Origin of the sequence: Parabacteroides chinchillae (assembly GCF_900108035.1) — a bacterium.
In the GTDB taxonomy this organism is placed as follows: domain Bacteria; phylum Bacteroidota; class Bacteroidia; order Bacteroidales; family Tannerellaceae; genus Parabacteroides; species Parabacteroides chinchillae.
The window spans coordinates 1-51,577 of sequence record NZ_FNVS01000023.1; the positions used below are offsets into that span (position 1 = coordinate 1).

Below are 51,577 nucleotides of genomic sequence, written 5' to 3' on the forward strand. Positions count from 1 at the left end.
AAGCCAAAAGTGACAGAAACAACTTTGTATCTTTTCACTACTTTTCTCTTGACAGAAAAGTAGTGAAAAATGTTCGCGGGAAGCACTAAAGCGTTACAAGCATGATTCCGAAACAACGATACAATAATATATAAATCAATAATATACAGCCAATATCAGATCGTTTTGCAATTTAGGAATAAGCCCCGAAGATGGCGACAGAAGGTGACAAAGTGGGGGCATTCCCAAAGTCAGTAATTTGTATTTCATATTGTTGTTTGTTGCAAGATGTGGCGAATAGTAGTATGATGCTTATAACCGTTAATAAATTCGTCTCCATGTTATTAAATTTTAGCTGTTATCTTTTGTTTATTAGAACCGTGACTAATGAGTTTGTTGTTAGATATTTAATATATGATTAACATAATACAAATCGAAAGTTTTCAGGATGTTTGTTCAAACATTAATACTTAAATATGGTTATATTGTCAGTTATTCTTTTAAATGTCCTATTTTTGTACAATCAAATGACTAATTCCAAACAGAAATGAAAAAGTATATATTCTTATTGTTTGCAGGAATCGCCGGTTTGGTATCTTGTGGTGATGATGATAAACCGTCTCTTCCGGAACTGAATAAACTAACGAAAATAACTTGCTATAAAAATGGCAGCACAACTCCTGAGTTTGTGAAAGAGATTACATATAATAGTGATGGGGAAATATCATATATTATTGAAAATAATACAGATAAAAAGCAATTTTTGTATTCGGGTAATACGATTGTTGTAGCTGCGACCAATGCTGCAGATGCTACTTCTACGGAATACATATTAAGCGGTAAGACTATTGTAAAGAAAAAGGTATCCGATAAAAATCCTTATAAGAATGAGATATATGTACGTGATGAATATGACTATGGATATAATAGAAGTGCATTGGTGCAGACATCATGGATAGCTACTAGTCCGACCATAGACGGCAAATATGAAACCCGGACGTATAAGGATGCTGAAAAATATACATGGCAGGATGATAATGTAGTACGTTTTACCGAGGATAAGAGTGAGATGGTTTATGAATATGGAAATAATAATCTTCGTCCTCATAATTTCCCGTTTCGCGTAATAGCATCTTTTGCCCCTGTGGGGATGGATGTTGTAACACCTTTAAACCTGGCTTACGGTGCTCAAAACAGGAATTTGCCAACCTATGCTTATTGGTATAATTTTCCTGATACAAATACAAAATGTGCAGAGTATACTTACAACTTCTCTTCTATGGGAGATTACATTACCGGTATGACTATACAAGAAAAGATATATGCAATAAATGGGACTCCTGGCGCCGATAATACCTATACATATTCTTTTGAATATGCAAATTGAATAACTATTTCAATAAATCGGGACGAAGTTGGGCAGTACGTTCTTGTGCCTGCTGTAAGCGCCATTCTTCAATTTTACGCTGATGTCCGGAAAGTAATACATCCGGTACTTTCCATCCCTTGTAGTCTGCCGGACGTGTATAAACGGGAGGAGCTAATAAGTTATCTTGGAAAGAGTCCGATAGGGCGCTTTGTTCATCACCAATTGCTCCCGGGATAAGACGGACCACCGCATCGGTAATAATAGCTGCGGCAAGTTCTCCTCCTGTAAGTACATAATCACCTACCGAAATTTCTTTTGTAATGAGGTGTTCGCGGATACGATAGTCAATACCTTTATAATGTCCGCATAAGATAATGATGTTGTCAAGTAGAGACATACTGTTAGCCATTGGCTGGTTAAATACTTCTCCGTCGGGAGAGGTATAGATTACTTCATCGTATTTACGTTCGTTCTTCAGAAAAGAAATAGCACGGTCAATCGGCTCTATTTGCATTACCATACCGGCTTCACCACCAAAAGGATAATCATCCACACGCCTCCATTTATTGGTTGTATAATCTCGCAGATTATGTAAATGAATTTCTGCTAATCCGTTATCCTGAGCTCTTTTTACTATGGAACAATTGATCATTCCGTCAATCATTTCGGGTAATACGGTAAGTATGTCGATACGCATATGGATTTGTATAAGTATATTTGTCGCAAAAGTACGGCATTATTTTATAGTTGTCAAGAACTTGCCGGATTTTGATTTCGGTGCTGTATGCATCGGCTCAGTATCAAACCTATTACTATAAATTTGACTGGACCGGGAAGAAGTTTTTTTCGAATCGGGCATAAAAAAACACTGAACAAAGGGCAGGGATGCCGGCTATCTTGAGTGATCTTCCCAAGTCATCACGGGTGGGGAGGTACATCATCATCTACTCAGGGAAATGCTGTTTTTTCCGGGTTTTAATAGAGTTTTTTTATTGAATAAAAATAGTTCGAATGAAATATTATAAAAAGCTTTGATTTATGAGGTTTTTAAAACATTGCAGAATAAAGTCTATACTCATTTTGAATAATTATTCTATTATTTGTACCTTTGCGAGTCAATTTGCCGTTGGCGGAGAATGCCGCAGGTGCATATTTGCTTGATTGAATAAATTTTATAGCGATGAATATATCTTATAATTGGCTGAAAGAGTATCTTGATTTCGATTTGCAGCCTGAAGAAGTTGCAGCAGCACTAACATCTATCGGCTTGGAAACCGGCGGGGTAGAGGAAGTTCAAACGATTAAAGGCGGGCTGGAAGGATTAGTTATCGGTGAAGTTCTTACTTGTGAAGAACATCCTAATTCAGACCATTTACATATTACAACCGTAAATGTAGGCGGTGGAGAACCTTTGCAGATTGTGTGTGGAGCGCCGAATGTTTCAGCCGGACAGAAAGTCGTGGTGGCAGTGAACGGTACGAAGCTGTATAGTGGTGATGAAGTCTTTACTATCAAACGGTCTAAAATTCGTGGTGTAGAATCGAACGGCATGATTTGTGCCGAAGATGAGATTGGTATTGGCACAAACCATGCGGGAATTATAGTTCTTCCGGCTGATGCGGTTGTGGGTACTCCTGCTAAAGAATATTATAATGTAAAGAGCGACTATGTGCTGGAAGTGGATATCACACCAAACCGTGTAGATGCAACTTCCCATTTTGGTGTTGCCCGTGATTTAGCTGCTTATTTGAAACAAATGGGTAAACCTGCTGAATTGAAACGTCCGGCAGTAGATGCTTTCAAAATAGATGACGACACTCCGGCTATTGAAGTTGTTGTCGAAAATAAAGAGGCTTGCCTTCGGTATTCCGGTATAACGATAAAAGGAGTGACTGTGAAGGAAAGCCCGGAATGGTTACAGAATCGTTTGAAGGTAATAGGTTTGCGTCCTATTAATAATGTAGTAGACGTAACAAATTTCATTTTGCATGAGTTAGGTCAGCCATTGCATTCATTTGATGCCGGAAAGGTGAAAGGCAATAAAGTAGTTGTAAAGACTTATCCGAACGGAGTAAAGTTTGTAACGTTGGATGGCGTGGAGCGCACTTTGACTGATCGTGATCTGATGATTTGCAATACGGAAGAACCAATGTGTATCGGTGGTGTATTTGGTGGTTTGGATTCGGGAGTTACGGAGCAAACAACCGATGTGTTCCTTGAATCGGCTTGTTTCCATCCTACGTGGATTCGTAAAACTGCTCGCCGTTTCGGTTTGAATACAGATGCTTCTTTCCGTTTCGAACGTGGTCTGGATCCAAATAATACAATTTATGTATTGAAGCGTGCTGCTTTGCTGATTAAGGAATTGGCTGGAGGTAAGATTACAGGCTCTGTTCAGGATATTTATCCGGAACCGGCAAAGCCATATGTTGTAGAACTTTCTTATAAGAAGGTAAATTCTCTTATTGGTAAGGAAATTCCTGTAGAAACAGTTAAAAGTATTCTTGCAAGTCTGGAAATGGAGATTGTTTCGGAAACGGCAGAAGGTTTAACCATACATGTTCCTGTATATCGTATTGATGTGCAACGTGATGTGGATGTAATTGAAGATATCCTCCGTATCTACGGATATAATAATATAGAGTTCAGCGATAGTGTAAAATCTAATCTGAGTTATAAGACTCCGACGGATCGTAGCTATGACTTGCAAAATCTGATATCTGAACAACTTTGCGGTTGCGGTTTCAACGAAATTATGAATAATTCGCTTACGCGTTCAGCTTACTATGAAGAGTTGTCTACATATCCGGTGGCCCATTGTGTAATGCTGATGAATCCGTTGAGTGCCGATCTGAACAGCATGCGTCAAACTTTGTTGTTTGGTGGTTTGGAAAGCATCGAACATAATACAAACCGTAAGAATGGTAATATCCGTTTCTTTGAATTTGGTAATTGCTACGATTACAATATTGACAATAAAAAGGAAGATCAGACATTGGCTCAGTTCAGTGAAGATTACCGTTTGGGGCTTTGGGTTTGTGGTAACCGGGTTGAAAATAGCTGGGCGCATCCGAACGAAAAATCTTCTGTTTATGAATTAAAGGCTTATGTGGAAAATATATTGGTTCGCTTAGGTGTCAATCTGAATAAAGTAATCTTCGGTAACCTGACAAATGATATTTATTCGGCTGGTTTGACTATTACGACTGCTTCGGGCCGTCAGTTAGGAACAATGGGTATTGTAAACAGGAAGGTTTGCAAGGCTTTGGATATTGACATCGAAGTATATTATGCTGAATTATCATGGACATTACTTATGAAGGAAGTCAAGAAGAATAAAGTTACATTCAGCGAAATTTCTAAATTCCCTGCTGTTAAACGTGACTTGGCACTGCTGCTTGATAAGCATGTACAATTTGCCGAGATAGAAAAGATAGCAGTGGAAAGTGATCGTAAGTTGCTGAAAGAAGTTTCTTTATTCGATGTATATGAAGGAAAGAACCTTCCTGCCGGTAAAAAATCGTATGCTGTCAGCTTCTTCCTTCAGGATGAAGGCAAAACTTTAAACGATAAACAGATCGATGCTATCATGAAGAAGATTCAGACAAATCTGGAACAGAAACTTGGTGCACAATTGAGATAATAAACATTATACAAAATATAACAAAATAACAGATATGGGAAGAGCGTTTGAGTTCCGTAAAGCAAGAAAATTTAAACGTTGGGGCAATATGGCCCGCGTATTTACTAAGTTGGGTAAAGAAATTACAATTGCAGCAAAAGCTGGCGGACCGGATCCTGAAAACAATCCTCACTTGCGTGCATTGATGCAAAATGCCAAGAAGGAAAATATGCCGAAGGAAAATGTGGAACGTGCAATCAAACGTGCCGTAGAAAAAGACTTTTCCGGATATAAAGAGATGAACTATGAAGGCTACGGTCCTTATGGAATTGCAATCTTTGTAGAAACAGCAACAGATAATACTACTCGTACTGTTGCAAATGTACGTAGTTATTTCAATAAGCATGGTGGATCATTAGGAACAAGCGGAAGTCTTGAATTTTTGTTCGATCATAAATGCGTATTTCATATTGCAATGAAGGATGGTGTTTCTTTGGAAGATCTGGAATTGGAACTGATTGATTACGGAGTAGATGAACTGGACGCAGATGAAGAAAGTAACGAAATTGTGATTTATGGTGAGTTTGCGCAAAATTCGGCTATTCAGAAATATTTGGAAGAAAATGGTTTCGAAATTACGAGCAGCGAATTTGTTCGTATTCCGAACGATTTGAAAGAAGTAACTCCTGAGCAACGTGAAGGAATAGAGAAGTTAATAGAAAAGCTGGAAGAAGACGATGATGTTCAAAATGTTTTCCATAATATGAAGGAAGACGACCATGAAGATGAGTAATATTTAATCATAATGGAATAGATATTAGGCAGTGGTAAGGAATTTAATTTCTTTACCACTGTTTGTTTTTTTGATATTTTTTGTTTTAATTTGACAATTAAAGAACTCTCAAATACTACTAATATGAAAATGATTAGACAAACTTTACTTATTTGCTTTGTTGCATTGATGTTTACTGTAAGCAACACTGGGTTGGCTCAGAAGGAACTGGGTGTTTTTAATACGATGGCTATAGGCTTGAGTGCCAGTACAAATGGTATTGGTGTAGATGTTGCTACGCCTATAACGCCTCACTTTGCTTTACGTGGAGGTGTGGATTTTATGCCTGGTATTAAGTTTAATACGGATGTAGATGTGGAACTTAGTGGAGAATTCGCTGAACTTTATCCGGATCCGACAATTGATTTGGAAGGAGGCCTTGGTCGTGCCAGCGGCAATCTGCTGGTTAATTATTATCCCTTTAAGAAAGGTACTTTCTTTATTACTGCCGGAGCTTACTTTGCAGGTTCCAAAATGATAAAGATAAAAGGGCATAGTGATGAACTGGAAGAATATATAGATAAAACCGGTGCAGCAGGAGTTGTTGTTGGCGATTATACGATTCCGGTAGATAAAGATGGAAATGTCTCTGGTGGTCTTAAGGTATTTGGTGTTCGTCCTTATGTTGGCCTTGGATTCGGACATGCTGTTCCCCAAAAACGAGTAGGCTTTATGTTTGAGCTGGGTGTTCAGTTCCACGGAACTCCAAAGGTGTATACCGATTATGGAGACTTGGGTACGGCATTTGAAGTAACCGACGATAGCTTTACGAAAATTATTGATAAACTAACTGTTTATCCGGTTATGAAATTCCGTATATGCGGTCGGTTATTATAATAAACCGGATGTAATAATTCAGGCTTTTAATTTTACAATAAACAATACAGGGCTTTTCTCGTTAGCATATTCGGGAAAAGCCTTTTTTATTTCCTGTCCGGATTTACAGAAACAATACGATTGATTATACAAATCCATAGCCTGTAACTCTGGTACAGCTCCGGTATGGTAAAAGTTGTCTTTAAATCCGCCTTGTACTTGCCAGGATTGGTTGTTAAGTGTGTCATAACAGAATGTGTAGCTGCCTTTTTCATTATGCTTATTATGGTAGGTAGAAACCCAGAAACGGCTGCCGAAGCGTATAGGATACAACAATATGCCGTCTGCAGAATAATTCTGTTCTTCTTTGTCTTGTTGCTTTTTTAAAAATAATGTATCACGTAGTAGCTTATTTGTCTCAGTGGAAGGAGAATAAGCATAGATTATCCCTGTATCTCCGGAAACGGAAAGAGTTGGAGGTAAACAGGAAATTCCGCAATCCTTGCGTCCCAGGTTTGCCTGGACCAATTTGTGTGTTTTCATTTTCTGAAAAGAAGAGTCATATTCTACAACTTGTTTTTCCAGGTACGAAACCTTGGTAGAGGAATCGTTTTTTATACATTCTTCCGTAGTCCAGATATGATTATTGTATAAAGAAATAGAAGACATGCGATGTCCGGGCAAGTCACTCTTTAGTTTCTTTTTATCGATTAACTGACCGTCGTACGAGTAATAATGAATATCGTCAACATTTCCTAATACAATAAGCTGGCGACTTACCGGATTCACTACGTAACCGGCTACTTTAATAGTATTTGGATCCGTAATACGACAAATAAATTCTCCCTTTCGGCTGAAACGATACAATGTTCCTTCGCTTATAAGAAACAGATTATTACCTTCCTTACGTACATTTTTCACCTTCTCGATGGAGTGTTTTCCTGCTGTTTGTAATGGAATGGCAACCACTTCATCGGCAATATCGGATAACGAACCAACCAGATGATTTTCTGTCAGTTCGTTTGTTGTAAATAATTCGTATCCTTGCTTGATACAAACAATTGCTATAATTGCCAGTAATATCAGAAAAGCCCGTTTCATGTGTTATGTGATTTGTGACTTGTATTAATAACGGGGGATTAAGCATTTTATTGAAAATAATATGAAATATTATGCGGTTCTTGTGAGCTTTTTGTAGTAGGATGAAATAAAATGTATCTTTGCCACTAATATATTTCAGTGATAATATGAAGACTGTAACTGATAGGTGGCTGGTATATGAGAATGGGCATTTATTTTTCTTGTTGTTGTCGTATGTTTTATATCTTGGTTGTTGAATTCTACAATTGCTATGTCTCTGGTTGCTAAAGAAAAGATAGTTATCGAAAAAATGATCCGTCTTTATTGCAGGCATAAGGAGGGGAATGCAACCTTGTGTGCAGATTGCATGGAGTTGTTGCAATACGCACACACCCGCTTAGACCGTTGTTCGTTTGGAGACAAAAAGGGTTCGTGCCGGAAATGTAAGATACACTGTTATAAACCCGAAATGCGGGAGCGTATAAAGACCGTTATGCGTTATTCAGGTCCGAGAATGTTAATATATACTCCCTGGATTACAATACGGCATTGGTTTAAATGATTCTGCCAGTTATGTCAGGATTGTAAGAAAACCCATTTATCGCCTTCACTCATCTTTTCGTCGTAACAGAAACCTTCCCATGAGAATGATTTAAGTTCTTCCGGATCGGAAATGCGGTTTTTTATGATAAAGCGGCTCATCTGTCCTCTGGCCATCTTAGCATAGATAACAATCGTGTTGGCTTTTCCATTCTTCCAAACCCTGAATTCCGGTGTGATGACGCGTACGGATTGTTCTACTTTTTTCCAATCGAACGATGGTTGTATATCCATGCTAGCCAAATAGATAAGTGTGTTGCCTGCTTTTTTGATATCATCAATAAGTAACTGGGTCTGACGTGGGCGCCAGTAATTATACATGTTTCCGTAACCTAATTCGGGTAGTTTTACATCAAATTCCATGCGATAAGGCTTAATCAGGTCAAGCGGGCGCAGGAGTCCGTAGCAAAAGGATGCAAAACGCATGTGTTCTTGTGCGAATAAAAAGTCTTCCTTGCTAAAGTCTTTTGGGTTTATATTCTTGAAAACCACACCTGTATAGGCTAGTATTGCTTGTAGAGGCTTATTATCTTCCGAATGAAACTCCTGAAAACGCAGATAATTTTCCGTAGCCAGTTTTGGACTCAATTTCAGTATTCGGGCTAATTCATCCTTAGAAAATTGCGTCATGTTAAGCGCTATTTCGTTTGCCTCTTTTGAAAAACGGGGCAATGTCTCTGCGGGAGCTTTCAGTTTAGACGTGCCGGTCATTGTTTTAGCCGGCGAGATAAGAATAAGCATATCGTTTCCTTTTGTTTACTCGTTTATGAAGTGAAGATAATGATAATTTATTCATAGTCCGTTCTTTTCTACTATAAAAAAGATTCAATCGATATCATAATGTAGTTTGACCGTCTTTTAATCTCTGTATAAATTCGGCTACATTCCGTCCGTCCATAAGACCGTGATGAACACTTATGGATATAGGAAGTAAAAGTTTCTCTTCATCCTGTATCAGTTTTCCGGTAGAAATTCTGGGCACAGAGTCTCCTGTTTTAATTGAGCCCGCATGTTTCATTTCAGAGAAAGCGAACCAAGGCAAAGCCGAGTAACGAATAACATCTTCTCTTCCTGTATTTTCAGAAAAAGACAAGCCGGTACTATTCTTAACTCTGTTTATTTCTTTTCCGGCATTTTCAATAAATAAGTCGAGGTTTGCATCATATTCAAAAAATCCAAAACCAAAAGTTCCGTCTTCTCGCCCTATGGTGGGCGAAATATTGATTTTGTCATATTGTACCACTTGTCTTTTCTCTATGCGTAATTTGAAAGCGGTTGTATCATTTATGCATTTTAACAGGAAATGCACGGAATAGAGGAAAAAAGATATTCCCCTTTTTTTACTCTGCTGGTATACATTAGTAAAATCAACAGTAGTGGTAACCCCAAAGAAAGGATCGTCAAACGCTGAGAAGAAGTTAAAATGCTCTTTTCTATTCCAGTCGTCCAGATTTATAACTTGTTTCATTTCTTATATTTTTGTGCTATCGTATTTACCCGGCTCTTTTCTGAATGTTTAACTTAATGTTGAGAGGGTGCTTTAAAGATAGAATATATCGGTACAAATGTATGAAAAGTGTACTTTTTAATATGATTATAAGCAGCACTTTTTTACAGCCATCCTTTGGATTACATTAAAATTTTGAATGTCGAACGCATAACTCTTTTTTACATTTTATGGAACTGTTTATTTTAAATGACAGGATAAATTAGTTTTGTTTTCCTGATCTTTTATTCTTTTGACCTAGGGCAAAATTAATTTTTAGCTGGGACAAAATTGATTTTTACCAGGGATGAAATTAATTTTCAGCTTGCTAAAATGGAAAAAAGTTCCTATATTCGGGATTAAATATTACGATGTCAAAACTTAAAATTATAGATATATGTGTGCAAAGTATTCATTTTATAAGAAACCTCCCAGAAAAGAAAATCCCGAATCATCAGAATTATATGCAAAAGTAGTAGGTTGCAAATCGGTTGGTACCGACCGGCTTGCTCAGGAAATAAGTGCTAATAGTTCTTTCTCTTCTGCCGATGTAAAAGGCATACTGTCTGCTTTGTCCGAACGTTTGATCTTCCATTTAAAATATGGAGAGAATGTGGAATTGGAAGGAATAGGCCATTTTGGTGTAACGTTGAAATGCCCTAAAGGTGTAGTCAACCCGAAGCAGATACGGGCAGAGTCTATTGCTTTTAATAATGTGAGCTTTCGTTGCTCAAAACAATTAAAAAATAAATTAAAGGCATTACCTCTGGAACGTGCCGACAACTTGCCTAAACGCGAACAATTTCCTGATGAAATACGCCGGGAGCATATTCTTTCCGAGATTAAAGAAAAGCAATTTCTATCAAGTACGGATTGTATGATAATTAACCAATGCAGCCGTTATCAGGCATTGAAAGACTTAAACCATCTGTTGGAACAAGGACAAATTATGCGGATAGGACGTGGAAAACAGCGGTATTACGGTATGAAGAAGATATGATTTTCCTTGTAGCTTCAGAACCTATCTGAAAAACATTCTGTTATAGATATACTTAATGAATCGTTAAAAAGTATATTTATGAAAAAGAGAAGAGTTTTTGCTGCACTGATGGTTAGTGTAGCCTTTGGGACGATACTACCGGGACGAATTGATGCATGTACGAGAGCCGTGTATTTGGGGCCTGATAATATGGTTGTTACCGGACGTACTATGGATTGGCGCGAAGACCCGCTGTCAAATCTGTATCTTTATCCGAGAGGAATACAGAAGAAGGGGGCTATTTCGGACAATACCGTGTCCTGGACATCTAAGTATGGAAGTGTAGTAACTGCGGGCTATGATATTGGTGTATGTGACGGAATGAATGAAAAAGGCTTGGTTGCCAATTTACTTTTCCTGACGGAATCTTCTTATGTTCGTTCTAATGATACCCGCCCCGTTATGGGTATAAGTATCTGGACACAATATGTGTTGGATAATTTTGCTACGGTAGATGAGGCGGTTGCCGAATTGTCAAAACAAATCTTTCGTATGGATGCTCCGGATTTGCCTAATGGTGCGAAATCCACATTGCATCTTTCTATCTCGGATGCGACCGGAAATAGTGCTATTTTTGAATATATCAATGGAAATCTGATTATCCATGAAGGTAGGGAATGTCAGATTATGACAAATTCTCCTACATACGACAAACAACTTACACTGAATGATTATTGGAAACAGATTGGCGGTTTGGTTATGTTGCCCGGTACAAACCGTGCATCCGACCGTTTTGTGCGTGCATCATTTTATATTCAGGCTCTTCCGCAAACAAGCAACTTTCATCAGGCGGTAGCCGGAGTGTTTAGTGTGATGCGTAATGTATCGGTACCTTTGGGCATATCTGTTCCCGATCAGCCTAATATTGCTTCGACACGTTGGCGTACAGTGTCGGATCAGAAGAATAAAGTTTATTATTTTGAGTCAACAATGAGCCCTGATATATTCTGGATTAACTTTAAAGACCTGAACTTTAACTCCGGTGCTCCGGTACGAAAACTGACGCTGGTCAATGGTGAAATTTATGCAGGTAATGCAGCCGGTAAATTTCAGGATAATAAAGGGTTGACATTCTTGTTCGGGATATAAATACTTTTTCGAGGGTTTTAACTGGTAAGTCTAAAAGACGTTTTTTGAAGGGAAAAAAGCGTTTTTTAGACTTACGTGCTTTTTATATCTGATATATTTGTAAATATTAATGAATAAATCTAATACAGAGATAGGGCTTATGCATGAATTTGTAACAGCTCAGATTAATAAATGGTGAATATCAAGAGTTTGGTAGTTAGTCGTACTTTTATTAATAATGAGGCATGAAGCTATGAAAATCAGACCGGTTATTAATGAAAATACTTTCCGTGGAATTTATGACGAGTACTATGGGTATTTATGCCGTAACTTGAGCTTCTACACACATGATATAGGGGCAATAGAAGATATTGTTCAGGAAATATTTGTCAAGTTATGGAATGAACGGGATTTATATGAGATTGATAATTTGAAAACCTATCTATCTGTCTGTGCTAAAAATAAAATGCTGAATTATCTGCGCGATGAGCAAACCCGGAAAAACTTATTGAATACGTGGGCTAAAAATACGAATGAAGTATCTAAGGCCATTAATTGTGTTGACGAAAAAGAGTTGGGTTTGTTGATGCTTCAGGCCATAAACAATCTTCCTCCCAAGTGCCAGAAAATTTATTTGTTGAGCCGCGAAGAGAAACTGTCTTATAAACAAATAGCCGAATTGCTGCGAGTTTCCATAAAAACAGTAGAGACACAAATGGGCATAGCCATACATCGGATTAAAGAATTTGTGGCCATGCATTATACTTCGAAATAATATTTTAAAAAAAGATAAAAGCTTTTAGGGGTTTTCATTCTGTTTAAGTGTCATAAATATAAATAAGAAAAACAGAATGAATAATAACATAATCCCATATTCTATAATAGCGAAATATCTTGCAGATGAGTTGAATGATGAAGAGCGCATCTTATTCGAAAAGTGGAGGGCTGCTTCTCCTGAAAATGAAAATGTCCTGAAAGATTTGCAATATCAATGGAACGGATTGCTTCCTTTGCCGGAATCTGCTTTTCAAAAAGGTAAATTTAATACATGGGAGAAGATAACAAAAGAGATTAATCTGGGAAAGAAGAGTTTCCATCTCAGATGGATTGTTGCTGCAGCTTCCGTTGCTTTTCTGCTGGGTTTGTCGATTCCTTATTTAACAAAATCTATGTCTGAAAATACGGTGCCAATTGCAGCTCAAACTGTTGTGGTTGCGCCTTCCGGACAGAAATCATATACGTTGTTGCCGGACGGCACAAAGGTATGGTTAAATTCAGATTCAAAGCTGACTTATTCTACCTCATATAATACGAAAGAAAGATTGGTTTATCTGGAGGGGGAAGCTTATTTTGATGTAGTGAGAAATGAAAAACTTTCTTTTATCGTGAAGACCGGGATTGTGGATGTAAAAGTATTGGGAACAGAATTTAATGTGTCGGCTTATTCTACGAATGATATAATTCAGGTAGCTCTGGTACGGGGAAGTGTAAAATTGGAATCTGCTCACAATGCTTCTTTATTGGCAATGCTTAAGCCTGGAGAGAAAGCCGAGGTTAAGAGGTCTGGGCTGCATTGTTCTGTTCTGTCTTGTGATGTGGATACCGAAAGTTCGTGGAGATTAAATAAACTGTGTTTTGAGGGTGCTTATGTTCACGATGTATTTCAGAAAGTGGAACGTTGGTATGGGGTGAAGTTTAATATACTGAATGAGAATAAAGAGTATCGTTATTGGTTTACCTTAAAGACGGAATCGTTAACCGAATTGCTCCAATTAATAAACAAGATTACCCCTATAGAGTATAAAATAGAAGGAGAGGAGGTGACATTGACTTATAAATGATTATTTGGAAAGTGGATAAAAAAAGGTATGAGAAACGGCCATTTCTCATACCTTAAAGCATAATAAATACTCCATACGCGTTATGTGTTACTGTGTTTTAATACAGTAAATGAAGGAGTTTTGTATTTGTGCAAAGGTATAATTATTTTTTTGATTAACTTAAATCTATTTACAATGTTTAAATCTAGAAGAATATTATTCATTGTCTGTATATTGACATGGATATCGGCGGTGAGTTTTGCACAGGCTGTTACTGTGGATTTATCCTTTCGGAATGCCACACTGAAAACGGTTATATCGGAGATTGAGAAGCAGACAGACTATACATTTATGTATCACAATGATATAGACCGGGAACAATCTGTTTCTGTACAAGTAAAGAAAGAAAAATTAGGAACCGTCCTGAACAAGATATTTTCTCCGATGGGAATAATATATGAAATCACCAACAAACAGATTATATTAAAGAAAAAACCGGCAAATACGTCTAAGAAGCTAACTGGAATTATTAGGGACGATCAAGGTATACCTGTTATTGGTGCAAATGTTGTAGAAAAGGGTACGACTAATGGCACGATAACAGACATAAACGGCGAATTTGTACTTGATATGCCGGAAAGCGGCATTATACAGGTTTCTTATATCGGTTATAATACGCAAGATGTAAAGATAGGGACAGATAATACGGTGGATGTCCGGTTAACGGAAGATACTCAGAAACTGGAAGAAGTTGTTGTTGTTGGTTATGGCTCTATGAAAAAGAGAGATCTGACAGGAGCCGTTTCCCAATTAAAAGGCGATGATATTGCAGATCTGCCTCTTAGGAGTGCTTCGGATGCATTGCAAGGAAAAGCAGCCGGTGTAACTATTACATCTACTTCGGGAAGTCCGGGCTCTATGGGAACAGTACGTATTCGTGGTGTAGGTACGATTAATAACAATGATCCGCTTTATGTTGTAGACGGATTGCCTCAAACAGGTATCGGCTGGTTGAATCCTCGGGATATTGAAAGTATGGAAGTGCTGAAAGATGCTTCGGCTCAGGCTATTTACGGAGCACGTGCCGCTAACGGCGTTATTCTGATTACGACAAAGAAAGGAACGGCTGGCACTACTTATAAAACTACATTGGAATTTGACATGCTGGTAGGTTTTCAGAATGCAGAAAAGACATATGATATGTTGGATGCGGAAGGATTCATGAAATATAAGAATATGGCTTATGAGGCATCAAACAAACCGTTACTGGATGATTTCTCGACACCGGAAAAAAGGGAAGCTATTCTGGCATTTCTGGAAAATAATGGCGGTCGTGCCGGAACAAACTGGTGGAATGAGATTGAGAATCCGAATGCTATATCTCAGACGTATAATCTCTCTTTGTCGGGAGGGATTGATAAAATGCGTTATCGTTCCAGTTTTGGATATATGAAGCAAGATGGTATTGTTAAGGCAACGGATTATGAGCGTCTGACCGGACGTGTAAACTTGGATTCCGATGTCTTCAAATGGCTGAAGGTTTCATCAAATACGAATGTAATATATGAAATGCGCCGTAATACAAGAGAAAATGATGCTTATAGCAGTACCGTGTTTTCGGCATTAACGGCAGATCCTATTACCCCTGCTTACCGTAATAACCTGACGGGAATACCTGATTTTCTTGAGAGCCGTATCATGGATGGTTATGAACCGACTAATCCTTTTTCGCAATATGCCGGAATTTTGTATTCAAATAAGCCTAATCCTTTGGCGCAGACTGATCGGCTGGGGCAGAATGTCTGGAAAGGGTTGCAATTAAAAGCAAATGTGTCGGCAGAGATAAAGTTATTCCGTTTCCTGTCGTTTAAATCCAGTATCGGATTGGATTTATCCCGTACGGCAAGTGATAGTTTTTCTCCTAAATATTATTTGAATGCAACGGATCAGGTGTCGGATGCAACAGTTGGACGTAATATAGGCCAGACTGATTATTGGGTTTTTGATAATTATTTTTCTTATAATGATAAGTTTGGTAAGCATACTGTTTCTGCAATGGCAGGTATGTCTGCCGAGAAGAACCGGTATGAAACGACAGTAACTTCTAAACAGGGTTTGGTAAATAATGATAAAAGTCAGCAAATACTGAATGCTGCAACAAAGAATCCAACTTCATCGGGAGCGATAACTATCAGCTCTTTAAATTCGTATTTCGGTCGTTTGTTTTATTCGTATGCGGATAAATATATGCTTACGGCAAATATACGATGGGATGGTTCTTCCAACTTTGCAGCGGGTAATAAGTGGGGCGTATTTCCTTCCGTGTCGGGAGGTTGGTATTTTAGCGAAGAGTCGTTTATAAAAGAAGCTATAGGCGATTGGTTTTCACAAGGTAAATTAAGGGTTGCGTGGGGAGAGATAGGTAATCAGGATGTAACTTCCGGCGCTTATTTGACGAAGTTTGCCAATAGCTCTTATTATATGGTAGGTGAGCCATTGAATCCCTGGCTAAGTGGTGGACGCTCAAATGTTGGTAATCCTGATTTGAGATGGGAGACAACCCGCCAGCTGGACTTTGGTTTGGATTTGGCTTTTTTTAATAATGCCTTAAAAGTAAATATAGACTATTTTGACAGGGAGACTTCGGATATGCTGGTGCAGGTCCCGATTCCTGCTTCTGTAGGTTTGCCTAATACTCCGTGGAGCAATGCCGGCAGTGTAAGTAATAAAGGTTTTGAATTTGTAGTAGACTATCAAGGGCATATCGGACGGGAGTTCAACTATAATGTAAATGGAAATATCTCCACCTATAAAAACAAGGTTATCAGTCTTGGCGGCGGTACTAACATTCCTGGTAAAACCCATCTGGGCAATCAGGTAAATACAATGATTGAACCGGGTAAACCTATCGGTTATTTTTATGGGTATAAGATGGATGGAGTGTTTCAGACACAGCAAGAAATAGATAATTACAGAGGTGGCCCTGACAATACGGTTATTATGCCGAAAGCAGAACCGGGTGATTTGAAGTTCCTGGATTTGAATAATGATGGGAAATTAGGCGAAGAAGACCGCACGATGATAGGTAATCCTCATCCCGATTTTACTTTTGGCCTTACATTGGGAGCTGATTATAAGGGATTCGACTTTTCTGTATTTTTCCAGGGATCGGTAGGTAACGATATCTTGAATATTCTTAAATATGATATTTATTCAGGAACAGGATGGTATAATGCGCCTAAGGATATCTTTGATAAATTCTGGTCGGGACCAGGCAGTACGAATGAAAACTTTGCAATTAGTGCGAATAGCCGCGATAATCTTACAATGTCTGAATGGTTTATAGAAGATGGTTCTTATGTTCGTTTGAAGAACTTGACTGTTGGGTATACGATTCCTGAATCTTTGACAAAGAAAATTACAATTAAGAATTTACGTGTTTTTGTTGCAGCTCAGAATCTGTTTACTATTACCGGTTATTCGGGCTTAGATCCTGAATTGGGTAATACGAATCCTCAGTTTATGGGAATAGATATGGGGTGGTATCCTCAAGCACGTTCATTTATGTTTGGTTTGAGTATGAAGTTATAACCTTAAATTAATAGATACGATATGAAAACATTAAAATATATTTGTCTGGCTGTGTGTAGCTTATTGCTCACTATTAGTTGTTCGGATGCGTTTCTGGACAGACCTACTTTGGGTTCATTGGATAAAGATACCTGGTTGAATACGGAAGATGCCGGAAGTAAAATGTTATCGATGTGCTATACGCCTATGTTGGCAGGGAATGAATATCAAGGATTTAAGTATGAATTTTTTGATTGCATAACGGATGATATGCATAAAGGAGGATCGGATGCTGCGGATAAAATAAGGATTACGGATATAGCCAGAGGAAATCCGTTGACATCGGCCTTGCTTTTGGAGAGAGTATGGAATCATCGTTTTCAGGTAGCCATATCCCGGTGTAATGTTTTATTAGAAAATGTTACTTTAGAAACGCCTCTTATCCAAAGCGGCGGTGCGTATGTGTCAAAAGAAGAAAAAGCGCGTTGGATTGCAGAAGCCCATTTTCTGAGAGCTTACTATTATTTTGATCTGATGATGATATTTGCGAATGTCCCTATTGTAGAAAAACCGTTGAATGCAATTGATAAATCATCCATAACCCGTGCTCCAATGTCTGAAGTCTATAGTTTTATAATGAAAGATTTGGAAATAGCTTTGGCTGAATCGAATATACCTTCTGCAAAAAATCTGCCGGTATCGGAACTGGGACGTGTAACGCGCGAAGCAATACATGCATTTAGAGCCAGGGTTGCATTATTCAATAAAGACTATGAATTAACAATAGCCGATTGCAAAAAAGTGATTGATTCGGGAGCCTATGAGCTGGTGCCGAATTATGAAGACTTATTTAATAGTGTGGAGAAAGGATATAAATCCAAAGAGTGTATATTTATGACTTATAATAGTTATAATCCTCCTTATTCGAAGGGAAGTCCGTCTCTTATTTTCTTTGTAGGCAGAGGTCCGACAGGCGGTTGGGGCGGTGAAGTTCCAACGTACGATTTGTTGAATGAGTATGAAGCAAAAGATCCCCGTAAAGTACATACGATTTTGTCTCATGGAGATATTTTCTTAAAAAAAGATGGCAATCAGGAAATTCATGATTATACGGGCTATGATAACTATACCAAATTGCAAAGTCGCAAACATTATGTAGATCATTTTAGAAGACCGGATGCCGGTTTGCAGAAAACAGACTGGTCATTTTATAATATCAGGTATGCAGATGTTTTACTAATGTATGCGGAAGCATTAATTGAATCAAAGGGAAATCAACAAGAAGCTATAGATGTCTTGAATAAGATCCGGGAAAGAGCATTCCTTACAACTTCACCTGTAGACAACTATGCTGTTTATCGTGAGTTTAATATTAAAGATCCTGTTACGAAGGCTGAATTTGAAGCCAATTATAAGATAAAACAAGGGGATGATTTGCGAAAGGCTGTTCGTCATGAACGCAGGATAGAACTGGCTGCCGAAGGACAACGTTTTTATGATTTGATACGATGGAATATCTTTGTTGATAAGATAAAACAATTTGCTTCTACACCGGAGGGGGTTGCTTCCGAGAAAGGAATGTATATTTCTGATAAAACGTGGCCATATCCGATTCCTCAATCTGAAATAGATAAAGTGGGAGGGGCTTTATTGCAGAACGATAATTATAAGTAATTGGTTTTTGCGAAAGAAGCATTATAAGCCTTAAAGATTGTCAGCATTAAATTTTAATAAGAAAATAAATAGGTGTTATATGCCGGTAATTATTTATTTTGCTATCGTAATTATTAATTACTCAAACCCATAATTTAGTTTGTAAATGAAAAAGATGATTGTGTGCGCTGCCTTTATGATAGCAATGGCTTCTTTCACAGTTGTAAATGCCCAGGATTCGAATGCAAAGAAAGCTGCAAAGATTGAGCAGTGCAATAAGAAGTGTGGAGAGGAGTGTGATAAATTTTGTGACAACGCAACTTGTAAAGCAGAAGGTTGCCAAGCTGGAAATTGTATAAAAGATAAATCAGTTTGCCAGAAAGATGCTAAAGCATGTTGCAAAGGCAAGCCGGCAAATAAGAAGAAAGGAAATTAATTAAGGAATAGTTAGTTCCTTCTTTTTAGAAATATGGAATCCCGTTGGTTGAAACTGAAAAGTTCAAACCGGCGGGATTCTTTATGGATGAATGCACCAGCCGCTAAACTATAAAAGGTAGCTGAAGAAACCAAACCGTATATAAAACCTTTTCCCTTTTTCTTTTGTTTTCAAACCGAAAAACCATCAGTTTGACGTTTAGTTAAGACGGACAGGCAGTGGCTTTTCCTTTGTTTTTATAATATTAAGACAAAATGTCAGTTTTGGGCTTTGGTATTTGTTTTGTAGATATGTAAGTGCGGTTAGCAATTGAAAAAGAATAAAAGAAAGGAGATAACTATATGAATTTAAACAATTTTACAATTAAGGCGCAAGAGGCTGTTCAACAAGCTGTACAGCTTGCTACCCAACATGGGCAACAGGCTATAGAAGCTGTTCATTTGTTGAAAGGTGTCATTATGACGGGCGAAAGCGTGACCAATTTTATTTTTCAGAAACTGGGTGTAAATATTCAGAATTTGAATCGTGTTTTAGATAGCCAGATCGATTCGTTGCCTAAAGTTTCGGGAGGAGAACCTTATTTATCTGGTGAAGCAAATGCTGTATTACAGAAAGCAATTAGCTATTCTTCCAAAATGGGCGACCAGTATGTTTCGCTGGAACCTATTATTCTGGCCCTGTTAACGGAAAAAAGTACTGCTTCCCAGATATTGAAAGATGCCGGTGTTTCTGAAAATGAACTGCGTAAGGCAATTGAAGAATTGCGTAAGGGTAATAACGTAACCAGCCAGTCTGCAGAAGATACATATGATGCACTAGGCAAATATGCTATTAATTTGAATGAACGTGCACGTAGTGGTAAACTGGATCCTGTTATCGGACGTGATGACGAAATTCGTCGCGTGTTACAGATTTTAAGCCGTCGTACCAAGAATAATCCGATCCTTATAGGTGAGCCGGGGGTTGGTAAGACTGCTATTGCCGAAGGTCTTGCACACCGTATTATCCGTGGTGACGTACCGGAAAATCTGAAGTCCAAGCAGATATTCTCATTGGATATGGGTGCTCTGATTGCCGGTGCAAAATATAAAGGTGAATTTGAAGAACGCCTGAAAGCGGTGGTGAATGAAGTTACTAAATCGGAAGGAGAAATAATTCTCTTTATCGATGAAATTCATACATTGGTTGGAGCTGGCAAAGGCGAAGGAGCAATGGATGCAGCTAATATCCTGAAACCGGCTTTGGCTCGTGGAGAACTGCGGTCTATAGGCGCTACTACGCTGGATGAATATCAGAAGTATTTTGAAAAGGATAAGGCTTTGGAACGCCGTTTCCAGATAGTTATGGTGGAAGAACCGGATGAATTGGATGCCATTTCCATACTTCGAGGATTGAAGGAAAAATATGAAAACCATCATAAGGTACGTATCAAAGACGATGCGATTATTGCGGCAGTACAGTTGTCAACGCGTTATATTACGGATCGTTTTTTGCCGGATAAAGCTATCGATCTGATGGATGAGGCAGCTGCCCGTTTACGTTTGCAGATTGACTCGGTGCCGGAATCGCTGGACGAAGTTTCACGTCGTATCAAACAATTGGAGATTGAACGTGAGGCAATCAAGCGCGAAAACGATAAGGCAAAGCTGGAACAACTTAATAAAGAGATTGCTGATCTGAAAGATGAAGAAAAGAAACAAAAAGCCCAATGGCAAAGCGAGAAGGAGCAGATCAATAAGATACAGCAAAACAAAATTGATATCGAGAATCTTAAGTTCGAAGCTGAAAAAGCCGAACGTGAAGGCGATTATGGTAAAGTTGCAGAGATCCGTTATGGTAAGGTTAAGCAAAAAGAAGAAGAGATAGCCGAAGTAGAAGCAAAGCTGAAAACAATGCAGGGTGCTGCTGCTATGATTAAAGAAGAGGTAGACAGCGAAGATATTGCCGATGTTGTTTCGCGTTGGACAGGTATTCCGGTAAGTAAGATGATGCAAAGTGAAAAAGATAAACTATTGCGTCTGGAATCGGAACTTCATACGCGTGTTATCGGACAGGAAGAAGCTATTGGTGCTATAGCGGATGCGGTGCGGCGTAGTCGTGCCGGGTTGCAAGATCCAAAGCGTCCGATTGGTTCATTTATCTTCTTAGGAACAACCGGGGTAGGTAAAACAGAATTGGCAAAAGCGTTGGCTGAATATCTGTTTGACGACGAGAATATGATGACACGTATAGATATGAGTGAGTATCAGGAAAAGTTTAGTGCTACTCGCTTGATCGGTGCACCTCCGGGATATGTAGGTTATGAAGAAGGTGGCCAGCTTTCTGAAGCTATTCGCCGTAAACCTTATTCTGTAGTCTTGTTTGATGAAATAGAAAAAGCACATCCGGATGTTTTCAATATACTGCTTCAGGTGTTGGATGATGGACGTCTGACTGATAATAAGGGACGCGTAGTTAATTTCAAGAACACGATTATCATTATGACCAGTAATATGGGTTCGTCTTTGATTCGTGAGAACTTTGAAAAGATAACACCTGAAAACCATGAGAAAGTTGTGGATGAAACAAAAATTCAGGTATTGGAATTATTGAAGAAAACGATCCGCCCTGAATTCTTGAATCGTATTGATGAGATCATTATGTTTACGCCGTTGAATGAGGAAGAAATTCGTCAGATTGTAACGTTGCAATTAGATGGCGTGAAGAAAATGCTGGCACAAAATGGCATTGCTCTGAATTTCACTGATGCTGCATTGGCATTTATTTCTGAGAAAGGTTTTGATCCTCAGTTTGGTGCCCGTCCGGTTAAGCGTGTGATCCAGAAATATGTTCTTAATGAATTATCAAAAGAAATTCTGGGACAGAAAGTAAATAAAGACCATCCGATCACAATTGATAGCGAAGGTGATGGACTGGTATTCAAAAATTGATTAAAAGCGAAAGCCTTAGTAATGTTTTTGAATAGTTGAATAGTTTTATGGATTTAATTATTTATTTTTGAATATCTCCATGCTCGAAAACAGGAGATAAGGATAAATATTAAATTTGATTGCTATGGAAGTAAAGGCCTTTATTGAAAATTATAAAGAGGCGTTTGGTGCAGAAACCGAACTGCCTCTTGTTTTTTGGTATTCTGATACGCCGGTTAGGATCGTGGAAAAGGTAGGCGGATGTTTGTTTAAATATATACAGGAAGTCAGGAATGGTGAATTTGTTAGCCTTAATGCTGATAATATAGGTTGCGGTGGCGGTAAATTTTATACGGGTTTTGCTGATATGCCGGACTATGTACCCGAATTTGTTTCTGTGAAAGAAAAATACCGCAAGACTCCCGAAATGGTAAGGGAACAACTAGATTCTTTAAGAGTGCCCAGGGCACGGATGGCTTTTCTTAATTTTGCCCGTTTGGATAAGATTGATAGTTTTGATAATCTGGAAGCCTTGCTGTTTTTTGCTAAACCCGATGTGCTTTCCGGTCTTTCAACCTGGGCTTTTTTTGATAATGGAGCAGCCGATTCTGTTGCTGTGCCTTTTGGTTCGGGCTGTTGCAGTACGATAACCCGTGCTGTTCTGGAGAATAGAAAGAAGGGGAGGAGCTGCATTTTGGGTTTTTTTGATCCTTCTGTCCGTCCTTATTTTGAACCGGATATTTTGAGCTTTACAATCCCTATGTCCCGTTTTAAGGAAATGTATCACACGATGCGTCAGTCATGTTTATACGATACGCATGCCTGGAAAAAGATTAAAGATAGATTGTAGCCAAATAAATGTTAGTTATATTATACAAGTAAAAGTAGTATCTTTGTAAATATTAATAACCAATAAAATGAAGAGTTATGAGCGAAAAAAACGATTTTATCTATGATGAAGACGATTCTGTAAAGTTTATTCAGAATTATCTTCCGCAAGAACTGAAAGGCAAGTTCAGTAATGACGATATCAATTATATTGTAGACTTAATCTATGAGTTTTATGAGTCAAAAGGATATCTGAATGAAAATGACGGCGACGATAAAGAAATAGATATCGATGAAGATGAATTAGTTGATTTTGTGATTAAGAATGCTCAGAAAGACGGAGTAGGAAAATATAATGCAGACGAAATTACTTTTATTGTTCAAGGTGAATTAGAATATTGTGATTCTATCAACATGTTCGATTGATAAACTATTGTATATAGAAAAATTAGTTCACTAAAAGGAATAAGAAATGAGAAGTATTAAATTATTATCTGTTTTGTTGTTGAGTATGGCTGTTGTTTTTTCTAGTTGCAGTACATGGAATAATACAGCTAAAGGTACGGCTATTGGTGTTGGTGGCGGAACTGCTGTTGGGGCTGGTATCGGGGCATTAGCCGGTAATACCGCCTTAGGTGCAATTATTGGAGCTGCAGTAGGTGGTACGGCTGGAGCTTTGATAGGGAAAAAGATGGATAAACAAAAGAAAGAACTGGAGGCAACATTACCGGAAAGTACAACTATTGAAACCATTAATAATGGAGAAGCATTGAAAGTTACTTTTGATTCGGGTATATTGTTTGCAACCAATTCAAGTACGTTAAGCGATGCTTCTAAAAGCGCATTACGCAATTTTGCAACAAGCCTGAAAGCGAATCCGGATACGAATATTAAAATTGTAGGTTATACGGATAATACAGGAAAGGTTGATTATAATCAGCTTTTATCAGAAAAGCGGGCAAAGAGTGTTTATGACTATCTGATGCTGCAAGGCGTTAGTAGCGACCGTATGATTTATGAAGGAAAAGGTGTACATGATCCGGTTGCTTCAAATGACACTCCTGAAGGCCGTGCATTAAACCGCCGTGTGGAAATTGTAATTATGGCTAATGAAAAAATGATACAAGAGGCAAAACAAGGAACACTGCAATAATTCTTTGTATGTTGCGTTTTAACAAATGGCCTCTGTTTCTAGTTATTTAGAGACAGAGGCCGTTTGTTTATAATATGAATTATTGATAGTGACATTGTTTGCAGCATTGCTGGCTATAGCAGGTTTTGCATCAGGGTATATTCATCCGGAAGGGCAGGAATGGATAGCATTTCCCGGGTTGATACTTTTGCCTGTATTAGTGGTTAATTTGATTATAGGACTGATATGGTGGATAATGGATGGACGTTGGGGATATTTACAAATCATTTGCAAACAACCAGTGTAAATTCAATTAAACCTCGTTTATATCAGGCTAAAGAAAGCATGAATTCTCAAGAAGGTACGGAAGCCGCATTCCAACTGGCTTTTCAAATGAAAAAAAATTTCGTATTACGTGCTATGCAGGCCGATTTTGTTCGTCAACAGATAGATAATAGTACGGGAGATATTATTGTATGTGGCGATTTTAACGATACTCCGGCTTCTTATGTATATAATCATATAAAAGGAAACCTGACGGATGGTTTTCGTGATTCAGGTTCTGGATTTGGATATACATTTCGTGAATTGAAACGAATCTTTAGAATTGATTATATTTTTTATTCCGGAAGCTTTGAAGGTTTACGTTATGATTCTCCAAATTTGCCGTGGAGCGACCATAAACCTGTTGTTTGTATGATTCGTAAGAATGTTTTGTAATAAATTGATTTATAGTTGTTTGATTTCTATTTAACAAGGGTTTAAGAATCTTGTAAATTGTTCTTCCTTGTTAATTAACATAAGCTCGAGAAAACCTTCACAACCTTTTTTTATCTCTTCTTGTTTCAATAGTGACTTATATATAAGCACAAATAATAGTATAAACTGTTTTAAACGTTGAATGAGATGAAAAAGATTTTTCCTTTATTTCTGTTGGTTCTTTTACTGGCTTCTTGCCAGAAAGACCCGGATATGTCAAAACTAGACAACGACTTCCTTGTATTTACAAATTATGACAAGGACGCGAATTTTGCATCATTTAGTACATTTTATGTTCCTGATAGCGTATTGGTAATAGGTGATAATGAAAAGCCTCAGTACTGGACAGCCAATGAAGCAGACGATATTATCACGACACTCGTGAAAAGTATGGAAGCCCGTGGTTTTACACGTACAATGGAAAAGGATGATGCAGATCTTGGTTTGCAGGCTTCTTATGTAGAAAACACGCATTATTTTGCGGACTATAATGATAATTATAACTATCCGTACTGGTGGTGGAATTATCCTGGATATTGGAGACCTGGTTACTGGGGACCAAGCTGGGGCGACTGGTATTATCCGTATCCTGTAGTTTACAGCTATAGTGTAGGTTCATTACTTGTTGAAATGCTGGATTTGAAAGTTCCGGCTCCAACGGCAACCAATTCTAAATTGCCTGTATTATGGACTGCTTATATGAGCGGTTTGTTATCCGGTTCAAATAAACTTGATATTCAGTTGAGTGTTCGTGCAATCGAACAGGCATTTGTACAATCTCCGTACATCAAGAAATAAATAAATGCGAATTAGTAAAAGTTTGAGTTCTATGAAAAAGATAAGTAAATCAATAAAATTAGTCGCTTTACTTGTAGCCTGTTTAGCGATTCCGTCTCTGGCTGGCGCCCAGGTTGTAAAGAATGCATATTTTAATATTGACTGGCAGGTGAATTCTCCGTTCGGTCAAGATTTCTCCGATAAGACCAGTGGCTGGGGAGCACACTTTGAAGGTGGTTATTATTTTACACCGAATATTTCAGGAGGTTTATTCCTGTCATATCATACAAATAATAAGTATATTGACCGTCAGACTTTGCCGGTAAGTTCTACTTCTGTAATTACTGCCGATCAGCAGCATTCTATCTTCCAGTTACCTTTTGGTGCTGTGTTCCGTTATAACTTTGCCCCGGAAGGCCAATTCCAACCTTATTTAGGTGCCGGATTAGGTGCAAGCTATAGTGAGATGTCTTCCTATATGAATGTTTTGAAGGTTTACGATCGTAACTGGGGTTTCTATCTTTCTCCCGAAGTAGGTATGAATATTTACTTTACACCTCAGAAACAATTCGGCGTACATATCGCAGCCTATTATAATTATGCAACAAACAAAGGTGAAGTCTTGAATTATTCGGTTGACGGACTGAATAACTGGGGTATTCGCTTAGGTGTTGCCTTCTAAATGGAAAGTTTGTTCTTTTAAGTGTTTTATGTAGTTTAGGGAAACGGAAGGCTTGGTTATAAGCCTCCCGTTTTTTGTTTGTGGATAGGTATAGTTTTTCAACTAGTGAAAAAAAATCTTGATTTGTGAAAAGTCGGATATAATGGCATCTGCCGTTTCATCTCCTTTATAAGCACTCCATCCGGTACTTTTTAACCAGATTGTCTGGCAACCAATATGTGTCGAAGGTATGATGTCTTTATCATAAGAATCTCCGATAACGACAATGTTTTTTGCCGGTAAATTTAATTTTTTTATTCCTAAATTAAAAATGGCCGGATCGGGTTTTCTAATTCCAACAACTGCCGATTCTATAATTGATTTGAAAAGATGATCCAATTTAAAATCTACTAGTACCGATTCTATGTTACCGTAAAAGTTAGATACTAACACTAATGGATATTGTCCGGATAATTCGTTAAGAATAGGGCGTGCAGCATCAATTGCTTTTTGCGCATACGAATAGCACCAATCTGCAATTTTATTTTTCACTTCTATTGTAGCCCATTCGTTAGATAAATATCCTTCTTGTTCAAGCCATTTAATTTGCAGGTCTGCTTTTATATGAAGCATATCCAGAAAATTATGGTGTGGTTGAACCAATGGATTTTTACCCATTGTTCTCTCGCCAAAAACATAAGCTTCGCGGAATACATCTTTGGAGACTGGTATTTGAAAAGCTTCATAAGCCATCCATATTACTTCAGCCCAATGCATTCCATTGCTGTCGATTGTTCCACCATAATCGAATATGATACCTTTTACTTGTTCCGGATTAAACATATTATTTAAGATTGGGATTGGAGTTCTTTACTGAATATACTGCAGAAGCGCTCATGTGTTGCAATCATATAAACCAACATGATGTTCAGGACTGTTAGCTCGAATACAAAATATAACCATGGCATATTGATAAATAAACTTACAAATAAAGCTATCACGCGTGTATTGAACGATAGCATATTTGTATACTTCATTAAAGGAAGACTTTTTTTCCTGAAAGAAATACGGAACCATTCCGGTGCTTCATCTTTATATTTTGTACGGATAAGATTCATCATTTGCTGGAATTTGGGAGTCAACTTTTCTTGTCCGACCGTATAATTAATGTAGAAAGTCTCGAATAATTTATAGATGAAATCCTTCTTCCAACTTAGCTTCGTATAATTTTCTTTTAAAATCGGAGAATATGATAATTCGCTGCCAGACTTTCCCTTTAGGAATAACAGATGAATATTTCTGTAATAATCTGCCATGGCAGCTTGTTTACTGTGGAAAAATCCGGTAACGGCTGCTAATATCCATATCCAAATACCCCATGTAGGTGTTAATCGTAAACAAATGGCAGCATAAATAGAGATAAACCAAAAATCGCCGGCAGTTCCATCTAAAATACGTCCCAAAGGTGTCTTTTTGCCAGTCATACGAGCCAGTTGGCCGTCTGCACTGTCGTACGAATTTGCCCATACCAGCAGTAACATACCAATGATATTGATAACTAAGCTCTGATAGTAAAAACAAATGCCGGCGGCAATGCCGATGAATATACTTGCTATGGTTATACTGTTAGGGGAAACTCCGAATTTATTAAAAAAGAGTGCCCATTGATAACCGATTGGGCGATAAAAATGTATATCTATAAACTCTTCGGTATCCATCGATTTTAAGGTCGATGCCAACTCCGGAGATATGTTTTTTTTATTCATAAACAGATGATTTTAATTCGAAAAGCTGTGTTATTCCGTTATTAAATCCAGAATACGTTTTGCAATATGGGGAGCAGCATCATCCCTGCAGGGGGCGAAGCTAGGCCAGTCATTAAAGTCTATTAACCGGATATCTCCGCCTTCCGACACAATGCAATCTCCGCCGTAAATGTGAATGTTCAATACTTTTGCCGCATCATTGCACATTTGCTGAAGCGCAGCTTCAGCAAAGGGTATACCCTTTGCTGTTCCATTAATAACTTCTAATCCGAATTTGCTATGGTGTAAATTTGACGGATAGAACCAGTAAAAGAAATCGGTTCCTGTTACACCATAAAATTTGATTAAATCTCCAACCAGATGTTCGTTAATTACTGCCGTAGGTATTCCGCGTATTGCATATTCTTTTAAAATACTTTTTGCTTCCTCCGGATTACGGACGTATGTTACGTCTTCGCGGTGAATGGCATGGAAGTCGCCTCTTTTTATCCAACAATTATAAAATCCTGCATTTTCCAATGCTTCGGTTGGGTCTTCATTTGTAGGTAAAATCAGACTGTTAGGGTGTGAAATATGATTGGACATCAATAATCGTGTCATTTTTTCACGAGTGCAGTTCTCTATACCATAACCGGAGTTAACAATGAAGTAACCATTGTTTTCCATTTGTTGCAACTTATGGATAGATTGCCAGTCGCGAACCATGTTGAAGATGGCTTTTTCGCGGATGTCTTTTGTAATTAAATCAGATTCGATGTATTCGTTTACGGTGCAACCTAACCGGCGTAAATGTTCTGCTGCCAATGAGAAAATAGCGGCGTCATTGCCTATATGGTTCGGCGAAAATTGGTTTCCTCTGCGAATACCTGCAATAACTAATTCGTTCATGTTATGCTGTATATGTTATGACTTAAGAAATTGTTCGGCCTTTTGAATGTCTTCCGCATGGTCTACATCAACAATCTTGCTGAAAGGATATGCCTTTAGTTTTAAACCTTCGGCAATTAGTTGACGCTGATAGTTGCGCATGCGCGACATACCTTGACTTATCGAATTATTTAGTACAGCCAGACCGGTGCGTTTTAAACAATATATACCTCCCGATATGTACCGGCAGTTGTTATTGTTTTTGTCCAGAAAATTACGGATCATAAGATCCTTATCTGTTTCAACATAAAGCGGCTTTTCATCATCAATAAAATCTGTTACGGCCATAAGTCCGTCCAACTGGTCGTTTTCCTGGAAAGCTTGTATATATTTGCTGAATTCTTCTTCTTTAAAGATTGTATCTACAGTTGTGAGACACACGTTGTTTCCATCCAGAAAATGACTTAACTCGTAAAAACTGTGCATAGAGCTAGGTGTAGATTTTACTAGCAGATAGAACGGAACAGGTAATTGTAGTTTATTTAGATATTCTTGTACTTCTGTCATCTCTTCATTTACGATGATGTTTATAGATGAAGCGTTATTCTTCAAGAATACGTCTATTAAACGATCAATCAAAGTGACACCATTTAGTTTGACCAACGGTTTTGGCCATTTCACACCTTCTTGCGCTAATCGAGAACCCTCGCCTGCAGCAATAATTGCATAATCCATTTGTAACCTTCCAAAATTTGAATAATCGCGCAAAATTACAACATTTTGGTGAATGAATTAGGCCATATATGTAATATAATTGGTCAAAACTGTTATTATTCATCTAAAAATAGTAATAAAAAAGGTGTGATGGCAAAAGTTCCATTTCCATATTTATATTTGTTACTGTATTTTTCTTACGTTTGCATGAAATTTATAAAAGACAAATGAAGACTTCCATTTTTGTTCTCTGTTCCAGGTTGGCTGTATTATCAATTTTAGCTTGTTTCTCTGCTAAGGCCGGGAATAATTTGCAGGATCAATCTTCTGTGGATTCTTCAGGCATCAACAATTTGGTTTTCAAATCAGATTATAAAATAAATCCGGATAAAAAAGGAGAATTGTTATTTCAGTTAGATAATATAAATTTCTTCAAGGATAATGAGTATTCGACATCTTTGATGAAAGGATATTCTCTTCCTGGGCTTTGGGTGCAGCCTAAATTAGTTTATTATCCGCTTAAAAATATAAAACTGGAATTAGGAGCTCACCTTCTTCGTTATTGGGGCGCAAATAAATATCCGAATATGGCATATCAGGATATTGCGAACTGGAAGGGAGACCAGTATCAGAAAGGATTCCATGTGTACTTGCTTTTTCGTGCACAGGTAGCTTTGTCTAAACATGTTAATATCGTTTTGGGGACTTTGTACGGAGGTGCAAATCATAATTTAATCGAGCCTTTATACAGCCCTGAGTTGAATTTAACCGCTGATCCTGAAACCGGTCTTCAACTATTATATAATTCCCGTTTGCTGGATTTGGACATATGGGTGAATTGGGAAAGCTTTATTTTTCGTGAAGATGTACATCAGGAAGCATTTACTGTTGGGCTATCCACGCGTTTTAAGCTGAATCGTCCCGAATCCCGTTTTCATTTCTATATTCCGATACAAGGGTTAGCCCAGCATAGAGGGGGGGAAATCGATACATTATTTACAAATTCGGTTCAAACTCTGATGAACGGTGCCGCCGGAGTAGGGGCAGTGTGGAATATCAATCATCCGGTCTTTAAGAATGTAAATGTGGAATTGGATGGTACGGGATATTATCAGCAAGCCGGAGAGTTATGGCCATTTAACAGCGGTGCAGGACTTTATGCACGTGCTTCCGCCGATATCTATGATTTTCGTGTAAAGACATCCTATTTTGCGTGCCATAATTTTATTTCAATGTTTGGTCTTCCTTTTTATGGAGCTGTTTCTACAAAAGAAAAAGATGTTACCTACGAAAACCCAAAGATGCTTTACTGGGGAATAGAATATGCACATAGTTTTGGAAAAGGTTTTTCTTTGGGTATAGATTTGGATATATATAGAAGACTGTTTTGTAATAAAATTGGCGGAGAATATGAATATCCAAAGGATGATGGTCCCAGTACTAGTTTCTCGGCTGGAATATATTTACGTATAAACCCTTCTTTTTTGTTGAAGAAGTTCTGATCCTTTTTCAAAATGATCCCGATCATTTTTATAAATCATCAGGATGTTTTTCTTAAATCATCGGGGACCTGTTTTTAATTGTATCCGGAAGGAATTTTGATTTCTTCCGAGAGAAATTGATTTTTCTTTCGGATGGGAGCTTAATTCTGTTCTTTTGTTATTAAGAATTTTTGTTTGCTAATAATTTGCTAATTTAATACAGTTATTTTTAAATTTGCGACTTGTTTGTATATGAGTAAATACTTTAAGCGGATATGGATTCTTGCAACCGTGAATTTATCTGCAGTAATAACTGAACTGAAGAAACAGAATTTTCAGGGTTCACTTACTATTGAGTGTGAGTTAGAAAGAAAACAGCGCGAATAGATTATTAAAACGCGCGAATATCTGCAGAATTTGTAGGATAATTAATATCTTTGCTACAATTCATTTAAAATAATAAAATAATTAATCAATTAATCGGTATAATATTAGATTTATTACCATGAGGACAAATAGAAGAGACTTTCTAAAAACATTGGGAGGAGTTGCGGCTTTTACCATTGTGCCACGTCACGTGCTGGGAAACGGGTTTATTGCCCCGAGTGATCAGTTGACAAAAGGTATTATTGGTACAGGCGGTATGGGATGCGGCCACGTAAATTATGCAGGAACACGTTTGGTTGCCGTTTGTGATGTAGATAAGAACCACTTGGAAACAGGAAAACATCTGGTAAGCGATAAAATTGCAGCTTATCATGATTTTCGTGATTTAATTACCGATCCGAATGTAGATATCGTACATATAGCAACGCCACCTCATTGGCATGGCTTAATGTCTGTAGAAGCTGCGAAAGCAGGGAAGGATATTTGGTGTGAAAAGCCGATGACCCGTACCATAGGTGAAGGTAAGCGTGTTATGGAAGCCGTAAAACAATACGGAAATATGTTCCGTTTGAATACCTGGTTTCGTTTTGCCGATCCGTTCTATGGATTGGGAACTCCGGTTAAACCATTGAAAAAATTAGTTCAGAGTGGTATGTTAGGCTGGCCTTTGAAGGTAACGATCAGCAAGCATACCGGTTTTGACTGGAAATTCTTCTGGGTAGGAAAAGAATATCTTGAACCGGAATCTGTTCCTGCAGAATTGGATTATGATATGTGGTTAGGGCCGGCGCCATATAAACCATATAATGCACATCGTGTACACCAGACATTCCGTGGTTATTGGGATTATGATGCAGGTGGTTTGGGTGATATGGGACAACATTATATCGATCCTGTACAATATATATTAGGTAAAGATAATACCAGCCCTGTTAAAGTAGAGGTTGATGCTCCGCAACAACATCCGGATGCGGTTGGAACTTGGCGTTCTATAACTTATACTTATGATGATGGCTGCCAGATTGTATTATGGGGTGGTGATTACGGAAATCCTGACACACCTTATATATCAGGTCCTAATGGCAATGTTTATAAAAACTTTGTTTGCGATATTCCTAATTGGGAAAAGAAATTATCCGATTATCCGGAGCCGGAACCTCAGGTTACGGACTTTATAGAATGCGTTAAGACACGCCAACCGTTTGCTTTGAACGAACGGAATGGTTTCCGCTCTGCGACGATTGTAAACATGGGTGGTATTGCTCTTCGTTTGAATCGCACTTTGAACTTCGATCCTGTTAAATTGGAATTTATTGATGACGAAGCTGCAAATCGTTTATTGGATCAGCCAATGCGTGCTCCGTGGAATATCTGATGAATTAAATTGTAAATTGAATATTGTAAATTATGAAAAAAGTATATTTATCAATCAGCACTTTGCTTTTGTGCGGAAGCATGCTGATGGCACAATCGCCGGCAAACCGCACATCTAAGACTGTGGCGGCCGATGTGTTGGCTCAGATGCCTGCTGCACAACAAGCTGAATATAATAAGTTAATTGGCGACCTGAGTGCTGCCGGAGAAGATGCGGTTATGACTTTGGTTGATATGATTAATGCACCGGGTAAAGGAAGCAATGCAAAGGTGGATTATGCTTTGAGCGGACTTTCTCATTATGTAATGGCAAAAGGAAATGAGAATTCCCGTTTGGTTACGGCTAATGCTTATCTGAAGGCACTTGACAAAGTGAGCGATCGTGAGGCTAAAGCATTTATTATCCGTCAACTGCAGATAATTGGCAAAGATGAGTGTATTGAAACCTTGGCTACTTATTTGAATGATGAAAGTTTGAGTGGCCCGGCTGCACGTGCATTGTCATCAATAAATAGCGAAAATGCCGGAAAAACTTTATTATCGGCATTGATGCGTCGTTCGGGTACACCGAAAACTCAGAAGGATATTGTTCAGGCTATTGCCGTTGCCCAGGTAGATGGTTCGGAAGCTGCTTTGAAAGCCTTATTGGGTTCATCGGATGAAAACATGCAGAAAGAGGTGCTATATGCGTTGAGCCGTGTAGGAACAAAAGCTTCCCTGAAAGATTTGGCGGAAGCTGCTGCAAAGGCTAATTACACGATGGAAAAAACCGGTGCTAATGAGGCATATATCGCTTTGATAAAACGAATAGCAGGGCAGGGTGATATAAAAGATGCAGAAAAGGCAGCAAATGATTTATTGAAAAAAGCTACAAAAGCTAATAAAACGCAGAGCCGCGATGCCGCATTACAAATTTTGTTATCGTTGCAGAATGCAGATGTGGCAAAACTCGTTCAGGCTGCTTTAAAAGATGCTAATAAAGAATATCGTAATGCTGCTTTGAGTTATGCTTCCGATTATGCTAATAAAGAATTATATGTTGAGCTGGCTAAAAATATGGTAAAAGCCAAACCGGAGGTAAAGGTAGATATTCTGAATTGGTTAGGACGTGAAGCAAAAAGACCTTCACAACATGATATAATACAGAACCTGGATTTGCGTTTTGATTTACCATTCCGTCAGGTGTTGGTTGAACAGGCAGGTAATGCTGATTATAATGTGAAAGAAGCTGCTGTTTGGACTATGGTTAAGATTGGAGATAATTCATATATACCGGTTTTGTCCAATTTGCTTACAAGTAATGACAAACAAGTTATCTTATTAGGCCAGGATGCTTTGGCTGCTTTTCCGGGTGATATAGATAATGCGGTTGCAAAAGCAATTTCTTCATCAACAGATGCCGGAAAGATTGCAGGTTTGGAGTTGTTGGCTATGCGTAAAGCGGACGGAACTCTGAATGCAGTGTTAGAACAAATAAAGTCTGGTTCTCCGGAAGTAAAAACGGCTGCATATAAAGCATTGAAAGACGTTGTTTCTGAAAAAGACTTTACACAGATGTGCGGAATGTTGGAAACAGCAGATGCAAATGCAATTGCCCCGATTCAGCAAGCTGTAATTGCTTCTATTGCTAATTTGCCTGTATCCGGGCAGGTTTCTAATGTTACCCGCCGTATGCTACAGGCTGGTGAGAGCAAGAAGCATTTGTATTATATCGTATTAGCTTCGACAGGAGATAAAGATGCTTTGGCAACGATTGTTTCCGGAGTTAAAAATGGCCGGAGTACAGCAAAAGATGCTGCTTTGGAAGCATTGCTGAGCTGGAAAGGCATTGAAGCTGCCGACGAATTATTTGCAATTTGTCAGGGAAATCCTTCAAGCCAGGTATTCGATAAAGCCCTTGCCCGTTATGTGCAGTTGGTTTCAAATCCTGCATTTACCGGTGAAAACCGTTTGCTGAGTTTACGCAAGGCGATGGATATAGCAAAGACAGATGCCCAGAAAGTTGAAATTCTGAAACAGATAGAAAAAACCGGAACATTCCTTGCTTTGTTGTATGCCGGTGAGTTTTTGGATCAGAAACCTCTACAACAGGCAGCAGCCAATGCTGTTATGAATATTGCTTTAAATAATAAGGATTATACGGGTCAAAATGTAGAAGCTTTGCTGAATAAAGTAATGCAAGTGCTGGATAATCCGGATGCCCATTATCAGAAAGAGGCTATTAAGAAGCATTTGTCTGAAATGACGAAGACTGAGGGCTTTGTTTCTCTTTTCAATGGAAAAGATTTGACAGGCTGGAAAGGTTTGGTTGAAAATCCGATAGTTCGTGCTAAAATGAAACCGGCACAGCTTGCCAAAGCACAAGAAAAGGCAGACGAAATGATGCGCCGTGATTGGAAAGTTGAAGACGGATTACTTGTATTTGAAGGTACAGGTTATGATAATTTATGTTCGGAAAAACAGTATGGCGATTTCGAAATGTATGTAGATTGGATGCTTGATCCTGCAGGTCCTGAAGCAGATGCGGGTATCTACTTGCGTGGTACGCCTCAGGTTCAGATTTGGGATACTTCCCGTGTAAATGTTGGAGCTCAGGTGGGTTCAGGCGGCTTGTATAACAATCAGGTTAACCCGAGTACACCATCTAAAGTTGCTGATAATAAACTGGGAGAATGGAATACATTCTATATAAAGATGGTTGGTGACCGTGTAACCGTTGTTTTAAATGGCGAAAAGGTGGTTGATAATGTAATTCTGGAAAATTACTGGGATCGTAAACTTCCTGTTCCGGCAATCGACCAGATCGAATTGCAGGCTCATGGCAGCAAAGTTTACTATCGTAACATCTATGTAAAAGAGTTGGAACGTCAGGAACCGTATAAGCTTTCTGCAGAAGAAGCAAAAGAAGGTTTCAAAGTCTTGTTTGACGGAACTAATATGCACGAATGGACAGGAAATACAGTTGACTATACTTTGGAAGATGGTTGTATTTCTATGATTCCGAGTAAAAGTTTCGGTGGTAACCTTTATACTAAAAAAGAATACGGAAACTTTGTTTATCGTTTTGATTTTCAGTTGACACCCGGTGCTAATAATGGCGTTGGCATCCGTACACCGATGGATGTAGATGCAGCATATAATGGTATGGAAATCCAGATTTTGGATTGTGAGAATCCTATATACAAGGATATTACTCCATTACAACATCATGGTTCCGTATATGGTATTATTCCTTCTCAACCAAATCATCACGAAGCCATTAAGCCGGTTGGCGAATGGAATACGGAGGAAATTGTTGCCGATGGCGATCATATCCGCGTAACAGTTAATGGTGTTGTGATTCTGGACGGTAATATCCGTGATGCAGTAAAGAATGGTACACCTGACGGTAAGCAACATCCGGGATTGTTCAATAAGAAAGGACATATCGGTTTCTTAGGCCATGGTTCTCCGGTGAAATTCCGTAATATCCGTATAAAGGAACTGAAATAGTACTTATGTAATATACATAAAAAAGGAAAGCGGCTGATTAAGGCCGCTTTTCTTTTTATATATTTGTTGTTATTCTTTTTCTCCGAAAGCTAAATCTCCGGCATCTCCCAATCCGGGAACTATATAAGAATGTTCATCCAGCTCTTCGTCGAGTGCAGCTACCCAGACAGTGGTTTTGTCATCCGGCATTTTATGTTGAATATATTCTAACGCCTGTCTGCTTGCTATGATAGAAGCAACATGGATATGTGCAGGATGTCCTTTGGTAAGCAAGGCCTCATAAGCCAGTTCCATTGAACTGCCGGTAGCCAGCATCGGATCAGTGATGATAAGTGTCTTATTTGTTATTCCGGGAGAAGCGATATATTCGATATGAATATCGAAATTTAAACGATCTTTATATTTACGATATGCGGAAACAAATGCGTTTTCGGCATAATCCAAATAACTTAGGAAACCTTGGTGGAAGGGAAGGCCGGCGCGCAAAATAGTACTGATTACTATTTGGTCGTCCGGTGTACTTGTAGGCGCAATGCCTAAAGGCGATTGGATATTTTTTGTACTGTAGGTAAAATCCTTACTTATTTCATAAGCCATTATTTCACCAATTCGTTCAACGTTCCTGCGGAAACGTAAGCTGTCTTTCTGGATATTTACATCCCTTAGCTCTGCTATAAACCGGTTGAGGATCGAATTTGATTCTCCGAGATTTACTATTTTCATACCTCTGAATTTCTCGGTTTCAAAAATAGTAAATATAGAAATACCTGCCAACAATTCAATTAAGTTATTGGCAGGTATATTGGGGTTATGCCTTTTTGAGGTGGGCGTTCATTGCCTCCAATAAAAATTTACCCGGTTTGAACTTTACAGTCGTACGTGCCGGAATCATTACAGGAGTTCCTGTTTTGGGATTTCTGGCTAAACGTTGCGTTTGTGCTCTTGGAGTAAGTGTACCAAAACCTATAAGTGCAATTTCTTCGTTTTTCGACATTTGTTCTGTAACGATTTCAATGTATGCATCTAATGCTTTTTTAGCTTCTTGTTTTTGCATTCCGGCTTTGCTGGCCAATGCGTCGATAAGTTCTGCTTTGTTCATGTGTGCTCTTGTTTTTGATTATTTGACATTTACAAAGGTACATCCTGATCTGGATTTATCAGTTCCTTTATCCGGATATACGATTTTGTTTGCGTTTCTTATTAAACAAGGCTTATGCGTATTTGTTACGATTAGAGAAACAAAAAACGTTAAGTAATGTTTAGTTGCGGAATACGAAACAATGTCTTAATTTTGTCAGGTTATAAAAATAATAAGAGATGAAAATAGAACAGAATTACTCGCTGGAAAAACATAATACATTTCATATACCTGTGAAAACACGTTGGTTTATGGAGTATGATAGTGAAGACGACCTGGAACGCATATTGCGTGATGAATATTTTCAGGAATGCCTATCGCTTCATATCGGGAGTGGGAGTAATCTTCTGTTCTTAAATGATTACAATGGCATAATCCTCCATTCTAATATAAAAGGAATCCATCTGGCAGGGGAGACAGAGAAGAGTGTTCTGCTCCGTGTCGGTGCTGCCGAAAAATGGGACGATGTTGTTGCCTATGCCGTATCTAACGGTTGGGGAGGAATAGAAAATTTGTCTTTGATTCCTGGTGAAACAGGCGCCGCTGCCATTCAGAATATCGGTGCATATGGGGCCGAAGCAAAGGATGTTATAGAGACAGTAGAAGCTTACAACCAGCTATCTTTCCAAAAGCGTATCTTTACTAACCAGGAATGCGAGTATGCGTATCGGACAAGCTATTTTAAGAATGAGCATAATGATCCGCATATTATAACCTATGTGAATCTGCGTTTACAAAAAAATCCTCAGTTTTCTATTAATTATGGGAACTTGAAGGAAGAACTTGCCAAATATCCCGGAATAACTTTATCCACGATACGCGAGGCTATAATTACTATACGTAAAGAGAAATTACCTGATCCTGAAATAATGGGTAATGCCGGTAGTTTCTTTATGAACCCGGTTATTACTACGGATCATTTCGAGAAATTAAAAGTAAACTATCCTTCTATTCCTTCTTATCCGTCTTCGGATGGTAAAATAAAGGTTCCTGCAGGGTGGTTGATCGAACAGTGTGGTTTTAAAGGTAAATCCCACGGTACGGTTGGGGTTTATGAGAAACAGGCTTTGGTATTGGTTAATTTAGGTGACGCAAGAGGGCATGAGATAGCTTTGGTTGCCGAAAGTATTCGCACGGCTGTGAATGAACGTTTCGGAATAGAACTCGTTCCTGAGGTTAAATATGTAGGATGATGAAAATAACTTTTCTTGGAACCGGCACTTCCACGGGTGTTCCTGAAATTGGTTGCCAGTGTGAAGTCTGTACCAGCAAAGATCCGCGCGACTGGCGTTTGCGTACTTCTGTTTTGGTTGAAACCGGAGGGAAGACGATATTATTGGATTGCGGCCCGGATTTCCGTTGGCAGATGATTACAAATAAAACATACCATCTGGATGCCGTTCTTATTTCCCATGAACATTATGATCACGTTGGCGGTTTGGATGACTTGCGTCCTTTCTGTCGTGTACGTGGTGTTGATATTTATGCCGAAGATTATGTGGCTGAAGCAATAGAGACACGTATTCCGTATGCTTTCAGGATACATAAATATCCGGGTGTTCCTAATTTGGAATTACATCGTATTGGTATGGAACCATTTGAAGCGGCGGGTCTTTCTGTTATTCCTATCCGTGTTATGCATGGCAGACTTCCGATTTTAGGGTATCGTATAGGCAATATGGCTTACCTTACGGATTTGAAGTATCTGCCGGAAGAAGAATATGCAAAGTTGGAAGGATTGGATATGTTGATTATAACGGCGCTTCGAAAGGAAGATCAGCCTCATCCTACGCACGAGACATTGGGAGAAGCGCTTGTTAATATAGCCCGTATTGCTCCTAAAGAGTCATACCTTATCCACATGGGCCACAGGATTGGGTTGCATGCAGTGGTGGAAAAAGAGCTTCCTCCTCATGTCCATCTTGCTTATGACGGACTAAAGGTTGGGTTGTAAAGGTATTACATCGGGCTGCATCCGGTATAATATACCATGTTGTCGTCATGATATATTTCCGGTGTGATATGTAATTGGGGAAAGACCGTTTCGATTCTTTTAGATAGTGTATCGGCCATTTGGTTGTATAGTGTATCTAATGATGCGAAGTAGGGCTGACTTCCGAAGCAACATACTTTACCTTCGTTTGTAAATACATCTGCCAGTAACCATTTGTCATGTATACGCCATTGAAGAGAATCGTTGAAATTGACATATAAATCCAGTTTGTTTGCCGGAACAATAAGGTTTAATGGCGCATGTATATCGGCCAGTTGCTGTGTTTTATCAAGCTCTTTTGTAATTGACCTTTTATTTTTTATTTGTTGTTGGGCTACAGATTCCAATAGTTTCTTACTGTAACTGGCAACGAAAACTCCCTGGTATTGGTAATATCCGAAAAACTGTCTTCCGGATTCGGGGTAATAAGTGAAGGTTATTCCGTCTTTTACTGTTTTTTGCGGACTGTATATCCCTAAAAGAGGCTTCAACACTTCTTTTTCTATTAGTAAATCGAATCCTCCGTCTGCATGAGTGTACATAACAATACCTTGTGAATGAAACGAAAACAGAGTAGAAGGCATGGAAGGTGTTTTTTGCAAAATGGATAGGTAGATGTCCGGCAGGTAAGAAGAGAAAATATCGTGTAGCTGTTGATGCTTAAGGATTACGTTCGTCAGTACAGCTGGTTTGTTGACAGCAAGTAACGCATTGGGTTCAGGAGCAATCAGGCTGTATAAATCCGTCTGGACAGCCGTCTTTTCTTCTTCCATGGTTCCGAAGAAGAACCAGACTGCCAGTATTGTAGCCATGACTACTACAATGCAGACGATTATTTCCTGTTGGTAAGCTTTCATTTATTTCATGGCTGCTTCAAAAAGTATTTACACCAAGGCTTTAATCCGCATGTTTCGCATTTTGGCTTTCTGGCAATACAAACATATCTGCCATGCAAAATCAGCCAGTGATGGGCAATGGGAATGAGCTCTTGTGGTATATGTTTTACTAATTCCTTTTCAGTTTCCAAAGGCGTCTTGCTATTGTCTGTCAACCCAATCCGGTTAGATACACGGAATACATGAGTATCAACAGCCATAGCCGGTTTCTCATAGACTACAGAGGCTATTACGTTTGCAGTTTTTCGTCCGACGCCGGGCAGCTTTTGCAGTTCGTCTATGTCGGAAGGAACGATGCTTTTGAAGTCGTTGACTAACATCTTGGCCATTCCGACAAGATGCTTGGCTTTATTGTTTGGATAGGAAACACTTTTTATGTATTCATAAACCACTTCAGGCGTAGATTCCGCCATTACTTCCGGTTCGGGAAATGCTTCGTACAATGCCGGAGTAATCATGTTTACCCGTTTGTCTGTACATTGTGCGGAAAGGATAACTGCTATTAATAATTCGTATGGATTTTTGTAGTGCAATTCTGTTTCGGCAACCGGAACATTTTCTTTGAACCAGTTCAATACTCCTTTATATCGTTCTTCTTTACGCATAATTATTTTATTAAAGTCAATGTATTCTTACCCAGTAATAATCCCAGGAAGACTGCTAATAAACCTAATATGTTACTTGCAAAGATATTAATTAATGCGAGTTTATATTCCCCCGTCCTCATTAAAGTTAGGGTATCTAATGTAAAAGATGAAAATGTGGTGAATCCGCCGAATAATCCGGTGAAAAGAAATGCACGTGTGTTAGGAGAAAAACTGAACGCTTCGGCAAGGCTCCAACAAAAGCCTATCAGAAAAGAACCGATTACGTTTACGGAAAGGATTCCGAAAGGAAAGGAGTAAAGCATCGCCTTTTGTACCCACGTGGAAACTCCATAGCGTAGTGCCGAACCGATAGCTCCTCCTGCAATTAAAAGTAAAACCTTTATCATAATCCCTGTGTGTTTTCCCCGGGCCGGGTTAAAAGCCCGGGGCATGGTAAATGATTTAGGTTTTCAACTTAATTGGCTGATTCAAATTCTCTCAGGAAACGAACGTCGTTTTCCGAGAACATACGTAGGTCTTTAACCTGGTATTTTAGGTTTGTTATACGTTCTATACCCATACCTAAGGCATAACCTGAATATACTTTACTGTCGATGCCACAGTTTTCAAGCACATTCGGGTCTACCATTCCGCATCCCAGTATTTCTACCCATCCGGTTCCTTTGCAGAACGGACAACCTTTTCCGCCGCAAATGTTACATGAAATATCCATTTCGGCAGATGGCTCGGTAAATGGGAAATAAGACGGACGCAGGCGGATTTTCGTATCCGGGCTGAACATTTCTTTTGCAAAGAACAACAAAGCTTGTTTCAGATCGGCAAAAGAAACGTCTTTGTCCACATATAATGCTTCTACCTGGTGGAAGAAACAGTGGGCGCGATAAGATATTGCTTCGTTACGATATACACGTCCCGGGCAGATAATACGGATAGGCGGTTCCTGCTTTTCCATAACGCGGGTCTGTACCGACGAAGTATGCGTACGTAATAATACATCCGGATTATGTTGTATGAAGAAGGTATCTTGCATATCGCGTGCAGGATGATCTTCGGCAAAATTCAGGGATGAGAATACATGCCAGTCGTCTTCAATTTCAGGACCTTCGGCAATACTGAATCCCAGTCTTCCGAATATGTCGCATATTTCTTTCTTAACGATTGAAAGCGGGTGGCGCGTTCCCAATTCAATAGGATAAGCCGTACGGGTCAGATCGATGTCGTCATCAACAGTCTGTACGTTTTCAAATCGTTCTTTAAGTTCGTTTATTTTGTTCTGAGTGGTTTCCTTCAGTTCATTAAGGAATTTACCAACCTCTCGCTTCTGGTCGGCAGCTACATTGCGGAAATCATTCATCAACAAGGATATTTCACCTTTTTTACTGAGGTATTTTATACGCAAAGCTTCGATCTCTTCAGCATTTGCCGCTTTCATATTCTCTACTTCCTGAAGTAGATCCTTAATCTTATTGATCATTGCTAATCCTTTTTGTATTCAGCGGGCAAAGGTACTTTTTTCTCTTGGATAGTGCAATTGATATGAGATGTTTTTTCTTTTTTATTGCCGGTCTATTATTAAGTTGACAATTATCGGCCGCTTAGTTGATAGTCGTCGGCCATACGGTTGACAATTGTCAGCCGCTCGGTTGATAATTATCAACTTATTTCAGGACAGGACAGATACAGACACCGTTCTATTGAATATCAAGCTTGATATTTATTAATCTTTAATATTTCAAAGGATTGGCAGGGATTGATATTTATTTTATCTTCGCCCCCAGCAAATATTTCAATTATAGTAAATGGAAATAGTCATAATTATTGGCCTTATCGTTTTAAATGGTGTTCTTTCTATGTCTGAAATTGCTCTGGTATCCGCTCGCAAGGCCCGTTTGGAGATGGAAGCAAAACGTGGAAACAAATCGGCAAAGAAAGCACTACAGTTATCTAATGAGCCGGATAAGTTTTTATCCACAATCCAAATCGGCATTACGTTAATAGGTATATTGACCGGTTTGTATTCGGGTGAAGCTTTTGCAAAAGATTTTGCCGATCTGATTGCGGTTAACCTTGTCTTGCAGCCGTATGCTTTGGGAATTGCTAAAACCACAATTGTTATTATTGTAACCTACCTTACTTTGATATTCGGCGAACTAGTGCCTAAACGTATCGGTATGGGATATGCAGAGCGGGTATCAATGTTGATAGCCCGCCCGATGAATATACTATCTTTAATAGCCTCTCCGTTTGTATGGTTGCTTGCTAAGAGTACAGCTATTACAATGAAGGTAACCGGAGTAAAAACAAATGAAGAAAACAGGGTGACGGAGGAAGAAATCAAAGCTATAGTGAAAGAAGGATTTGATGGAGGAGAAGTTCAAGAGGTAGAACAAGATATTGTTGAGCGCGTATTTAACCTGGGCGATCGGAATGTAGGCTCCATTATGACTTACAGGAGCGAATTGGTTTGGTTGGACATAACCGATAGTATAGAGGAGATTCGTAAGAAAGTTCAAGAAAACTTGTTCAATATTTATCCTGTTTCCTCTGAAAAGTTTGATAATGTATTAGGTGTCGTTTATCTCAAGGATTTGTTTGGGCGTATCGATGCACCGGATTTTTCCTTGTCACAGGTGATTCGTCCGGCTCAATTTGTTCCTGAAAATCAAAGTGTGTACAATGCTTTGGAACAGTTTAAACAGGCACGTGTGAAATATGCTATTGTAACGGATGAATTTGGAGGTATTCAAGGTATCGTTACATTAAAAGATATTATGGAAGGACTTATAGGCCAAGTGCCGGAGCTGGGTGAAGAGCCGGAGATCGTTCAGCGTGCCGATGGTACATGGCTGATGGATGGCCAGCTGTCGTTTTACGATTTTCTGGAACATTTTGATTTGGAAGATCTTTATGCCGAGCATGATTATAATACACTAAGCGGCCTGATACTCGAAATACTGGAACATGTTCCGAAAACAGGTGAAACATTTTCCTGGTTAAACTTCGAATTTGAAATCATCGATATGGACGGGGCACGTATAGATAAGGTGCTGGTGAAACAATTGGATTCGCCAGCAAAACCTTGATTTATATTTCCGAAAGCTTATGCAATACTTCCATCCGGCCGAACAAGATCAGGATGTCGTTTTCTTCAATGACAATTTCGTCGGTAAGATGATCTATAACGGTGTATTGCGTTTGCTTAAGCCCGATCAGGTTCCGTATTTCTTTGGCGCGTTCAACTCCCACTAAGCGTACGCCGAAGTTCTCTTCAAAATTAATGGTGCCGATACTTTGCCCAACTAATGCGGAAGGCGTTTTTATCTGGTAAAGATGATGTGTTTCGGTAACCTGATACCAGTGTTTGAACAGATTGCCCAATAATGCTTGCGAAGCATAATTACCAGCAAAATCTTGTTCGGGAGTGATTATTTCTTCTACACCTATGGCACGTATTACGGTTTCGTGGATAGATGAGATGGAACGTACAATCAGTTTGCCTGCATCCAAGCTTTTGAGTAGGGAAACAGTTTGTACGGAGGTTCCGAAATCTTTGCCGTATGTTACAATAATAGCATCCATTTCTGTCAATGGAAGCGTACTTAATGCTTCGCGGTCGGTCGTGTCTAGCGCAATGGCTCCGGATATGGCTTGCTTTACCGAGTCTACCCGATGAAGGTCTATATCCACGCCGATAACTTCGTTGCCAATGCGTGTAAGGTTCTCAGCAATGGAGCGCCCCAGGTTTCCTAATCCGATAACTAGATATTTCATAAGTATATTATTTATTACATGAGTATATTTTCTTGTGGATACGTATAATTCTTCTTTGTATATTCTTTGCATAAACTATAGAAGAAGGTAAATACACCAATACGCCCGATCAGCATGGTGCAGATAATGATAATCTTTCCGGATTCTGAAAGTGTCGGGCTGAAATCCAAACTAAGTCCTACTGTGCTTAAAGCCGAAGTTGTTTCGAATATTAAAGTGAATATCGGAGCATCTTTTTCGGTATAAGACAATATCCATACGGCAACGCTCAAATAGATGAAGTATAAAACGATAATGGCAAAAGCCCTGCGTATTGCAAAAGGAGCTATTTCCCGTTTACGGACTTCTACTTTTTCTTTTTCCCTGGCGGAATTGTAGGTCGTAACCAATGCAACGAAAACGGTGGTAACTTTTAGTCCGCCGGCTGTAGACATCGGGCCGGCACCAATCACCATCAGGATAAGCGTGAGCATCAATGTAGGAGGTGCTAATGTTGTCATATCTGCAACGTTGAACCCTGCAGTTCTGGGGGTAACAGCTCCTAGAAAGGCATTAGCCAGCTTTTCTTTCCAGGGAAGTCCGCTCAATGTATTATTGATTTCAAAGAGCAAATAAAAGGCGGTTCCTCCGATTAATAGCACCAAGGTACATATTACGACGATATACGTGTGTATATTGATAATACGGGGGGTATGAATATAGTGTTTTTGTTGTCCAAGCAGAATTTTTATCCAGTTGAGTAGCTGATGATGCAATAACTTTAAGTAATTAAATACGATAGGGAAACCTAATCCGCCGAGAACAATCAGCAGTGCAATCCATACATGAAGGTTGGGTTTGTGGGCGACCAAAGGATTGTATAAGTTATCACTCAGTGTAGAAATCCCGGCGTTACAGAAGGCGGATATAGCATGAAAGACTGAAAAGAAAATCTCCTGTGTTATGCCTCCCGGAATAGATCCCCTGATATCCAGATAAATCAGATAAGCTCCGATTCCCTCAATGAAAAGGGTAACGAAAAGGATATTGATAATAACCTGAAACAAACCTCCTATACGATCTTCATTCAGCATGTCTTTTAACATCATCTTGCTGATGAATGAAGATTTGCCCATGAATGAGAGTGCAAAAAAACTGGTAAATGTCATTACCCCGATTCCTCCGATTTGTATTAACAGCATGATGATGATAAGCCCGGTTTGTGTGAATGTAGTGCCTACGTTTACGGTTGTCAGTCCGGTTACACAAACTGATGTTGTAGCAGTAAACAAGGCATCTAAGAAGTGAATGCCGTGGTGTGTTGCATTAGGTAACATAAGGAGCCCGGCTCCGACTAAGATGACAAATACAAAGCTTAACAAGAACAGTAAAGATGGCTTTATGTGGCTTTGCATTAATGTGAAAGTCTGTCTCGACAAATGTATTGTGCCGAGTAAAACCATTAAGATATATACGAATATCGGACTTGTCATAAAAGACAGGTAAGGCAAAGATTGCGCAATAGCTTCTCTGAAGAATATCTTGGCAGATAAGACAGCAAAGAGTAAGAAATAAATGCTGATATCCAGATAAAGCATCTTTTCCTGTATCACGTCTTTGAAACGTGTAAAATAACGAAGTGTAATACCTATAAAGAAGCCCATTAATATAGAGAGCCGGGCTGTATAAAGGAGTTTTGCGATTTCGGGAGTCTGTACGAATCCGAATTGATAAATAAGAACAAAAAAAGATGCTATGGAAGCTAATAAAATAATGCCTTCAGCCAAACCGTTGATTATCCCTTTTATTTTCGCCCAGAAAATCCGGAGTGAAAAATAAAGCTGCCTTAAGTCCATATAAATGATCTTTTTTTATTGTTAAAAACAAAAGTATTAATAAAACCGCTATTACGCGAATAATGTTGAGAATTGTTTATATTTGCACGCCTCTTAAATCGGTAACAAGGAAAAACACAAGTGAAAGATTTTCAAGTATAATCAAGAATTAATTCAATATAAAAATGTATTTGTTAGGATGTGACATTGCTAGTTCTTCTGTTAAAGTATCTATTGTAGATGAAGAAAGCGGACAGACTATCGCTTCGGATTTTTATCCGAAGGAGGAAGCTCCTATAAAAGCTTTAAGGCCGGGTTGGGCAGAACAAAATCCGGATGATTGGTGGAATTATTTAAAGATTGCTGTTAAAGGCGCATTAGAGAAAGCTCCGGTTTCGGGAAGCGATATAAAAGCGATAGGTATTTCTTACCAGATGCATGGTTTGGTTGTGGTTGATAAAAAGATGGAAGTATTGCGCCCTTCCATTATCTGGTGCGATAGTCGTGCTGTTCCTTATGGTGAGAGAGCTTTGCGGACTATTGGAGAAAAGCAATGTTTTTCGCATTTGCTTAATTCTCCCGGAAACTTTACTGCTTCAAAACTGGCTTGGGTGAAAGAGTATGAACCGCAGTTGTATAAATCGATATATAAGATAATGTTCCCCGGCGACTTTATTGCCATGCGAATGACTGGCAGTATTGTGACTACGGTATCCGGTTTATCGGAAGGAATATTCTGGGATTTTGAGAAAGACGCATTGTCTGAAGATTTGATGGATTACTTCGGATTCGATAGAGATTTGATTCCTGATATACGTCCTACCTTTGGTTTGCAGGGCGAACTGCTTGGTTCGGTAGCTGCGGAACTGGGGCTGAAGAAAGGAACACCGGTTACTTACCGTGCCGGAGACCAGATAAATAATGCATTATCACTAAACGTGCTAAACCCGGGGGAAATTGCTGCAACGGCAGGAACTTCGGGAGTGGTGTACGGAGTAAACGGAAAAGTAAGTTTTGACACTTCTTCCAGGGTAAATACGTTTGCCCATGTCAACCATTCGTTAAACAATCCGCATTTGGGCGTATTGCTGTGCATAAACGGTGTAGGCATACTTAATTCGTGGATAAAGCGGAATGTGGCTCCCGAGGGAATTAATTATGATGAACTGAACGAGCTGGCTGCAACTGTGCCTATTGGTTCCGAAGGGCTTTCCGTATTGCCTTTTGGAAATGGTGCCGAACGTATGTTGCAAAATAAGCAGATCCATTGTTCTATGCACGGATTGAACTTTAATATACACAATAAGGCACATATTGCACGTGCAGCCCAGGAAGGTATTGTCTTTTCATTCAAATACGGAATGGATATAATGAATGAAATGGGAATAGAAATCGAGATAATTCGTGCGGGCAATACAAATATGTTTTTAAGTCCTATTTTCCGGGATGCTTTGGCAGGAGTAACAGGCACTGTTATCGAACTGTATGATACAAACGGAGCTGCAGGTGCTGCAAAAGGTGCTGGTATCGGTGCTGGTATTTATAAATCGGCGGAAGAAGCATTTGCCTCTTTAAAGAAGATCGATGTCATAGAGCCAGACGGACTGAAGGCCGATAAATATTGCGGTGCTTTTGATATTTGGAAAGACCGGCTGAATAAAGAATTGACTGTTTAAAACAAAATCCGACATGCGTATAGTTAAACGAATATTGATATGGTGCCGGAACATTTTGATATTCTTGTTTTTGTCCAGTATATTGGCTGTTGTGGCCTATAAATATATTCCGGTATATTATACACCATTGATGTTTATTCGTTTATATGACCAGTTTCATGACGGAAAGAAGATGAAGTTGGATCATAAGTGGGTTTCTTTATCCGAAATAGCACAACCTTTGGTACAGGCCGTCGTTGCTTCCGAAGACAATTTGTTTCTTGATCATCATGGTTTTGATATTGAACAGATACAAAAGGCGCGCACTGATGCGGAAAAAGGTAAACGGCTGAGAGGGGCAAGTACAATCTCTCAACAGACAGCAAAGAATGTTTTCTTGTGGCCGGGAAAAACGTATATACGTAAAGCCATAGAAGCCTATTTTACCGTACTGATAGAATGGATTTGGGGAAAAGAGAGAATCATGGAGGTTTATCTCAACTCAATTGAAATGGGAGACGGTATTTATGGTGCCGAAGCTGTTGCGCAAGCACATTTTCATAAGAAAGCCTCAAAACTTACGAAAGGTGAGGCAGCTTTGATTGCCGCATCTTTGCCAAATCCCCGTAAATTCAATTCCGGAAAACCTTCTCCTTATATGCTCAAACGGCAAACAAAAATTATGTCCCTTATGGGAAAGTTGCTTAAAATAGAAATGGGCTATGGAGCAGGAGAGCAAAATATAGATACAGGCAAAATTAAAAAAAGAAAAAAATGGAGAGCTTCATCTATCATGACCTGGGACGCATATCCTACGCTGATGCATTAGAATGCCAGACCTCAGCTTTTGAAACCTTGCTGGCTGCCAAAAAAGACGGAGCGGAAGGAGTGAATGAATTATTCTTTTGCGAACATCTTCCTGTGCTGACTATTGGCAAAAGCGGCAAAGATTCTAATCTGCTTGTCACGGAAGATTTGTTGAAGCAGCGCGGAGTCTCTTTCTTCCATATTAACCGCGGAGGAGATATAACCTATCATGGTCCCGGGCAGATAACAGGCTATCCCGTGTTTGATCTGGAATGCTGGGATTTGGGATTGAAACAGTATATTGATCGCCTGGAAGAGATTGTTATCCGTTTTCTGGCATTATACGGAATCAAAGGGGAACGGCTCGATGGTGCTACCGGTGTCTGGATCGATCCGGACGTACCCGGACGTGCCCGGAAGATATGCGCTATCGGGGTAAAGAGCAGCCGTTTTGTTACCATGCATGGTTTTGCCTTGAATATAAATACCGATTTAACATATTTCTCCCTCATTAATCCGTGTGGCTTCAAAGATAAGGGTGTAACATCGCTGGAGAAGGAACTCGGAACTGCGCAAGACTTCGAACTGGCAAAAGCCCGCTTACTTTCACTCTTCAGGGAATTGTTTGTCTGATGGAATATAAAATACATTTTGCTCCTTTGCAGGGATACACCGATAATGTGTACCGTGAAGCACATGCACAGGTATTCGGGGGAGTGGAGTTTTATTATACGCCTTTTGTCCGTCTTGAGAAAGGCGGATTCAGAAATAAGGAACTCCGGGATATTTTACCTTCCGGTTCCGGCTGTTGCAGAGTTGTTCCCCAGCTTATAGCAGCTACTCCCGAAGAGTTCAGGCAAATCGCTGCTTTGTTTTATGCTAACGGCTACAGGCGGGCAGATATAAACTTGGGCTGCCCTTTTCCGATGCAGGCCCGTTTACACAGAGGTGCAGGTATTTTACCTTTTATAGGTGAAGCAGAAGCGCTACTGAATACGGTAGAAGAATTTCCGCAAATACAGTTCTCTGTTAAGCTAAGACTGGGGTGGGAGACGGTGGATGAATCCTGGGTGCTTTTGTCTGTATTGAACCGGCTTCCTTTGGAACATATAACGTTGCATCCGCGATTGGGTGTACAGCAATATAAAGGAAGTGTGGATATGGACGGTTTTACTGCTTTTTACCAGGCGTGCAAACATCCTCTTTTTTATAATGGGGATATTGAAACGTTGGAAGACATACGGGATATAACGTCGCAATTTCCTCTGTTGAAAGGTATAATGTCAGGGCGTGGCTTACTGGCACACCCGTGGCTTGCAGTGGAGTATGAAAAAGGAAAAGAGCTCTCTGCTGTTGAAAGAAAAGAAATGCTGGAAACTTTTCACGCCCGATTATTGACAGGGTATCAGGAACGGTTGGAAGGCGGCGAACATCAGGTTCTGGCAAAACTCAAAACCGTGTGGGATTATTTATTGCCGGAAGCTGATAAGAAGTTACGGAAGAAGATTCTCAAAAGTAATATCCTGGATGTATACTGCCAGTCCGTGAAAGAATTGTTCAGGGCTTATCCTTTTATTGGATAGTTTTAGCTCCCTTGCTATGTAATGGCTATAGCCTGGTTTTAGTTACCGTCCGCTGAAGCGGACGGCCTAAAGTATGTTCTCTTTGTAGGCTTTAGCCTAAGTTCGGTTGCCGTCTACTTTAGTGGACGGATCAAGGGATGTACATTCCTGTTGGCTTTAGCCAAATTTCTTTCCGGTTGGGCTAAAGCCCTTGAAAGAGGATGGCTCTACTATCCGTCGGTTGAAACCGATGGCAATTGAAACCGGGCTAAAGCCATTTCTATCCATTAATCAGATATCCCGGACACAGCGAACAGAGAAGCTGCCGTTCGTGCTGCCCCAATTGAAATTGCCATCACTGAAGCGCAGTAGGCAGCGGCCAATGACAATACCACCGTAGACCGAACTACTCCAGTAGTACTTGCTGCCGAACGCAGCGAAGCCGGATATGGACTCTAGTTTAGCCTTATTCTGATACATGGCGAACAACTCGATCTGAGTAGGAATACGCCAACCACTACCGAGTTTAGTACATTCTGCCTTAGCTGCACCATTATCGTAACGATAAATACCTGAAGGCTGAGTCTTAGACACCTCGATGGAATAAGGAGTACTTATAGTAGCAGTAGAAGAAGTACCCTTATAATCAGAACCGGTTGTGCCTGTAACTGTACCACCATCGTAATTAAATGGAGGATAAGTAGTAAGGTCAGACTGTTTCGCCTTATAAGCATCGGCTACGGACTGGTCGATGGTGACCTTATTTGGCGGTACTAATGTACCCCGCACACAGCGGATATAGTTGTTGTAGTTCGT

The 51,577-nt window shown here is 39.2% G+C and carries 47 protein-coding genes and 1 pseudogene; 30 read left to right on the forward strand and 18 right to left on the reverse strand.

The genetic code is table 11. From position 1 onward, the window contains the following. Nucleotides 1–172: 172 nt before the first annotated feature. Complete coding sequence (locus tag C4S38_RS15845; RefSeq protein WP_160034752.1) at nt 173–319, reverse strand: hypothetical protein; 147 nt, start codon at nt 317–319, stop codon at nt 173–175. 207 nt (nt 320–526) lie between these two features. On the opposite strand from C4S38_RS15845, the gene C4S38_RS14595 reads away from it, so the two are divergent. After that, complete coding sequence (locus C4S38_RS14595; protein ID WP_099462993.1) at nt 527–1,366, forward strand: DUF5032 domain-containing protein; 840 nt, start codon at nt 527–529, stop codon at nt 1,364–1,366. Between the two features lie 4 nt (nt 1,367–1,370). On the opposite strand, the gene trmD is transcribed toward C4S38_RS14595, so the two are convergent. Further along, a complete protein-coding gene (gene trmD / locus C4S38_RS14600) occupies nt 1,371–2,045 on the reverse strand; it encodes a tRNA (guanosine(37)-N1)-methyltransferase TrmD (RefSeq protein WP_103984312.1) in 675 nt (224 codons plus the stop codon). Between the two features lie 483 nt (nt 2,046–2,528). On the opposite strand from trmD, the gene pheT reads away from it, so the two are divergent. From pheT to C4S38_RS14615, 3 genes are all read left to right on the forward strand, one after another. Next, nucleotides 2,529–4,991, forward strand: coding sequence for a phenylalanine--tRNA ligase subunit beta (gene pheT / locus C4S38_RS14605; RefSeq protein ID WP_103984313.1), 2,463 nt, complete (start codon nt 2,529–2,531; stop codon nt 4,989–4,991). Nucleotides 4,992–5,025: 34 nt separating this feature from the next. Further along, nucleotides 5,026–5,763 carry a YebC/PmpR family DNA-binding transcriptional regulator gene (locus C4S38_RS14610; RefSeq protein WP_103984314.1) on the forward strand — a complete coding sequence of 246 codons (738 nt, stop codon included), beginning with the start codon at nt 5,026–5,028 and terminating at the stop codon, nt 5,761–5,763. A gap of 123 nt (nt 5,764–5,886) precedes the next feature. After that, nucleotides 5,887–6,639, forward strand: a complete 753-nt coding sequence (locus tag C4S38_RS14615; RefSeq protein WP_200817983.1) for a hypothetical protein — start codon at nt 5,887–5,889, stop codon at nt 6,637–6,639. Between the two features lie 18 nt (nt 6,640–6,657). On the opposite strand, the gene C4S38_RS14620 is transcribed toward C4S38_RS14615, so the two are convergent. Further along, nucleotides 6,658–7,719 carry a 6-bladed beta-propeller gene (locus C4S38_RS14620; RefSeq protein ID WP_103984315.1) on the reverse strand — a complete coding sequence of 354 codons (1,062 nt, stop codon included), beginning with the start codon at nt 7,717–7,719 and terminating at the stop codon, nt 6,658–6,660. Between the two features lie 250 nt (nt 7,720–7,969). On the opposite strand from C4S38_RS14620, the gene C4S38_RS14625 reads away from it, so the two are divergent. Then, complete coding sequence (locus tag C4S38_RS14625) at nt 7,970–8,260, forward strand: nitrous oxide-stimulated promoter family protein (RefSeq protein ID WP_394340858.1); 291 nt, start codon at nt 7,970–7,972, stop codon at nt 8,258–8,260. Nucleotides 8,261–8,274: 14 nt separating this feature from the next. Here the strand turns inward: C4S38_RS14625 and yaaA are convergent, their stop codons facing one another. Beyond that, nucleotides 8,275–9,039, reverse strand: coding sequence for a peroxide stress protein YaaA (gene yaaA, locus C4S38_RS14630; protein ID WP_103984316.1), 765 nt, complete (start codon nt 9,037–9,039; stop codon nt 8,275–8,277). A 94-nt stretch (nt 9,040–9,133) separates the two neighbouring features. Continuing rightward, the gene (locus tag C4S38_RS14635) at nt 9,134–9,766 is read right to left on the reverse strand and encodes a chloramphenicol acetyltransferase (protein ID WP_103984317.1); all 633 of its coding nucleotides are present in this window, start codon (nt 9,764–9,766) and stop codon (nt 9,134–9,136) included. 415 nt (nt 9,767–10,181) lie between these two features. Between C4S38_RS14635 and C4S38_RS14640 the strand changes: the two genes are divergently transcribed. From C4S38_RS14640 to C4S38_RS14705, 15 genes are all read left to right on the forward strand, one after another. Next, nucleotides 10,182–10,784, forward strand: coding sequence for an HU family DNA-binding protein (locus C4S38_RS14640; protein ID WP_103984318.1), 603 nt, complete (start codon nt 10,182–10,184; stop codon nt 10,782–10,784). A gap of 108 nt (nt 10,785–10,892) precedes the next feature. Beyond that, nucleotides 10,893–11,912 carry a linear amide C-N hydrolase gene (locus C4S38_RS14645; RefSeq protein WP_234999423.1) on the forward strand — a complete coding sequence of 340 codons (1,020 nt, stop codon included), beginning with the start codon at nt 10,893–10,895 and terminating at the stop codon, nt 11,910–11,912. Nucleotides 11,913–12,144: 232 nt separating this feature from the next. Further along, nucleotides 12,145–12,666 (forward strand): RNA polymerase sigma-70 factor, encoded by a 522-nt coding sequence (locus C4S38_RS14650; protein ID WP_234999419.1) that lies wholly within the window; start codon nt 12,145–12,147, stop codon nt 12,664–12,666. 76 nt (nt 12,667–12,742) lie between these two features. Then, the gene (locus tag C4S38_RS14655; protein WP_103984320.1) at nt 12,743–13,732 is read left to right on the forward strand and encodes a FecR family protein; all 990 of its coding nucleotides are present in this window, start codon (nt 12,743–12,745) and stop codon (nt 13,730–13,732) included. Nucleotides 13,733–13,906: 174 nt separating this feature from the next. Further along, the gene (locus tag C4S38_RS14660) at nt 13,907–17,302 is read left to right on the forward strand and encodes a SusC/RagA family TonB-linked outer membrane protein (protein WP_200817984.1); all 3,396 of its coding nucleotides are present in this window, start codon (nt 13,907–13,909) and stop codon (nt 17,300–17,302) included. Nucleotides 17,303–17,323: 21 nt separating this feature from the next. Continuing rightward, a complete protein-coding gene (locus C4S38_RS14665) occupies nt 17,324–18,955 on the forward strand; it encodes a RagB/SusD family nutrient uptake outer membrane protein (protein WP_103984321.1) in 1,632 nt (543 codons plus the stop codon). 145 nt (nt 18,956–19,100) lie between these two features. Next, on the forward strand, nt 19,101–19,370 hold the full coding sequence (locus tag C4S38_RS14670; protein WP_103984322.1) for a hypothetical protein: 270 nt from the start codon (nt 19,101–19,103) through the stop codon (nt 19,368–19,370). A gap of 341 nt (nt 19,371–19,711) precedes the next feature. Further along, nucleotides 19,712–22,300, forward strand: a complete 2,589-nt coding sequence (gene clpB / locus C4S38_RS14675; protein ID WP_103984323.1) for an ATP-dependent chaperone ClpB — start codon at nt 19,712–19,714, stop codon at nt 22,298–22,300. A gap of 124 nt (nt 22,301–22,424) precedes the next feature. Further along, a complete protein-coding gene (locus C4S38_RS14680; RefSeq protein ID WP_103984324.1) occupies nt 22,425–23,129 on the forward strand; it encodes a DUF169 domain-containing protein in 705 nt (234 codons plus the stop codon). A gap of 77 nt (nt 23,130–23,206) precedes the next feature. Then, nucleotides 23,207–23,533 carry a hypothetical protein gene (locus C4S38_RS14685; RefSeq protein ID WP_099462979.1) on the forward strand — a complete coding sequence of 109 codons (327 nt, stop codon included), beginning with the start codon at nt 23,207–23,209 and terminating at the stop codon, nt 23,531–23,533. A gap of 46 nt (nt 23,534–23,579) precedes the next feature. After that, a complete protein-coding gene (locus tag C4S38_RS14690; RefSeq protein WP_103984325.1) occupies nt 23,580–24,260 on the forward strand; it encodes an OmpA family protein in 681 nt (226 codons plus the stop codon). An 82-nt stretch (nt 24,261–24,342) separates the two neighbouring features. Continuing rightward, nucleotides 24,343–24,546, forward strand: coding sequence for a hypothetical protein (locus tag C4S38_RS16155; RefSeq protein WP_234999420.1), 204 nt, complete (start codon nt 24,343–24,345; stop codon nt 24,544–24,546). Nucleotides 24,547–24,584: 38 nt separating this feature from the next. Further along, the gene (locus tag C4S38_RS16160) at nt 24,585–24,959 is read left to right on the forward strand and encodes an endonuclease/exonuclease/phosphatase family protein (RefSeq protein WP_234999421.1); all 375 of its coding nucleotides are present in this window, start codon (nt 24,585–24,587) and stop codon (nt 24,957–24,959) included. 186 nt (nt 24,960–25,145) lie between these two features. Further along, nucleotides 25,146–25,796 (forward strand): DUF4136 domain-containing protein, encoded by a 651-nt coding sequence (locus C4S38_RS14700; RefSeq protein ID WP_099462976.1) that lies wholly within the window; start codon nt 25,146–25,148, stop codon nt 25,794–25,796. Nucleotides 25,797–25,827: 31 nt separating this feature from the next. Continuing rightward, nucleotides 25,828–26,457, forward strand: a complete 630-nt coding sequence (locus tag C4S38_RS14705; protein WP_103984326.1) for an outer membrane beta-barrel protein — start codon at nt 25,828–25,830, stop codon at nt 26,455–26,457. A gap of 102 nt (nt 26,458–26,559) precedes the next feature. On the opposite strand, the gene C4S38_RS14710 is transcribed toward C4S38_RS14705, so the two are convergent. Genes C4S38_RS14710 through C4S38_RS14725 form a run of 4 tightly spaced genes read right to left on the reverse strand, consistent with a single transcriptional unit; the run spans nt 26,560 to nt 29,804 of the window. Then, complete coding sequence (locus C4S38_RS14710; protein WP_103984327.1) at nt 26,560–27,279, reverse strand: HAD family hydrolase; 720 nt, start codon at nt 27,277–27,279, stop codon at nt 26,560–26,562. Between the two features lie 5 nt (nt 27,280–27,284). Next, on the reverse strand, nt 27,285–28,202 hold the full coding sequence (locus C4S38_RS14715; RefSeq protein ID WP_103984328.1) for a CDP-alcohol phosphatidyltransferase family protein: 918 nt from the start codon (nt 28,200–28,202) through the stop codon (nt 27,285–27,287). Between the two features lie 30 nt (nt 28,203–28,232). Next, nucleotides 28,233–29,090, reverse strand: coding sequence for an ATP-grasp domain-containing protein (locus C4S38_RS14720; RefSeq protein ID WP_103984329.1), 858 nt, complete (start codon nt 29,088–29,090; stop codon nt 28,233–28,235). 15 nt (nt 29,091–29,105) lie between these two features. Continuing rightward, on the reverse strand, nt 29,106–29,804 hold the full coding sequence (locus tag C4S38_RS14725; RefSeq protein WP_103984330.1) for a nucleotidyltransferase family protein: 699 nt from the start codon (nt 29,802–29,804) through the stop codon (nt 29,106–29,108). Between the two features lie 206 nt (nt 29,805–30,010). Here C4S38_RS14725 and C4S38_RS14730 point away from each other — a divergent pair, with 206 nt between their 5' ends. The 3 genes from C4S38_RS14730 (at nt 30,011) to C4S38_RS14740 (ending at nt 36,517) form a co-directional block, all read left to right on the forward strand. Then, the gene (locus C4S38_RS14730) at nt 30,011–31,285 is read left to right on the forward strand and encodes a hypothetical protein (protein ID WP_200817985.1); all 1,275 of its coding nucleotides are present in this window, start codon (nt 30,011–30,013) and stop codon (nt 31,283–31,285) included. A gap of 484 nt (nt 31,286–31,769) precedes the next feature. Continuing rightward, complete coding sequence (locus C4S38_RS14735; protein ID WP_099462971.1) at nt 31,770–33,026, forward strand: Gfo/Idh/MocA family oxidoreductase; 1,257 nt, start codon at nt 31,770–31,772, stop codon at nt 33,024–33,026. Nucleotides 33,027–33,058: 32 nt separating this feature from the next. Beyond that, entirely contained in the window at nt 33,059–36,517 is a 3,459-nt protein-coding gene (locus C4S38_RS14740; protein ID WP_103984331.1) for a DUF1080 domain-containing protein, read from the forward strand. 69 nt (nt 36,518–36,586) lie between these two features. Here C4S38_RS14740 and upp read toward each other — a convergent pair whose 3' ends face one another. After that, on the reverse strand, nt 36,587–37,240 hold the full coding sequence (gene upp, locus C4S38_RS14745) for a uracil phosphoribosyltransferase (protein WP_103984349.1): 654 nt from the start codon (nt 37,238–37,240) through the stop codon (nt 36,587–36,589). An 85-nt stretch (nt 37,241–37,325) separates the two neighbouring features. Continuing rightward, the gene (locus tag C4S38_RS14750; RefSeq protein WP_099462968.1) at nt 37,326–37,616 is read right to left on the reverse strand and encodes an HU family DNA-binding protein; all 291 of its coding nucleotides are present in this window, start codon (nt 37,614–37,616) and stop codon (nt 37,326–37,328) included. A gap of 218 nt (nt 37,617–37,834) precedes the next feature. Here C4S38_RS14750 and murB point away from each other — a divergent pair, with 218 nt between their 5' ends. Next, nucleotides 37,835–38,848, forward strand: coding sequence for a UDP-N-acetylmuramate dehydrogenase (murB, locus tag C4S38_RS14755; RefSeq protein WP_103984332.1), 1,014 nt, complete (start codon nt 37,835–37,837; stop codon nt 38,846–38,848). Beyond that, nucleotides 38,848–39,609 (forward strand): MBL fold metallo-hydrolase, encoded by a 762-nt coding sequence (locus C4S38_RS14760; RefSeq protein ID WP_103984333.1) that lies wholly within the window; start codon nt 38,848–38,850, stop codon nt 39,607–39,609. Before murB ends, C4S38_RS14760 begins: the two co-directional genes overlap by 1 nt. Nucleotides 39,610–39,614: 5 nt before the next feature. Here the strand turns inward: C4S38_RS14760 and C4S38_RS14765 are convergent, their stop codons facing one another. From C4S38_RS14765 to pheS, 4 genes are all read right to left on the reverse strand, one after another. Next, a complete protein-coding gene (locus C4S38_RS14765) occupies nt 39,615–40,505 on the reverse strand; it encodes a hypothetical protein (RefSeq protein WP_103984334.1) in 891 nt (296 codons plus the stop codon). Nucleotides 40,506–40,510: 5 nt separating this feature from the next. Beyond that, complete coding sequence (gene nth, locus C4S38_RS14770; RefSeq protein ID WP_103984335.1) at nt 40,511–41,149, reverse strand: endonuclease III; 639 nt, start codon at nt 41,147–41,149, stop codon at nt 40,511–40,513. Between the two features lie 2 nt (nt 41,150–41,151). Then, a complete protein-coding gene (gene crcB / locus C4S38_RS14775; RefSeq protein WP_103984350.1) occupies nt 41,152–41,538 on the reverse strand; it encodes a fluoride efflux transporter CrcB in 387 nt (128 codons plus the stop codon). Nucleotides 41,539–41,606: 68 nt separating this feature from the next. Further along, nucleotides 41,607–42,626, reverse strand: a complete 1,020-nt coding sequence (pheS, locus tag C4S38_RS14780) for a phenylalanine--tRNA ligase subunit alpha (RefSeq protein ID WP_103984336.1) — start codon at nt 42,624–42,626, stop codon at nt 41,607–41,609. Nucleotides 42,627–42,951: 325 nt separating this feature from the next. Here pheS and C4S38_RS14785 point away from each other — a divergent pair, with 325 nt between their 5' ends. Next, nucleotides 42,952–44,235: a hemolysin family protein gene (locus C4S38_RS14785; RefSeq protein WP_103984337.1), complete on the forward strand. Its 1,284-nt coding sequence runs from the start codon at nt 42,952–42,954 to the stop codon at nt 44,233–44,235. A gap of 1 nt (nt 44,236) precedes the next feature. Here C4S38_RS14785 and C4S38_RS14790 read toward each other — a convergent pair whose 3' ends face one another. Then, the gene (locus tag C4S38_RS14790) at nt 44,237–44,923 is read right to left on the reverse strand and encodes a potassium channel family protein (protein ID WP_103984338.1); all 687 of its coding nucleotides are present in this window, start codon (nt 44,921–44,923) and stop codon (nt 44,237–44,239) included. A 14-nt stretch (nt 44,924–44,937) separates the two neighbouring features. After that, nucleotides 44,938–46,758: a TrkH family potassium uptake protein gene (locus tag C4S38_RS14795; protein ID WP_103984339.1), complete on the reverse strand. Its 1,821-nt coding sequence runs from the start codon at nt 46,756–46,758 to the stop codon at nt 44,938–44,940. 164 nt (nt 46,759–46,922) lie between these two features. Between C4S38_RS14795 and C4S38_RS14800 the strand changes: the two genes are divergently transcribed. From C4S38_RS14800 to C4S38_RS14815, 4 genes are read left to right on the forward strand one after another with little or no spacing between them, the layout of a single operon-like run. After that, on the forward strand, nt 46,923–48,413 hold the full coding sequence (locus C4S38_RS14800; RefSeq protein WP_103984340.1) for a xylulokinase: 1,491 nt from the start codon (nt 46,923–46,925) through the stop codon (nt 48,411–48,413). A 13-nt stretch (nt 48,414–48,426) separates the two neighbouring features. Beyond that, nucleotides 48,427–49,221, forward strand: coding sequence for a monofunctional biosynthetic peptidoglycan transglycosylase (mtgA, locus tag C4S38_RS14805; RefSeq protein ID WP_103984341.1), 795 nt, complete (start codon nt 48,427–48,429; stop codon nt 49,219–49,221). Continuing rightward, on the forward strand, nt 49,167–49,832 hold the full coding sequence (gene lipB / locus C4S38_RS14810) for a lipoyl(octanoyl) transferase LipB (protein WP_103984342.1): 666 nt from the start codon (nt 49,167–49,169) through the stop codon (nt 49,830–49,832). Before mtgA ends, lipB begins: the two co-directional genes overlap by 55 nt. Next, entirely contained in the window at nt 49,832–50,782 is a 951-nt protein-coding gene (locus C4S38_RS14815; RefSeq protein ID WP_103984343.1) for a tRNA-dihydrouridine synthase family protein, read from the forward strand. Before lipB ends, C4S38_RS14815 begins: the two co-directional genes overlap by 1 nt. A gap of 270 nt (nt 50,783–51,052) precedes the next feature. On the opposite strand, the pseudogene C4S38_RS14820 reads toward C4S38_RS14815, so the two are convergent. Next, nucleotides 51,053–51,577, reverse strand: a pseudogene (locus C4S38_RS14820) (DUF1566 domain-containing protein); the annotation flags it as partial.

What these genes read in the sequence shown, in the direction of transcription:
- yaaA (WP_103984316.1), bottom strand. Translation starts at nt 9,039, where the DNA reads ATGCTTATTCTTATCTCGCCGGCTAAAACAATGACCGGCACGTCTAAA.
- C4S38_RS14765 (WP_103984334.1), bottom strand. Translation starts at nt 40,505, where the DNA reads ATGAAAGCTTACCAACAGGAAATAATCGTCTGCATTGTAGTAGTCATG.
- murB (WP_103984332.1), top strand. Translation starts at nt 37,835, where the DNA reads ATGAAAATAGAACAGAATTACTCGCTGGAAAAACATAATACATTTCAT.
- C4S38_RS14735 (WP_099462971.1), top strand. Translation starts at nt 31,770, where the DNA reads ATGAGGACAAATAGAAGAGACTTTCTAAAAACATTGGGAGGAGTTGCG.
- C4S38_RS14610 (WP_103984314.1), top strand. Translation starts at nt 5,026, where the DNA reads ATGGGAAGAGCGTTTGAGTTCCGTAAAGCAAGAAAATTTAAACGTTGG.
- C4S38_RS14720 (WP_103984329.1), bottom strand. Translation starts at nt 29,090, where the DNA reads ATGAACGAATTAGTTATTGCAGGTATTCGCAGAGGAAACCAATTTTCG.
- C4S38_RS14815 (WP_103984343.1), top strand. Translation starts at nt 49,832, where the DNA reads ATGGAATATAAAATACATTTTGCTCCTTTGCAGGGATACACCGATAAT.
- C4S38_RS14690 (WP_103984325.1), top strand. Translation starts at nt 23,580, where the DNA reads ATGAGAAGTATTAAATTATTATCTGTTTTGTTGTTGAGTATGGCTGTT.
- C4S38_RS14670 (WP_103984322.1), top strand. Translation starts at nt 19,101, where the DNA reads ATGAAAAAGATGATTGTGTGCGCTGCCTTTATGATAGCAATGGCTTCT.
- C4S38_RS14625 (WP_394340858.1), top strand. Translation starts at nt 7,970, where the DNA reads ATGTCTCTGGTTGCTAAAGAAAAGATAGTTATCGAAAAAATGATCCGT.
- C4S38_RS14800 (WP_103984340.1), top strand. Translation starts at nt 46,923, where the DNA reads ATGTATTTGTTAGGATGTGACATTGCTAGTTCTTCTGTTAAAGTATCT.
- C4S38_RS15845 (WP_160034752.1), bottom strand. Translation starts at nt 319, where the DNA reads ATGGAGACGAATTTATTAACGGTTATAAGCATCATACTACTATTCGCC.
- C4S38_RS14680 (WP_103984324.1), top strand. Translation starts at nt 22,425, where the DNA reads ATGGAAGTAAAGGCCTTTATTGAAAATTATAAAGAGGCGTTTGGTGCA.
- C4S38_RS14725 (WP_103984330.1), bottom strand. Translation starts at nt 29,804, where the DNA reads ATGGATTATGCAATTATTGCTGCAGGCGAGGGTTCTCGATTAGCGCAA.
- C4S38_RS14715 (WP_103984328.1), bottom strand. Translation starts at nt 28,202, where the DNA reads ATGAATAAAAAAAACATATCTCCGGAGTTGGCATCGACCTTAAAATCG.
- C4S38_RS14705 (WP_103984326.1), top strand. Translation starts at nt 25,828, where the DNA reads ATGAAAAAGATAAGTAAATCAATAAAATTAGTCGCTTTACTTGTAGCC.
- C4S38_RS14660 (WP_200817984.1), top strand. Translation starts at nt 13,907, where the DNA reads ATGTTTAAATCTAGAAGAATATTATTCATTGTCTGTATATTGACATGG.
- C4S38_RS14595 (WP_099462993.1), top strand. Translation starts at nt 527, where the DNA reads ATGAAAAAGTATATATTCTTATTGTTTGCAGGAATCGCCGGTTTGGTA.
- C4S38_RS14655 (WP_103984320.1), top strand. Translation starts at nt 12,743, where the DNA reads ATGAATAATAACATAATCCCATATTCTATAATAGCGAAATATCTTGCA.
- C4S38_RS14685 (WP_099462979.1), top strand. Translation starts at nt 23,207, where the DNA reads ATGAGCGAAAAAAACGATTTTATCTATGATGAAGACGATTCTGTAAAG.
- C4S38_RS14785 (WP_103984337.1), top strand. Translation starts at nt 42,952, where the DNA reads ATGGAAATAGTCATAATTATTGGCCTTATCGTTTTAAATGGTGTTCTT.
- C4S38_RS14615 (WP_200817983.1), top strand. Translation starts at nt 5,887, where the DNA reads ATGAAAATGATTAGACAAACTTTACTTATTTGCTTTGTTGCATTGATG.
- C4S38_RS14795 (WP_103984339.1), bottom strand. Translation starts at nt 46,758, where the DNA reads ATGGACTTAAGGCAGCTTTATTTTTCACTCCGGATTTTCTGGGCGAAA.
- C4S38_RS14750 (WP_099462968.1), bottom strand. Translation starts at nt 37,616, where the DNA reads ATGAACAAAGCAGAACTTATCGACGCATTGGCCAGCAAAGCCGGAATG.
- C4S38_RS14665 (WP_103984321.1), top strand. Translation starts at nt 17,324, where the DNA reads ATGAAAACATTAAAATATATTTGTCTGGCTGTGTGTAGCTTATTGCTC.
- C4S38_RS14730 (WP_200817985.1), top strand. Translation starts at nt 30,011, where the DNA reads ATGAAGACTTCCATTTTTGTTCTCTGTTCCAGGTTGGCTGTATTATCA.
- pheS (WP_103984336.1), bottom strand. Translation starts at nt 42,626, where the DNA reads ATGATCAATAAGATTAAGGATCTACTTCAGGAAGTAGAGAATATGAAA.
- C4S38_RS14635 (WP_103984317.1), bottom strand. Translation starts at nt 9,766, where the DNA reads ATGAAACAAGTTATAAATCTGGACGACTGGAATAGAAAAGAGCATTTT.
- clpB (WP_103984323.1), top strand. Translation starts at nt 19,712, where the DNA reads ATGAATTTAAACAATTTTACAATTAAGGCGCAAGAGGCTGTTCAACAA.
- C4S38_RS14650 (WP_234999419.1), top strand. Translation starts at nt 12,145, where the DNA reads ATGAAAATCAGACCGGTTATTAATGAAAATACTTTCCGTGGAATTTAT.
- C4S38_RS14790 (WP_103984338.1), bottom strand. Translation starts at nt 44,923, where the DNA reads ATGAAATATCTAGTTATCGGATTAGGAAACCTGGGGCGCTCCATTGCT.
- C4S38_RS14760 (WP_103984333.1), top strand. Translation starts at nt 38,848, where the DNA reads ATGAAAATAACTTTTCTTGGAACCGGCACTTCCACGGGTGTTCCTGAA.
- C4S38_RS16160 (WP_234999421.1), top strand. Translation starts at nt 24,585, where the DNA reads ATGAATTCTCAAGAAGGTACGGAAGCCGCATTCCAACTGGCTTTTCAA.
- nth (WP_103984335.1), bottom strand. Translation starts at nt 41,149, where the DNA reads ATGCGTAAAGAAGAACGATATAAAGGAGTATTGAACTGGTTCAAAGAA.
- C4S38_RS14700 (WP_099462976.1), top strand. Translation starts at nt 25,146, where the DNA reads ATGAAAAAGATTTTTCCTTTATTTCTGTTGGTTCTTTTACTGGCTTCT.
- lipB (WP_103984342.1), top strand. Translation starts at nt 49,167, where the DNA reads ATGGAGAGCTTCATCTATCATGACCTGGGACGCATATCCTACGCTGAT.
- C4S38_RS14710 (WP_103984327.1), bottom strand. Translation starts at nt 27,279, where the DNA reads ATGTTTAATCCGGAACAAGTAAAAGGTATCATATTCGATTATGGTGGA.
- C4S38_RS14640 (WP_103984318.1), top strand. Translation starts at nt 10,182, where the DNA reads ATGTGTGCAAAGTATTCATTTTATAAGAAACCTCCCAGAAAAGAAAAT.
- trmD (WP_103984312.1), bottom strand. Translation starts at nt 2,045, where the DNA reads ATGCGTATCGACATACTTACCGTATTACCCGAAATGATTGACGGAATG.
- C4S38_RS14620 (WP_103984315.1), bottom strand. Translation starts at nt 7,719, where the DNA reads ATGAAACGGGCTTTTCTGATATTACTGGCAATTATAGCAATTGTTTGT.
- mtgA (WP_103984341.1), top strand. Translation starts at nt 48,427, where the DNA reads ATGCGTATAGTTAAACGAATATTGATATGGTGCCGGAACATTTTGATA.
- pheT (WP_103984313.1), top strand. Translation starts at nt 2,529, where the DNA reads ATGAATATATCTTATAATTGGCTGAAAGAGTATCTTGATTTCGATTTG.
- crcB (WP_103984350.1), bottom strand. Translation starts at nt 41,538, where the DNA reads ATGATAAAGGTTTTACTTTTAATTGCAGGAGGAGCTATCGGTTCGGCA.
- C4S38_RS14645 (WP_234999423.1), top strand. Translation starts at nt 10,893, where the DNA reads ATGGTTAGTGTAGCCTTTGGGACGATACTACCGGGACGAATTGATGCA.
- C4S38_RS14740 (WP_103984331.1), top strand. Translation starts at nt 33,059, where the DNA reads ATGAAAAAAGTATATTTATCAATCAGCACTTTGCTTTTGTGCGGAAGC.
- upp (WP_103984349.1), bottom strand. Translation starts at nt 37,240, where the DNA reads ATGAAAATAGTAAATCTCGGAGAATCAAATTCGATCCTCAACCGGTTT.